Below are 57,671 nucleotides of genomic sequence, written 5' to 3'. Positions count from 1 at the left end.
AAAGTACACATACTATCGTAACTAAAGATACGTTTCGCCCAATCTCCATGAAACGTATGTTTCCTGATTGGCATGAAGAATATGAAAAACAAAAAAGAACATAAATAAAATCTTAAGTCAGGTGATTCATATGGCTTTTGGCATTAAGAAAAGCGAATTAATGGAGTGGAAAAGAAAAATAGATCAAGGAGAGATCGCTTTTTTAACTCATTACTGGCTTGACGAGCGCTTTAAAGAGTGTAAAACGGTAACGAAAGTAGGCTGCAGTGACGTAGACAAGCTCATTAAATGGGGAGAAAAATACGGGCTGCAAAAAGAGTGGATTGACTATCGGCAAAAGGGGTATTCTCATTTTGATTTACTGGGGGAAAGGCAAAGGCTGATTCTAGAGGAAGAAGGGTTATTGGATCATCTATCAAGATTTAAGCTGTAAGGAGAAAAAGAATGCCTTCTCTTTCTCCTTCACATTAAGACTTTACGTATTGATAAACAGGGCCATCAGACGTGCGGTCATAATTTACATGCAGATCGTGTCCGTCAAAGTACCATAAATCTTTTTCTTCCACAAAAAAAACGGCCTCATGATAGATGGCCTTTGCCCCTACATCGATGGGCTCCTCTTTTGTTACTCCAAGTGAAAAGCCTTCATGCAGTGAACTCGATCCGCCATATCTTACATAAAAGCGGATATATTCACCCGCCTTGACTTCCATATCTGATAAGAACCAATTTAATGCATCGTCCTCGATAATAATCTTCATGTGATCCCTCCGCTGTTTTTTGATTAGTGTATCACTCCTTTGGAATAAAATAAAAGAAAAAGATTGCATAAAGAGTTTGTTTACATAATTCAATTATAGTAACTTGATAAACTGTCAAGCAAGGATAAAAGACCTAATTTTATAGCAGCAGATAGACAGCAACAAGAGAATAAATAATAATTAAGCTGGGAGGGGAATCGATGGAAAAGTCAGAAAAAATAGTGGCAGCTTCAATTGAAGAAGCGATAAAAATAGGGTTATCCAACCTGGGTATTTCGAGGGAAGCAGCTGAGATTACAATTTTACAGCAACCCTCCCAAGGTCTATTAGGCATTAATCGAAAAAAAGCGATTGTAGAAGTAAAGAAAAAGCAAGAGGACAGCAGCATAAACAACGGCAGCAAGGAAAATGATGAACCCCGTGCAGCAATAAGCATTCAGGACGGTTCATTCCATTTTATATCGAACGGAGAAGAACAGCCGGCTATTGAACCTCATCCTCATTTAGAACTGTTTATAAATGGAGAATTAGCGGAGGAGCGGGCTTACCTTAAAATAAATGACCAAGTAGAAATTAAAGGGAAAGAAGAGTTGACGCCATTTGAATGGAAGCTTGAACTAAGGGAAAATAACATGCTCGCTGTTGCAGTGATTGACCCTGGTGTCCATACCCGTTACACAGTGTGTGATCATACACCTTCACAAATGATCGTTTTAGAAGCTCAGGAAGAAAAGAAGCTGTCGAATGATCTGACAGTAGAAATCATCAGAAATGAACTGAATCGATTGGGGATCAATTATGGCATTGAGGAGGAGAAAGTGGAGGAAGCTTGTGAGGTGCTTCAATCTGCTGAAGTGATCGTCGCAAAGGGGCTATTTCCAATAGAAGGGCAGAATGGAAGTTTAAATTTTCACGTGAATTATAAATCAGGATTAACTCCGCCTAAAGTGGATGAACAAGGCACAGCAGATTTTCGTGAAGTGAGAGTCATACCGCAAGTCATCAAAGGGGAGTTATTGGCAACAGTCAATATGCCCCAGCCCGGAATAGATGGAAAAACGGTCAGAGGCGAAACATTACTTGCCAAGCCTGTAAAAGAAGCGATTATTCGGCTTGGAAAAGGCACTTTGCTTGAAGATGGGCAATTGTTTGCGACAGATAACGGCAGACTCCATGTAGAAACTCGCGGGTTAACTTATAAAGTTGAAGTGTTAAATAGGCTGTGTCATGACGGGGATGTTGATATTACAAGCGGACATATCCGTTTTCAAGGAGACGTTGAAGTTCAGGGACATGTTCACGAAACGATGAAAGTTGAAGCAGAAGGCGATATTGAAGTCAGCGGCCAAGTAACCGGAGGCTCATTGTTTGCTAATCGGTCAACTGTGATTCAAAAGAACGTGTTTTCATCGATTGTAACATCCGGCAGTTCTCAAACAGTGAATGAATCGCTGCTGAAAATGCTTGGGGATGTGCAAGAAGAATTGTCTCTTTATTGCGCATCCATCGAGCAATTAGTTGAACGGATGGAACAATCCAATCATGCGAATAAGCAGGAAGATGAAGATAAGGCTATAAAGCTTCTGTTAGAAAGAAACTTCCAAAGCTTGCCGTCTGCTATAAAAGGGTTTGTAAGAGAAGCTTCCCAGAGAAAATATGCGCTGCAAAAAGAATGGGTGGAACTGGCTAATTCGCTTTATCGGGTATTTTTAACGAAAGGGAGTCAGCATTTAACTGTAAGTGAAGTGATGCAGCTAAATAAAAAGGTTAAAGGTCTGCATGAATTCTATTCAACGCCTCCGAGTGAACATACATTTATAACCGTGCCTTATGCGATCAACAGTCAAATTTCGAGCAGCGGAGATATTATTGTCACTGGCAACGGAGTTTATAATTCTAAATTAAAAGCCAGCTGCTCCATTAAGATTGCCGGGTATGTGAAGGGCGGGGAAATAGAGGCAGATACATTAGTTCAAGCCAAATCAGCTGGTTCTGAAGCGGGAGTTAAAACAGTTATTAAAGTATCAGAAACGGGAAGAATTGTGATAGGCACAGCCTATATTGATACAATCATACAAGTGGGCAAAAGAAGACATACGTTTTATAAGACCACAACTCTTGTAAATGCCCATTTAAATGAAGATGGGGAATTGGAACTTCATTGAATATATAGATATGGTAAAAAGCCAGGCTGCTCATTTATCGTTTAATAGAGTATAAGAGATATACTTAAAAACGATTGGGAAGCCTGGCTTCATTTTTTATCTAAGATGACGTATTCGCTACATCCAAGTAATCTTTGGTTCTGTTTGGTCTTTAATTCTGCCCATATTGGCCCGGTGTCTGTAGATCACAAAGAATGCTAAGACGCTTACCACGATGATTAATGGCATTTCTCCAAATAGAATAGAGTAGGTCCATGCGGTAATAGCTACAATGATGGAAGATAACGAGACATACTTTGAAAAATATAACGAGACAAAAAAAGTAACAACTAAAAGCAGAAATAAAAGCGGTTCAAATGCCAGAAGCACGCCGCCAGAAGTAGCCACGGCTTTACCGCCTCTAAAGCCGGCAAACACTGGAAACATATGTCCAATAACGGCAATGGTACCTGCCAATAGCGGGTGGAAATCTGCGCCAAGCCAAATAGGAAGCAGCGTGGCAATGGTTCCCTTTAATATATCTGCAAGTGTGACGACTAATCCAGCTTTGACTCCAAGCGTCCGGAAGGAGTTCGTCGCCCCAAGGTTGCCGCTCCCGTGTTCGCGAATATCAATCCCGAAAAAAGACTTCCCGATAATCAGTCCTGACGGGATTGAACCAAGAAGATAGGCAAGTAAAATAATTAATCCAATAATCATATAATTACTCCTTTTATAAACCAAGTATCATGTATGTATGCAAAAAATATAAAGATTAAATAGAAGTTCCACTTTATTTTAACACGGGAAGCAGATTTTGAGGGGAAACTTTTCAATTGCCCGATTGAAAAAAGTGGCGTACCCTTATAAATAGAAATATATTCAATATTTTAATATAAATGAGAAAACAGGTGGAAAGATGAAAATGTTTTTGAGTGCTTGGCAATGGATGGGATTTATCTTGGCAAGTTCCCTTGTTGCCCCTATTGCAATAGCCAATCTTTTTGGATTCTCTCCGGCGGAAACTTCAGATTTTGTTCAGCGAACGATGTTTGTGCTCGGAATTTCAGGATTGCTGCAGGCGTTAATCGGACATCGATTGCCAATTAATGAGGGGCCTGCAGGACTATGGTGGGGTGTTTTCGCCATTTACGCTGGTTTTGCCGGAACTATTTATTCTTCTAGCACTGAAGCCTTACAAAGCCTTCAAGGCGGAATGCTGGTATCAGGTGTGATATTTATTATTTTAGCAGGGTTCGGTTTGCTGCAGAAACTAGCAGGGCTGTTTACCCCAACGATTACGTTTGTTTATTTGCTGCTCTTGATCCTGCAGCTGAGCGGATCATTTATGAGAGGCATGCTCGGTTTGCCGAATGACACGGGAACAGTGATCCTCCCAGTTATGGGCGGAAGTTTAGTGACTCTGCTAGCGGCTTATTACTTTTCCATGCACCGTCTGGGCTGGGTCCGTCAATATTCAGTCATTATTTCACTTCTATTCGGATGGCTCCTTTTTATCATGATCGGTCAAACGCCAGCCATTCCTTCAAGTGGGGGGATATGGTTTCAGCTGCCGGCTCTTTTTGTGTTTGGACCGCCGATCTTTGATCTTGGAACCGTGGTGACAGCTGCCTTTATCACACTGTTATTAACGGCTAATATGATTGCTTCGATCCGAGTGATGGAGGAAGTGGTGAAGCTGGTAACCGGTAGCGAAAAAAACAGCAGTTATCGTGCGGCAGGAGTGGTAACGGGCGTCAATCAAATGTTGGCAGGAAGTCTTTCTGCCATAGGTTCGGTTCCTATTTCAGGTTCTGCAGGTTTTGTGGCGCAGACGAAAATAGCCTCCATTGCCCCATTTATAGGAGGATCTGTGTTAGTCATCGTCCTAAGTGTTTGTCCGCCGGCAATGAATATTTTAGCCTCGCTCCCTGCTCCAGTAGGATATGCGGTAACGTTTGTTATTTTTTCACGGATGGTAGGGTTAGCTTTTTCTGAATTGGATAAGGAAAAGAATATTGAACGGTCTCGTTTAGTGGCGGGAGTTTCTCTGCTTGCAGGAGTGGGAGTCATGTTTGTCCCTGCAGAGGCTTATCGTGACCTGCCTGTTGTGATGACATCTTTATTTAACAACGGATTAATTTTTGGTACGCTAATCGCGATCTTGGTTGAGCAATTTTCACTACATTTCGGTCGCAATAAGCAGGAATATTAAAACTGTTAAAGGAAAACAAAGACTAAGCATAGAACTATATGAGTATATATTTGGACAGGAGGAACTGTAATGATGCAAAACCCATCTAGAGAGGAAAGAGGACAAATTTTGAAGAAAGCGAAACGCATCGCTGTGGTGGGGTTAAGTGATAATCCGAACCGTACTAGTTATATGGTATCAGAGGCTATGCAAAACGCAGGTTATACGATTATTCCTGTAAACCCTTCGGTTGATGAAGTTCTCGGTGAAAAGGCTGTATCTTCACTGAAAGAAATTGATCAGCCAGTGGACATAGTCAATGTGTTCCGCCGTTCAGAGTATCTTCCTGAGATTGCAAGGGAATTCGCTGAAATAGATTGCGATGTTTTTTGGGCGCAGCAAGGGGTTGCGCATAAGGAAGCCTATGATTATTTAAAAGGCCTTGGCAAAACGGTGATTATGGACAGCTGCATTAAAGTGGAGCACGCGTTAACCAAATAGGCGTATCCATGATCAATGAAGTGCCTGGTTCCGATCCTGACGTTAGTATAAACTGTCGTTAGGAATTGGGAGCCCGGCTCTTTTGCTGTGAAAGCAGACTGTCTGAATTGGCTATCACCCCGTCTATCAGCATACATAGAAGACACTTGGCAGAGAACGGCAATGTAAAATATCATTTGCCTTTAAGAAAAATGATATTTACAATAGGGCAGTAGATAAGTGGAGAACGGATAGAAGCCGGCTCTTTTTTAAGAAATTATTCTGACTTAAGAATGCTTGTCGTTTTTATGATATAATAATATAAGAACGTTTGTTTGTGTGCTTTTCCCCAAGGAAAGGCTAGAAAGGGGAATGACTGTGTCAAAATCGAAACCAACATTTGAATATAATGATGATGCGATCCAAGTACTCGAAGGACTTGAGGCGGTAAGAAAAAGACCGGGAATGTACATTGGTTCCACTGACGCGAGAGGGCTTCATCATCTCGTATATGAAATAGTTGATAACTCTGTGGATGAGGCGTTAGCCGGCCATGGAAATGAAATTAATGTAACCATTCATAAAGACCAATCTGTCAGTGTCCAGGATTTTGGGCGCGGTATGCCAACAGGAATGCATAAGACTGGCCGCTCTACGCCGGAAGTCATCCTAACAGTGCTTCACGCAGGCGGAAAGTTTGGACAAGGCGGATATAAAACAAGCGGCGGGCTGCACGGTGTAGGGGCTTCAGTAGTTAATGCCCTGTCAGAATGGCTGGTAGTTACCATTCACCGTGACGGATACATATATGAACAGCGCTTTGAAAGTGGCGGGAAACCCGCTACCGCTTTAGAAAAAATAGGCAAGACGAAGAATACAGGCACGACGATTCATTTTAAACCGGATAAAACCATTTTCAGCACAGTAAATTATAATATCGATACGCTCGGTGAACGACTTAGAGAATCCGCTTTTCTGCTTAAAGGAATGAAAATCACCTTAACAGATGAGGCCAGCGATTCAAAAACAGTCTTTCATTATGAAAATGGCATACAGGAATTTGTCAAATATTTAAACGAAGAAAAAGATGTGCTTCATCAAGTGGCTTATTTTTCTGGTGAGCAGAACGGCATGGAAGTAGAATTTTCTTTTCAATTCAATGATGGATTTTCTGAAAATGTTCTATCCTTTGTCAATAACGTGCGGACAAAAGATGGCGGAACGCATGAAGCAGGTGCCCGGACAGCGATGACGAGAACATTTAATGAATATGCCCGGAAAGTAAACCTTCTAAAAGAGAAAGAGAAAAATCTGGAGGGTACGGATATTCGAGAAGGTCTGTCTGCGATTGTATCTGTCAGGATTCCAGAAGAATTACTGCAGTTTGAAGGTCAGACAAAAGGAAAACTCGGGACAAGTGAAGCCCGATCAGCCGTAGATGCTGTGGTTTCAGAACAATTATCGTACTTTTTAGGAGAAAATCCCGATATTAGCGCCCTGCTGATTAAAAAGGCGATCAAAGCGGCTCAAGCGAGAGAAGCTGCCAGGAAAGCAAGAGAAGACGCTCGCAATGGCAAAAAACGAAAAAAATCTGAAGCTGTTTTATCCGGCAAACTAACCCCAGCTCAGTCTCGCAACCCAGAAAGAAATGAGCTGTATTTAGTCGAGGGAGATTCAGCCGGCGGCTCAGCCAAACAAGGCAGGGACCGGCGCTTCCAGGCAGTCCTGCCATTGCGCGGGAAAGTCATTAATACGGAAAAAGCGAAGCTTGCAGATATATTTAAAAACGAAGAAATTAATACAATCATTCATGCGATCGGAGCAGGTGTAGGTCCTGAATTCGCTGTCGATGACACGAATTATGACAAAATCATCATTATGACTGACGCCGACACAGATGGTGCTCATATCCAAGTGCTATTATTGACGTTCTTTTACCGTTACATGAAGCCTTTGATTGAAGCCGGCAAAGTTTATATTGCTCTTCCGCCGCTTTATAAAGTGAGCAAAGGCACGGGCAAAAAAGAAGTGGTCGAATATGCTTGGACGGACGATGAACTGGATCAGACAACGAAAAAAGTCGGAAAAGGCTATATGCTTCAGCGCTATAAAGGTCTTGGTGAAATGAACGCCGACCAGCTCTGGGAAACAACCATGAATCCTGAAACCCGCACGTTAATACGCGTAAGAATTGACGATGCCGCCCGCGCAGAACGACGCGTCACCACATTGATGGGAGACAAAGTGGAACCGCGCCGCAAATGGATTGAGTCGAACGTAGCTTTCGGACTGGAAGAAGGAGAGAACATTTTAGAGAATGAAAATCTTTCAGTTAGGGAGGAGGAATAAATAGATGCAACAGAAGGAAATATTTCAAGATTTACCGCTAGAAGATGTACTTGGCGACCGTTTTGGCCGGTACAGTAAATACATTATCCAGGAAAGGGCTCTTCCTGATGCGCGTGATGGATTAAAGCCGGTTCAGCGCAGAATTCTATATGCGATGTACACAGAAGGCAATACGGTAGAAAAAGGGTTTAGAAAATCAGCTAAAACAGTCGGGAATGTAATTGGTAACTTTCATCCGCATGGCGATACGTCAGTGTATGATGCGATGGTGCGTTTAAGCCAGGAGTGGAAAGTGCGAAAGCTGCTCGTTGAAATGCATGGAAATAACGGATCAATTGACGGAGACCCCCCGGCTGCTATGCGTTACACGGAAGCGAGGCTTTCTGCTATATCCGGTGAATTATTAAAGGATATTGAAAAGAGAACGGTCGACTTCATCCCGAATTTTGATGATACAACTGAGGAGCCGACTGTGCTTCCAGCAAGATATCCAAGTTTATTAGTAAACGGATCAACTGGAATCTCAGCAGGGTATGCGACAGAAATTCCGCCCCATCAAATTGGAGAAGTCATTGATGCGGCAATTATGCGAATGGATCAGCCAGATTGTACGGTCGAAGACTTGATGACCGTTTTAAAAGGGCCAGATTTTCCTACTGGGGGTATTATTCAAGGGGTCGATGGCATTAAAAAAGCGTACGAGACCGGAAAAGGGAAAATAGTGATTCGCGGAAAAGCGGAGATTGAAGAGATCAGAGGCGGACGCAAACAAATTGTCATTACCGAGATCCCTTATGAAGTAAACAAAGCCAATTTAGTAAAGAAAATGGACGAGTTTCGTATCGACCGAAAAGTGGAAGGCATTGCCGAGGTGCGTGACGAAACGGATCGGACAGGGCTTCGAGTCGTCATTGAATTAAAAAAAGACGGTGACGCTCAAGGGATTTTGAACTATTTATATAAAGCGAGCGACCTTCAAGTCAGCTATAACTTCAACATGGTCGCTATACACAATCGACATCCGAAGCTAATGAGTCTTTTTGATTTATTAGATGCGTATATCTCTCATCAAAAAGAAGTTGTTACTAAACGCTCGGAATTCGATTTAGCAAAAGCTAAATCCAGAGAGCATATTGTAGAAGGTCTAATGAAGGCTTTATCCATTTTAGACGAAGTCATTGCGGTCATTCGCGCTTCTAAAGATAAACGAGACGCCAAAAACAATTTAATAGACCGCTTTCAATTTACTGAACCGCAGGCAGAAGCTATTGTCAGCTTGCAATTATACCGTTTGACGAATACCGATATTACTGCCCTGCAGCAAGAAGCAGAAGAGCTAGCGAAGCTGATAGACGAATTGACAGCGATATTAGCCAGTGAAAGGAAGCTTCTTGGTGTCATTAAAAAGGAATTAAGAGACATTAAGAAGAAATATAACGATGAACGAAGAACCATTATTGAAGATGAAATTGAAGAGATTAAAGTCAATCTTGAAGTTATGATTCCTAGTGAAGACGTTATGGTTACGGTAACGGAAGACGGCTATATTAAACGTACAAGTCTCAGATCTTATTCTGCTTCTGGGGGACGCGACTTGGCGATCAAAGAGACAGATAGATTAGTATTTAAAGAAGAGATCAATACGACTGATGTTCTTCTTGTCTTCACGAATAAAGGCAATTATATGTACATGCCTGTTCATGAACTTCCGGATGTTCGCTGGAAAGATCTTGGACATCATTTAGCGAGCTTTGTGTCAATGGATAAAAATGAAACAGTACTCTCGGCTTATTCGATTAAAGATTTTCAGCAGCCGGCCTTTTTGTTATTTATAACGAAAAATGGCATGGTGAAGCGAACGGAACTGGCTCAGTATAAAGTTCAGCGCTATTCGCGTGCACTGGTCGCGATTAACTTAAAAGGGGACGATGAAGTAGTTGATGTTCACCTGACAAGCGGCCATGGTCAAATCATGCTTGCTACGAAGTTTGGCTATAATCTATGGTTTGCAGAAGAAGAGGCGAGCATAGTGGGGCCGCGGGCGGCAGGCGTAAAAGGAATCAATTTAAAAGACGGTGACACCGTAGTGAACGGAAAAGTATGGAATGAAGGCGAGCAAAAAGAGGTGTGGATCGCTACTCAGCGAGGAGCAGCGAAGAAAATGAAACTGTCTGAGTTTGAACCGTCTTCAAGAGCGAACCGAGGAGTGCTTATGCTGAGGGAGCTGAAATCTAATCCTCACCGCATAGCTGGCATGCAGTTAGTCAGTAAAAGTGACACAGTTGTCCTTTCTACTTTAAAAGGCCATTTAGAAACGATTGATACAGGAAAAATGAAGACGAGCGACCGATATTCTAATGGCTCGTTTGTCATCGATGAGAAAGATAAGGGGCAAGTAGAGTCCGTTTATTTGTCAATCCAAACAGAAGAATAAAAAAGCAAGCAGCCGGCCTGATTTTTAGGCCGGTTTTTTGATTAGTGAGCGTCTGCTTAGGGTAAAGTAAATTGTTTACAGATAATCAGGAATAATTTACCTTACTTAAAAAGGAGTGAAGGCGGTGCTAGAAACTTTAGATGCGGTCATTGTCGAAATAAGCAATTATTTATACACCTACTTGATGATCGCTTTGCTTGTCGGATTAGGTCTGCTATTTTCATTTACATCCAAGTTTGTACAGTTTCGCTACATGAAAGAAATGTTTCGGATCATTTTTGAAAAATCCACTGTGTCTGCTGATGGAAAAAGAGGTATTTCATCATTTCAAGCATTTACCATCAGTGCGGCTTCGAGAATCGGAACGGGGAACCTTGCAGGTGTAGCCACGGCAATTGCAGCAGGAGGTCCAGGGGCTGTATTTTGGATGTGGGTGATCGCATTAATCGGGGCAGCTTCCAGTTTTGTTGAAAGCACGCTCGCGCAAATTTACAAAGTAAAAGACCGCGATGGTTTTCGCGGCGGTCCGGCTTACTATATGGAAAAAGGGTTAAACAAGCGCTGGATGGGGATCATTTTTGCTGTTACAATTACCTTTTGTTTCGGATTAGTATTTAATGCTGTTCAGTCCAATACGATTTCTTTGGCTATGAATGAAGGGTTTGGTGTTTCAAAAATTGCTGTTGGGGCCGTGCTTGCTATATTAACAGCCATCATTATATTTGGCGGCTTAAAAAGAATCGCGCATGTGACTCAAATACTTGTACCGGTAATGGCGGTTATTTATCTAGTATTAGCTATTTTTATTTTACTGTTCAATATCACTGAAATACCTGCAATGTTTATGTTAATTGTGAAAGCGGCTTTTGGCATTGAACAAGCGGCAGGAGGAGCACTTGGCGCGGCTGTATTGAACGGCATTAAGCGGGGGTTATTTTCAAATGAAGCCGGCATGGGATCTGCTCCGAATGCAGCTGCAACGGCGGCTGTCAGTCACCCTGTTAAACAAGGTCTGATTCAGACACTGGGTGTCTTTGTTGATACGATACTGATTTGTTCGGCAACCGCATTTATTATTTTATTGTCTGGGGAATATTTGCGCGCAGATGCCACCTCTATTAATCTCACACAATCGGCTTTAGCTGTTCATATAGGGGATTGGGCTACCATCTTTGTTGCCGTAGCTATTTTCCTCTTTGCTTTTAGCTCTGTCATTGGAAATTATTATTACGGAGAAACCAATATAGAGTTTATTAAAGAGTCGCCCGCTGCCTTGTTCATTTATCGGCTTGCGGTGATTGGGATGGTGTTCTTTGGTTCGGTAGCGAAAATCAGTCTAGTGTGGAATTTAGCTGATTTGTTTATGGCCATCATGGCATTTATTAACCTAATTGCGATTACGATGCTTTATAAAATCGCCTTGGCTGCACTGAGGGATTATCGAATGCAGCGAAAAGCAGGAAAAGATCCCGTCTTCTATGCTGATTCAATCGAGGGGGTTGGAGAAACGGAATGCTGGGGAAGACGACAAGAGACTGAAAGATAATTTTAGCCTGTGCACATCCGGCGTGCACAGGTTTTTTGCTGTGTCATCTGATTCAGGAGAATAGTATGGAAATGAATAGGATTTAATCGTCTAGTTTATTGAAACGGCTAAAAAAGTAGGAATTTTAAGTCTCCGTGCTCTGTTCTATTCATCACCAATTTAGTAAACTTCTGTCTCAAAGGGAAATAAATTCTTACTCATACATAAAAAATCATTGAAAAGTATTTCAATTGTCGAAATATTTTGTTGAATACATGCAGGTAATTTTTATAAAATAAAGAAAAAATAGTTATAGATATGAAATCAGGGAAATGACTGTTGGTGCGAAAGGAGGCGATTTTTTTGACTCATACATTTTTATACACCACGCGATTCGCATTTAAAGAAATGGAGTGGCTGTTAGAAAATACAACTGATATCTTTATGGCGATTGACAGGCAAGGACTGATTCAGTACGTCAACCCTTCATGGGAAAAAATCATGGGCTTTGCAAAAAAAGAAGTGGCCGGCAAACAATTGATGGATTTGATCCATCCGAATCAGCTTATAGAATTAAAAATGGATTTCCATTCAGTACACGGAAATGAGTCATTCATTCCGCTAAAATATCAATTTCGTACAAAGAATGGTTCATACAAGTGGCTGTTGTGGCACACGGTTAAATTGTCTGACGAAGGACTATATTATGCGCTTGCTACTGATATAAGCGGGAACCATCCACATACATTAGAGAGCCTCCAAAACGACCATTCTTTTGAAAAAAATGGTGATCGGGAATCTGATGCATTCCAGGGATGCACATCAGCAATCACCTCAGGTTTTAAAGAAAATGATGATGAGAGTGATCAAAAGAAGTCTTTAAACGGAGCGGTTGAGAATGTTTTAGAAAGTATGATCGATGGTTTTTTCTTATTAGACGAGAATTGGACGTTCATGTATGTCAATCAGGTCACTGAACAGCTATGGCGGGTGAACCGGAGCCATTTACAAGGCCAAAACATCTGGACAGTGTTCCCTGAAATGAAAGGGACAGTATATGAGTATTTTTTTAAGAAGTCGATGAGGAATAAAACGGCTCACCGGTTTAAGGTGTATTCAAAGTCATTAAAGAAGCACTTTGAAATATGCACATCATTTTCTCCTACTGGGCTCGCCGTTCATATCCGCGACATTCATGAACAACAGGTCAATTTTGAAAGGCTCGTTGAAAGCGAGAAGCAAATTCGCGAAATCACAGAAAATATCAGGGAAGTTTTTTGTGTGCATAACAAGGATATGGAACTTCTATATGTAAGTGCAGCCGTAGAACAAATATGGGGCATTCCGCTAAAAGATATCTATAAAAACCCTCATATTATTATTGATTTAGTTCATCCGGAAGATCAAGAGATGCTAAAGGGGTATTTGCAGGATTTAATAAAAGCTCCAGCAGAGTTTGAATACCGGATCGTCCGAGCCAATCAAGAAATTCGCTGGCTTAAATGCCGGCATACTGTGGTATGTAATGATAAAGGCGAGCCGATTAAAATTATTAGTATTTCAGAAGATATTACCGAGCTAAAACAAAAGGATATCTTAATTCGAAAAGGGGATAAGCTTGGGGTTGTTGGTCAATTGGCAGCAGGCATTGCCCACGAAATCAGAAATCCGCTGACTACAATTAAAGGCTTTGTTCAATTATGGAGCCAAGATCAAGGAAATAAATACAGCGATATCATTTTATCAGAATTGCAAAGAATTGAATTTATCATGAATGAATTTCTTATGCTCGCTAAACCGCATCAGCAGCTGAAAATGGAGAAGCTAAATTTAAATACCGTGCTTGAAGAAGTCATTACATTTATGGAGCCGGAAGCGCTATTGAAAAAAGTAGAAATAAAAAGGCAGCTGTCCGGACATCTGCCATCTTCGTTCGGTGAAGCCAAACAAATCAAACAAGTCATTGTGAACTTAATAAAAAACGCCATAGATGCTATGCCAAATGGAGGGAATATCACGATTCGCACGAGCAAATACTCGGATCAGTATGTGAAACTGGAAGTAATTGATGAGGGAGTTGGCGTACCAAAAGATCGAATCGCGCGGCTGGGTGAACCTTTTTATTCTAATAAAGAAAAAGGAACTGGGCTGGGCTTAATGGTCAGCTTTAAAATTATTGAAAATCATAAAGGAACCATTTCGTTTGAAAGCGAAGAAAATAAAGGGACGAAAGTAAATATTTTAATGCCTGTTTTTAATGAACAGCAGTAAATAAAAGACGATCAAAAAAGTATGATTTACCTTTTTGATCGTCCTTTTGGTTTTTGAACCTGAAAAAGCTTACTCTTTAATATAGATTCGTTCACCGGTTAGTTCATTATAAAAAACTCTTGTTTTTTCTCCAGATATAGGGTCGATTGATACTTCATCTGTTTTTACGAAGCCGGCTGGTATCTCGCTTTCTGATGACTTATAACGTTTGTCAGTAAAACGAGAGATTAATATGAGAACCGCAAGCAATATAACCTGACCCGCGAAATAGAGAATGACCCACTTCCACATTTATTCCTTCTCCACAACAACAGCTGTCCCAAAGGCGACGATTTCACTCATATTGCTGCCGGCTTCACCGGAGTCAAAGCGGGCCATAATAATAGCGTTGGCTCCCATTTGATTGGCGTTTTTTACCATTCTGTCCATCGCTTCTTTCCTAGAGTCTTCAAGCATCTTTGTATATTGTTTGATTTCACCGCCCATAATTCCTTTGAATTGAGCCATTATATCTGCCCCAATTCCTCTGCTTCGCACGATTAAGCCAAAGCAAGTGCCTTTTACTTCTGTTACTTTATATCCTGGAATATTTTCAGTGGTGACAACTAGCATACGAAATCCCCTTCTTTCTTCTATCTTATAAATATCATACGATAGAATGATAATGAAATGTTAAGTTTATTGAATAGACGAAGAAATAATTATTAACATCAGTTCAGAGTAAGCTGGACAAATAAGGCTTTTATTCTTTGAAGCATTATGGTGTTTAATTCCACCTTCTAAGGGAAAAGTATCTTGTGTGAACGATAACTAATTGAGAACCAATAGAAGGGGTAGATTAAATGAGCAAAAGAATTCTTATGGTCGTAACGAATGTGAAACAAATTGATCAAGATCACCCGACTGGACTTTGGCTATCAGAATATGCAGAGCCTTATGCTGCATTTAAAAAGGCTGGTTTTCAGGTGGAAGTGGCTAGTCCTTTAGGCGGGAAAATTCCTCTCGATCCTAACAGTATGACAGATGAGCGTCCATCTGAATGGAATGAGGCGATGCAGTATCTTGATAAAACAGAGAAATTGAGTGCAGTTGTCTTTGAAGGTTACGATGGAATATTCCTGCCGGGCGGACATGGACCGATGTTTGACTTGGCAGATGATAAAGACCTTCAAAATATTCTCGCCTACTATGAAAAAGAAAATAAAGCAATTGGAGCCGTATGCCACGGACCAGCTGCATTCGCAAATGCGTTCCTGCCGGATGGAAATCCGCTTGTGAAAGGGAAGAAACTGACTGGATTTACGAATAAAGAAGAAGATGAAACTGGCTTAGCTCCACTTCTGCCATTTCTGCTGCAAACCAAGCTTTCTGAGTTAGGTGCGGGATTTGTGGAAGCAGCTCCTTATTCTGATCATGTAGTGACAGACGGACATTTAGTTACAGGGCAAAATCCGCAATCGAGTGAAAGCACAGCCCAAGCGTTTATTAAAGTCGTGAATAAATAATTGACCGAAGAAAAAGCCAGGAGCGAAGTTGCTCCTGGTTTTATTGTGAAAAAAATCATGTCAATCCTATATAAGCATCAGGGAGGTTATGATAAAATATAATAAATAGAAAATTGTGATTTATTTGATTTTACGTAGTTTTTCTTATTGATTTTAGCGGATGGAGGGATAAAGCAGTGAATATATTATCAGGGATGATCCAAGCAGCCATCTTCTCTGTTCCATTATTCTTGCTCTTATTATTGCTCGGCCTGTTCCAATCAGAAAAGAGAAGAAACTTGCGCTTCGCCCAAATTGAAGAGCGGTTAAACCTAAAGAAAGAGAAAGATGTGGACTAGCTAAATATTTATCATTTCAAAGTGAGGAAAAAGGGGATATCAATGTATGAAACAGATCACGGCAGGGGAATGGGTTCAAGTTGTGGAGAACTTAAAACGGTTAATTTCAATACGCACCATTCCAATTGGAATGAAGCTTTTTCAAACGAAAGAAGAAATGGAATCGATCGAGCGAATCAAGAGACCAGATAGGATCTTTACTGCGGATCAAATAGTCGCCCAAGCAGCAAGGTTAGGGTGGACTGTAGGAGTGACGGCAGAAGACTTAGCTGGCCCTCAATGCAGTACGGTTTTGGGTCTCCATCCGAGAGATGAACGATGGCTCTCTGGTGAAGAAATGGCTGGAGTGTGGTTTGAAACAAAAAAGGATTCTAAAAAACACCAGGAATCCATGCACTGTGTGCCATATGGAATGTTTGAAGCGATGGCTGTTTCTCCGCTTATTTCGGGGAGGTTAAACCCGCCGGATATCTGTCTCATTTATGGGACGCCGGGACAGATGATGATGCTTTTAAATGGACTTCAGTGGAAGGGCTACGAAAAGCTAGAATGGGGATTTGTTGGAGAGTCTTCTTGTTCTGATTCGTGGGGAAGAGCGCTGAAAACGGGTAAGCCAAGCTTATCTATTCCATGCTTTGCTGAACGGCGGTATGGGGGAGTGCTGGATGACGAGCTATTGCTGGCGATTCAGCCTGCCGATCTTTTAAAAGCGATTGAAGGGATGAATAGTCTAAGCAAGAACGGACTGCGTTATCCTGTACCAGCCTATGGCATTCAGCAAGATGTGCGAGAAGGCCTTGGTGTGAGCTATAAGTAATGTAGTGATTATTGCTTAAATAGCAAATTCAATATGACAAATGGCGACAAAAGGACAGGGAGTTTGCTATAGTAAGTAGAGATTTAAACTACTTGAGGTGACCTGTCTATGTTGAAGGAATTTAAAAAGTTTGCCATGCGTGGAAACGTAATGGATTTAGCGGTAGGGGTAATCATTGGCGCCGCTTTTGGCAAAATCGTATCTTCTCTCGTGGATGATATGATTATGCCGCTGATTGGGCTGCTGCTTGGAGGCATTGATTTAACGAAAATGTCGATTAAAGTAAACGAAGCAGTGATCCATTATGGCAAGTTCATTCAAACAATTGTTGACTTTTTAATCATATCGTTTTCTGTTTTTCTGATTGTTAAGCTATTTAATAATGTGTATTCCAAGGAAAAAGAAGAAAAAGAAGCCCCTCCTGTTCTCTCTAAAGAGGAAGAATTGCTGACAGAAATCAGGGATTTACTGAAAAAATAAGCCAATGTATGAAGCTGTCTATTAAAATTAGACAGCTTTTTTGCATTTTTATGCTTCCTCATATTGCATTAGCAAAAGAAATACTTTAGCATTAAAACTAAAGACTCACAACCAAAAATTAGCAGTCTTACGAAGATATAGAAACATTCACTTCGGCATGAAAGAAGGGATGAAGATGAGGGGCAATGATCCGTTTTTAGAAGAACAGCCACACTTGCTGCTTCAAGATTTAGAAAGCCTGAGAAACCAATTTGTCAGCGGAGAAAGCGAGCTGTATGACAATTTCGATAAAAAATTAAAGTTATTTGTACGTAATTATGAACAATTTTTTCACGCTCTGAATGAATCAACCATTATCGGCGTGACAGATGCAGCTGGTAAAATTCTTTATGTAAATCGCCGTTTTTGCGAAATATCTCAATTTTCACGGGATGAAATGATCGGCAAAACGCACCGAATCATCAAGTCAGACTACCATGGCCCGGATTTCTTTAAACAAATGTGGAACCAAATAACGGCCGGTGAAGTCTGGCGGGGGCAAATTAAAAATCGAGCGAAAGACGGAACAAATTATTGGGTGCAGACGACTATTGTTCCTATCAAAAATAAAGAAGGCAAGATCGTCTTGCAAATTGCCCTTCGAACAGATATTACGGAAGGGAAGCTGCTTGAAGAAGAATTTCGCAAACGGATGGCACTGGATTATCAAAATAAATTAAAAATGATTAACAACATTATCTTTAAATTGCAAAAAACCTCTTCCGGTAAATATGTGTATACCTCAGTAGAAGGCCAATTATTCGACAGGATCGATATTGAGATCAATGAAATGGAAGGGTTTACACCATTTGAAGTATTTTCAGAAGAAAAAGCGAAGTTTCTAACCCAGCAATATGACCGCTGCTTTAAAGGGGAGCAAGTCAGCTATAAGTATGAGCTGAGCGGAAGGTGGTTTTACACTACTATTACCCCCATTATTGAGAAGGGGTATGTAGTAGAGGCCATTGCTACGATCAGTGATATCACTGAGATGGAAGCTGCTCAAAAACGGATTGAATATTTGGCTTATTATGATGAGCTGACTGGTTTGCCCAACAGGCGGAAACTCATTGAGGATCTACAGGGAGTTCAGACAGATGAATCGGCTCAATTCGCCTTTTTTTATACGAATATTAATAACTTTAAGCAAGTAAATGACACACTTGGCTTTACCATTGGGGATGAATTGATTAAAGATATCGGTGATCGTTTCCAAAGCTTCATTAAGGGGGTTGGAAAGGTGTACCGAATAGGGGGAGATGAGTTTGTTGTTCTCGCGGACGCCGAGTACTCCATTGATCGTTTAGAAGGACTATCCAGAGGTCTTTCTAACCTGATGACCACTCCGTTTCGGATTAAAGATCATGTTCTGTCAGTTACATGCCGTCAGGGAATCACCCATTACCCAATGCTTAGCAACGATGTTGAAAAAATGCTTCAGCATTCACATATTGCTCTGCAGAGGTGTAAAAATTTAGAAAAAGAATGTTTCGTTATTTATAATGAGCAGTTAAGTCAGGAGTATAAAGACAAAGTCGAGCTTGAGCAAGAGCTTAGAAAAGCCATTGAAAACAATGAATTTGTTCTCTATTATCAGCCCAAGGTAGACCTTAAAGAGCATACCCTCATTGGAATGGAGGCGCTGATCAGATGGGATTCTCCGAAATACGGGTTTGTCAGTCCTGCTGTTTTTATCCCGCTGGCTGAAGAGACTGGATTAATTGGCGCTCTAGGAGATTGGGTGCTTCGAACTGCCTGTAAACAAAATCAAGCTTGGATTGAACAAGGAAATCAGCCGTTAACCGTCGCAGTAAATGTATCCGCATTAGAACTCCAGCGTCCGGATTATGTAGAGGGCGTCAAACATATATTAGCGGAAACCGGTATGAAGCCTGAGTATTTGGAGCTTGAAATTACAGAAAACAGTGTGTTATCACAAGCCAATTCTGAGGTGATGGTTCAATTAAACGAACTGGGAATATACTTATCTATTGACGATTTTGGCACAGGGTATTCTTCCCTCAGCTATTTAAAGTCGTTTCCGATCCATACCCTTAAAATAGATAAAAGTTTTATATTTGATCTGCTAGAAAATGAAAGTGATGCCGAAATAGTGAAAGCGATCATCCAGATAGCCAATACGTTTAAACTGAAAGTGATTGCAGAAGGTGTTGAAGATCAAAGAACGATGGAATTTCTATTTAACAACAAATGCGATCAGGCACAAGGCTACTTGATTAGCCCGCCGATCCCAGCGAGCCAAATGGAAAAGTTCTTTAAAGGGCCTCTTCAGCTGCTGCATAAGTAATATCTGCGCGAATGTAAAAAGAGCCTTTTGCAACAGGAAAAAATAGAAAAAGTTCGTTATAATAAGGGGAGTAAACAGTAAGGAGCCGGCGCATGAAAGCTCTTAAAAGTATCTGGTTCATCCTATCGTTGATTCCGGTGCCATTTTTATTTTTATATATTGAATATCAAATCAAAGCAACGGAAAATAACGACTCTCTTTTATTATTAGAAGGCTTGATCATTAGTGTTATAGCTGTAGGTGCTCTAGCCGTTAAAAGCAGGATTCGCGCAGTGATCGGGTTAAATATTGTTAGCACCCTGTGCTCACTTTTGCTGGCAGGTTTATTTCTTCCAGACAACTGGTGGTTTGCGCCATTCGGCCGAAATTTTGCCGTTATTTTTGTCTCGTTCTGCTATATAATGGGACAGTTAGTCGTACGTGGGGCGGCAAAGGCTTTACTAAAAAGATCAACTAAATAATTAACAGGTAAGACAAGTCTTAGGGCTTGTCTTTTTGCGTTTCAATCAATGTGTGAAAAATGACAAAAATTAATATTTCGAGAATCGAAGCATTGTTGGTGTGTTTCGTCCTATTTTATGCTACACTGATTGTAACGTGCGACTAACCGGTCATTATGAGAACTTGTATGACTAATGCGTGGTAATAATAGAAAGAAGGATGAGTATGGTAAAAAAAGCAAAAGAATTTCCGTTGCTTATTTTGATGATAAATATGTTTGTAGCGATGACGGGGATCGGATTAATCATTCCAATCATGCCAACCATCGTTCAAGAGTTTGGGGCGGGGGGAAAAACATTTGGTTTTATGATTGCTACCTTTGCGCTGGCGCAATTTATTTTTTCGCCTTTTGCCGGAGATTTATCTGACCGTGTGGGCAGAAAGAAAACCATTGTTACAGGTTTAATCATATTTGCTCTTTCTCAAGTGATTTTTGGCATTTCTCAACAGCTATGGCTTTTATATATTTCGCGGCTGCTCGGTGGAATGGGAGCGGCTTTTATGATTCCTTCGATGATGGCATATGTAGCAGATATTACGACGATGGACAATCGCGCCAAAGGCATGGGACGACTTGGAGCAGCGATGTCGCTTGGGTTTGTTATTGGACCTGGAATAGGAGGTTTCTTAGCGGAATTCGGTTTGAGAGTTCCATTTTTTGTGGCTGGTGCGGTAGCTGGATCTTCTGCCGTCATCTCGATGATCTTCTTGCCTGAAACTCGCGATCTGGATTCGTTATCGAAACAATCACCAGCAGGAGAAAAAAGAGATCGATTATTGAAGCAGCTGATTCAATCGGTCACTAAACCTTACTTTGTCTTGCTGATTATGATGTTTACATTGTCTTTCGGTTTAGCAAACTTCCAATCAACGATCAGTTTATTTTCTGATATTAAATTCGGTTTTCGGCCAATTGATATTTCCTTATTAATGGTAACGGGCGGGCTTATTGGGGTCATTGTCCAGGCGTTTCTTTTAGAGCGGGTCTTGCGGAGATTTGGGGAAATTCCGGTCATGAATACGATGCTGGTTGTGGCAGCCGTATCCATGCTTGGCTTATTAATGGCCCAAGGGTTTTGGTCCATTCTGTTTATCTCTAGCTTTTTCTTTACAGCTGCTTCACTCCTTCGTCCGGCGATCAATACGCTTGTTTCAAAAATGGCCGGAGAGGAACAAGGCTTTGCAGCAGGCATGAACAATGCTTATATGAGTATTGGAAATATGGTAGGGCCGGCCATTGCCGGCACATTGTTTGATATTAACATGGGCATACCATATGTGTTCGGGGCAGCTATTATTTTCAGCACCCTTCTAATTAGCATTAGCTGGGCGAAAAAACGGAAGGCAAAGGGCGGCAAATATAGCCGAATGGGGTATAAGGTTCAATCCTGTGATTATTAAAATGACAGATTAAAAAGGATTCGCACTTGCGGATCCTTTTTTACTTTCTGAAAATAATGACAAGAAGCAAAAGACCTGGTCGAAAGGTATAGTTATTTTTAATACAATTGTAATGTGATTAACATAGATTCGACATGATTCCTTGTTAGTATAAGGTAATACATAAAAAGAATGGTTAGAAAGTGGAGGAAATAATAAATGAAAAAGGTAATTATGGCAGTCGCTTTATCTGGAACACTATTAAGTACTCCGATTGCGAGTCACGCAGCATTAGGAGATCAAACATTAAAAAGCGGAATGACACATACGGATGTCCAAGAACTTCAAGGAGTTTTGCAGACTAAGGGTCTTTACCCAAAAGGTAAAACGGATAAACAGTTTGGACCAATGACAAAAAGTGCAGTCATTAAATTTCAAAAAGCCAATGGATTAGCTGCAGATGGAATTGTTGGTAAATATACATACAAAAAATTAGGTGCGGCTCAAGTAGTTAAGTCAGCAACAGCGACTAAAAGCAATGCATCCGGTTTAATTTCGAAAGCGAAAAGCTATCAAGGCGTTCCTTATAAATGGGGCGGTACAACACCAAGCGGTTTTGATTGCAGCGGTTTCTTAAACTATGTGTTTAATCAAAGTTCACAAGTTCAGCTTCCTAGAACGGTTGAAGGCATTTATGCCAAAGGTTCTAAAGTTGCTGCACCCAAAACAGGCGATCTAGTTTTCTTCGAAACGTATAAGCCTGGTGCTTCTCATGCGGGTATTTATTTAGGCAATAACCAATTCATTCATGCTTCTTCATCTAAAGGAGTAACGATCAGCTCCGTAAAAGATTCTTATTGGTCTAAGCGCTACTTAGGTGCAAAATCATATTAATACTAGAAAAAACAAGACAGGTTCTGATTGATATCAGGCCTGTCTTGTTTTATTTTATCCGTCAGCCAATTTAAATTGGCTTTTATCATGAATCACTTTTTTGCCATCTGTATATTCTTTAATAAAAATGGTCGCGAATGACGCTTCATGCTTTCCCTTATAGGTGAGGCTGTATATTTTGTATTGACCGTGTGCATTAATTAATTCTTTTTCTCCTTGCGGGATCGCTTTTTGAATCTCTAAGTATTTATCATAATCCATCCCAATATCAATCCTGTTATATTCTTTTAACGTCATATATGTTTTTCTATCATTATTTCCCTTATTTTCTTCGGCAAAAGCAATATATACTACGCTTAAAATAGCTGTCAAGAGAGCAAATATTGCCCATACCTTCCAGTTAAATATCCTCAATTTTGTGTTCGCCTCCTTATGATATACATTAAAATCCTAACACGCCCAGAGTAAGACAGCCATCTGAAAGTAATGGCAGTATACCCAATGTTAGAGTGAGATGCCATCAATTTCAGGCATAGGCAAAGAGTAATGAAAAGTTAGTTTTTCTAAAAATAATGTTTTATTAGAAATAATTAGGGTATTTGGTAGGAAAGAACTAAGTGTCGTTTGAAAATATCTCATATTCAGTGATCGGTGTAAAAAGAATGGTGATTTCGACAAATTTCTGCCGAATCTAAAGAATGAATGGTAAAAAGTGATACTTTCGACCTTGCTTTAACTATTATCCTTTGTTCCTTGTGGGGGGATTTTTTTTACGTTACTGTGAAATTACTCATGTCTGGCGGTTCACGCCAGAAGAACATACATAATGAATGATTACTATTTTAGGAGGAGAAGCATTTGAAAGAGTGGAAGTTAACCAACAAACCATGGCAGGTTTTGGCTGTCAGCACGCTGTTGCTGCTAACAGGCTGCGGGTCTGATGAGGAAAAACAAATCAATGAACAAAAGGCAGAGTCTAGCGAGACCCAAGAAAGCGAAAACGAAGGCAATGGCCAAAAAGCCAATGATCCATCCGATGTAGCTACAAGCATGGAGGAAATTCTTAAAGAGAAACCTGGTGAATATGCTGGGAATAAGTACAATAAAGCGGTGGTTCATCGGGCGCTCGATGAAAAAAATGTGCAGGAACAAGACAGTTTTCAGATTTATGATTCGCTTTTGAAGCTGATGGCTGAGGGGAATAATTATGAGAAGCATTATGAGTTTTTCGAAGGTTTCGATCCAAGTATTCAAACAGCTGTATCTGAGATGCCAGGCGGGATGAAATTAGGTGAAGATGGAGAAGTGGGCATCAATGCCAATGTCGCCATTTTGCTTGATGCAAGCGGCAGTATGGCGCAAAAAATAGGCGGAAAAACAAAAATGGAACTGGCGAAAGAAAAGGTGGATGAGTTTGTCGCGACACTTCCTGAAGAAGCCAATGTCATGCTTCGCGTGTATGGCCATAAAGGAAGCAACAGTGACAGTGATAAAGAACTTTCATGTAAAAGCACAGAGGTGGTATATGACCTTAAGCCCTATGAAGAAGCGGACTTTAAAGCATCTTTAGGAAAGTTTCAGCCAACAGGATGGACACCGCTAGCTCATGCGATTTCAGAAACTAAGAATGAGTTTAACCAAGCAGGCAATGACGGACAAAATATTATGTATGTAGTGAGTGACGGAATTGAAACATGTGATGGAGACCCTGTAGCAGCTGCTAAAAGCCTTCATGATTCCAATATCAAAGCAGTTGTCAATATTATCGGATTTGATGTTGATTCAAATGGACAATCGCAATTAAGATCGATCGCAGAAGCGGGAGGCGGCCAGTTTGAAACAGTGGACTCTGCGGATGACTTTGAACGAGTATGGAAAAATGAAAGAAGCCGTCTTTGGAGTGAATGGTTTAACTGGGGAAATAAAAACTGGAGTAAAGTGTTTAATGAACAAAATGAAAAATCCAATAAATTATTTAATCAAAAAACCGATTTCTCCAATATGATCTATGATGAAAAAACAAGATTAAACGAAGCGGCATCCTATTTTCAGGATCAAGACCAAATTGATTATGATACCCGTCAAGAGGTCAGCAGCCTAATTGATCAGCGTTATAACATTCTTGATGATTATTTAGATGAAACGTATGGAGGGTTAAAAGAAACTGTTGAAACAGAAGGCGATACGCTAAAAGAAGCGATCAAAGCAAAAGAAGAAGAGATGAAGAAAAAGTATAAAGATTAATTAGCTAAACAGGTACTTCTTTCATAAAGAAAGTACCTGTTTTTTGTGTCATTTAGGAGCCCACACTGTGTTCGTAGCTTTGCTGTTCTGTTCGTGATTGTCTGCTTCTTTGTTTAAATACAACCCAAATCAGCAAACTTAATGACAGAGCGATCATTTCTAAAGATAGGATGTAAAATGGGTAGGGTCCTAAAATATTTAACAGACTGGCACTCTCAGGTTTATGACTTAAAAACATATAATTTCCACCTGTTGTTTTATTGACCAGAAGGATGATAGGCATGAGCAATTGCAGGAAAATCATAAATTTAGCCACGGAATAAATAGTCGGCCGATATCCTTGAGTCCAAGTAAAATATAATGGCGTCCAAAAAATAATGACGTGAGTAAAGAAGAAATGAAAATAACGGAAATGCGGGAAGTCAAAGTGCAGAAATGGTGTAAATAGTGCTTGCGAAGCGCCAAGCAGTCCCGTAAAAAGAACAATTTCGTAATAGATCTTTTTCCTGGTTAGTAAAAGTGCGGCGGTTAAAAACAAGCTGATGCTGCATAACTCCAGAGGCAAGGCGTGGCTTAAGCGCCAATCATCGTTGACCCGCATCCAAATATGGTAGATGCCTTCTGCCGATAGGATGGATAAAGCAAACAGCCGTTCTAGCGTTTTTGCCCATGAAGCTGAGAAAGAATGCCGAAAATAGTATGTCGCAATGACTGCAGCAATAAGCAAAACGATCACAGCTAAATGACTGGCTGCAAACATAGTAAATTGGTAGTTGTCATAACTTCCGCTAAACCAGCCCATGCTCATTCTCCTTTTTTCAAATCATTCTCTTACTAATATATATCAAGAAACACAATAATTATCTCATTTTTCTCATCTATTGAACTAGAAAATAAATTATATATTATTCTAAAATTCAGATTTCTGCAATCTAAATACGTCCTAGTGTATATTGCTCCCTTTTATATGGTAAATTAGAATGGAAGAAAGGGTTGAATTGACTTGGATAAAGACAAAGAACACCAAACAACTACAGACTCAAAGTATATACAGCAGCATTTGGCGAATGAACGCACGTATCTCGCCTGGGTGAGAACAGCCATTGCGATTATCGGCGTTGGTTTTTTGATCACCAATTTGCATTTTACAATGCGTACATCATTTGGCAAAGCTGGGGACTGGCTTGCGAATACGATAGGGATGATCTCTGTTATTACGGGGATTGCAGCCATTCTTTTATCCACTTTCAGTTATTTGCGCAAACGAGATGACATCAATAATCAGTGCTTTCGCTCACCGGCTCGACTCGTATGGGGACTCTCTATTTTGTTAATTCTTATTATTTTAGTGTTTGCTGTATACGTATTTTCAATCACTATTTAACGTGCAGAGGTGTCTAATATGGCATACTTTATGAATGGGCATGTAAAATAACTAATATGGAATATAAGTGACAAGGGGAGATGGGGTAAATTGACTAAGCTGATAATATTTGATTTTGACGGCACATTAGCCAATTCATTAGAGGTCTTTTTAAAGGGGTACAACGAGCTGGCTTTAGAGCATGGATATAAGAAAGTTGAAGCGTGTGATATTGATGCGTTAAGCAAGATGTCTATTCCAGATAGATGCAGGTATTTGGGGTTTCCTATGAGAAATATTCCTCTTGTTGCCACTAAGCTTTACCGGCATGTCAGACAATCTAAAGAAAGCCTTCAATTTTTTCCTGGGATCAAGGAAATGCTGACTGAATTAAAATCAAGAGGCTATGAGCTGGCCATTATTTCTTCAAACGCAACTGATATTATTGAATCTGCGCTTGAATCTAATCAAATGAATTATTTTGATGAAATCCTTTGTTCTAAACATATTTTTACGAAGGATAAAATGATTAAAAAACTATTGAAGAAAACAAAAACAAAAACATCAGAAGCAATCTATGTCGGCGATGAAGAACGGGATATTATTGCTTGCAAAAAAGCGGGTGTGAGAGTCATTTGGGCAGAATGGGGATATGATGATGAAGAAGTTGCGTTAAAAGCACTCCCCGACTTCACAGCTAGCTCCCCTGATGGAATACTGACCGTGCTCGCTTAACGTGATCACAATTGTGAAAACTCCTTGGCAGAAGCCAGGGGGTTTTTCGTTATAAAAGTAAGCAGTATAACCTAGAGGGTATTTATGAGGAAAAAAGGATGGTTATAAAAAACTAGAAAATATGTAAAAAACCTTTATTTCTTTCATTGCGATTACTACTAATTCCTCGTTTTTTCCAAATGTGTGAGCGTTTATTGACGATTGGAAAATGAAACCATTACAATTATAGTAATTTGAATGATCAGGAGGGTTATTATATGTCAGGAATTATTCGTTTAACTCCAGAAGAATTACGTTCTACTGCAGGTCAATATAATCAAGAGAGTGCGAATGTAAATGATTTAGTGGGTCGATTAGATACAATGAGCAATCATTTGCGTGAAGTGTGGGAAGGGGCCTCAAGTGAAGCATTTGCCCAGCAATATCAAGAATTGCGTCCATCTTTCGTAAAAATGGCTGTCCTGTTAAATGAAGTATCGCAGCAGTTAAGCAGCTCTGCAAACACGCTTGAAGAAACTGATCACCAAATTGCCAGCCAAATTCGCGGGTAAATACAGTAATTTTGAAAAAGAAAGAAGCGCTGTAATCTAACAAAGATTTTGGCGCTTTTTTTCATGTGAAGGTGAAGAGAGAATGTATATTCAACTAACAATTGACTTAAGAAATTATCAGAAAGAAAAGCTGGACCTTCGTCTTTCAAATTATCTGCCTATTAAAAAGGTGGCAGAAATCGCATGGGAAGTAAAGAAAATTGAGGAAAGTCCAAGAACAGGCTGCTGGGTAAGAGTTGTAAATAAAGATAAAGTATTCTCAGGCAACAGAACGCTAGCAGAGTGCGGTATCACGTCAGGTGACAGATTGGAAATACTATAAAGGAGTCTGACTCATGAAAGAAAATCACCCGTCTTATTTAGAAAATAGAATAGAAGGGAACATCAGGCGTCCTCATACGGGAGGCTATGATTTTATTTTTCAAAAAGCCCGCTTAAAATTGGAGCAGGCATTAGAAATTAATATGATTGTAGAAGCAGATCCACAGTTGAATAAAAAGATTGAATCGAATGAAGACGAAATCATTCTCAACGTACAACCTCCGTCTTATTTCTCTCAGTTTCAAGCTATTCACTCCAAACCGGATATAGCAAAATGGATTTTTATGGATCAATTGATAAAAAAAGTGCAAAGACATTCTTATCACCGTTTAATACCGGTTGTGTGTCCTGAAAATATTATGTTTGATTCGAGTTTCACGCCTTACTTTCTTCACTATGGAGTCATAGACAGCCTTCCTCCATACGAAAGAGAAGAGAACGATTTATTTAGTGAAGTGAAAGCTACACTCGCGGCTATTATAGACGATAAGCACAAGTTTAATGACTATTTGCGTTTTCAAGGAACAATTAAACTGTCTGCTGCAGCTGCCGATCTATTAGCGGCGGAGAATTGGCATGAGCTGACAGGAGTGGTCAGTGGATATATACAGAAGTTAGAAGAACAAGAGAAATCGTTAATACATATCCCGCAAAAAAAATGGAAGATTCAACGGTCTCTGTTTTATGGTGCAACGGTGATACTCATTCCTGTTTTTATTTACACGCTGTATTCAATGTTTATTTTAGCGCCTAAACAAGAAGCCTTTGTTGAAAGCGGGGAACATTTTCTTAATAAGAAATATAGCCAAGTGATCGAAACGCTCGATGAATATGAAGCAGAATCCATGCCGTATATCGTTCAATATGAATTAGCTTCCTCTTACCTTGTCAATGAATCATTGATGGAGAACCAAAAGAAAAATGTTCTAAAGACAATGACTCTGCAAACAGATCCCGCTTACTTTCTATATTGGATATATATTGGCAGAGGGATGAATCAGGAAGCGATTGATCAAGCCCGTGATCTTGAAGACAGAGAATTGACTATGTACGGCTTGATAAAACTGAAAGAAGAAATCAAAGCCAATGAAAGCTTGTCCAGTGAAGAAAAACAGAAAGAAATTGAAGTGATTGAGCAAGAGTTAAATGAGTATGTAAAGGAAAAAGAAGAGGAAGAAAAAATGCTAAAAGAACAGCAGGAGAAAGAACAGAAAGAGAAGCAGCAGATAAGTGAACCACAAGCCGAGCCCGCTCCTCCTGCAGCCCAGCCAGCACAAACACCGGCACCGGCCCAGCCTAAGGAGAAAAGCTTATGAGCAGGCTTTGGATATATGATCAGCAAACATTTGAGCATATTTGTTTACGAGATAAAGAGCGTCTGACTATTGGGAGAGACAGCAAGAAGCATATTACTCTTTCTCATCTGACTGCTGCAGGAATCGAAGTGGAACTTTTACAGTCAGCCGCCCAGGGGTCATGGGACATCTATGTAGGAGAAGAAAAAGCAGGAGAGATTCATCCTGATGAAGGCTTTACGATTGAGCGGGGTGCCTATCAGCTTCATTTGTTTTTAGAAGCAGAAACTTTCCCAGTGTCTTATTACTATTGTGGAAATCAACAGAATATCTCGCTCGTTAAAGAACAGGGTCGTTATGTCATAAGTAAGAAGGAAGAGCCCGATTCAGCAAGTGTTTGCCGATTGGTATTTATTAACAATGAGTGGAGTGTCATTCCGAAACAAAAGACGGCTGTCTATGTCAATGGCCTCTCGATTTCAGGCGTAACTGCTTTAAAGACAGGTGACTACGTGCAGCTGCCATTTTTAGAACTGCAAATAGCTGAAGCAGATGTTCTGGCGGTTTACTCGCCAGATCAGATTCATACAGATTTACCGGAGATGACTCTGCCTTCTTCAGACACGAAAATGAAGTACCCTGACTTTCGCAGAATCCCTCGCATGATGTATGAACTGCCAAAGAATAAGGTCACATTTTCTTTTCCTACTCAAGAACATGACAATCAGTCTAGAGGGTTATGGCTAATGATCTTACCGCCGCTCATGATGCTCCTCGTCATGGGAATCATTGCGATCATTCAGCCGAGGGGATTGTTTTTATTAATTTCTGTAGTGATGTTTGCAACTACACTTGTCACCTCAACCGTGCAATACTTTAAAGACAAAAAGCAAAGAAAAGAAAGTAAAGAAAAACGTCATCGAATTTACACGAACTATTTAGAGCAAAAAAGGCATGAATTACAAGACTTATCTGAAGAGCAATCTCGCATACTTTATTATCATTACCCTTCATTTGAAAAGATGAAAGAGATGACTGAAAAAGTAGACGGGCGAATTTGGGAAAAAACATTTGATAGCCCAGATTTTTTATCGGTCCGAATTGGGAGATCAGATATCCCCGCAAGTTATGAAATCATGTCCGGCACTCAAGATTTAGCGAATCGGGAAATGGATCAGCTGCTCGAAGAATCACAAGAAATCGCTGACTATTATTCTCTCGTTAGAAACGTGCCGCTTTCTGCCGATCTATCAGATGGTTCGATCGGATTAATAGGAAAAGAGAAAGTCGTAAAAAGTGAAATTCGTCAATGGATTGGCCAGCTGGCTTTTTTTCAAAGTTATCATGACGTCCGCTTTGTGGCGATCTTCCACGAGGAGGAGTACCAAGAATGGGAATGGGTGAAATGGCTGCCTCACTTTCAGCTGCCTCATTCGTATGCGAAGGGACTTGTTTATAATGAAGAGACAAGAGATCAGCTCCTTTCCTCCATCTATGAGGTATTAAGAGAAAGAGATCTAGATGAAGAGAAAGATAAAAAGAAATTTGCACCGCATTACGTATTTTTTGTCACGAACCGCCAGCTGATTTCTGAGCATGCGATTTTGGAATATCTTGAAGGCGGTAAGTTGGGACTAGGTATAACTTCTATATTTACGGCTGAAACGAAAGAAAGCTTGTTTGAACACATTCATACGCTGATTCGCTATGTCAATGAACAAGAGGGAGAAATACTAATTGAACAAGGCAAAGCGGTTCGTCAGCCGTTTAGGCTAGACCCTTATCAAGTGGAGGGAAATGAACGTTTCGCGCGTCTGCTTCATTCACTCAACCATCAAAAAGGAATGGATAACTCGATTCCGAATAAAATATCATTTTTAGAAATGATGAAAGTGAAACAGGCAGAAGAGCTCCCGATCATTGACAACTGGAACACCAACCAATCTTCTAAAACATTGGCTGTTCCCATTGGGTTGAAAAATAAAAAAGATGCGGTGATGTTAAACCTGCATGAGAAAGCACATGGTCCACATGGATTGGTAGCTGGAACGACTGGATCGGGAAAAAGTGAATTGCTGCAGACGTTCATCTTGTCGCTTGCCGTTCATTTTCATCCCCATGAAGCAGCTTTCTTGTTAATCGACTATAAAGGCGGGGGAATGGCTCAGCCGTTTAAACGGATGCCGCATTTATTAGGAACGATTACAAATATTGAAGGCAGCCGTAACTTTAGTAAAAGAGCGCTTGCATCTTTAAACAGTGAATTGAAAAGACGCCAGCGGCTATTCGACCGATATGCCGTTAATCATATCAATGATTATACGAATCTTTACAAAGCGGGAGAAACGGAAGAGCCCCTGCCGCATTTATTTATTATTTCTGATGAATTTGCCGAGTTAAAAAGTGAAGAGCCTGAATTTATCAGAGAGCTTGTCAGTGCCGCGCGAATTGGCCGAAGTCTCGGTGTCCACCTCATTCTAGCTACCCAAAAGCCTGGCGGAATTATAGATGATCAAATCTGGAGTAATGCGCGTTTTCGTCTCGCGTTAAAAGTGCAGGATGCGAGCGACAGTAAAGAGATCTTAAAAAATGGAGATGCGGCAAATATTACAGAAACGGGCCGTGGAATTTTACAGGTCGGAAACAATGAGGTGTATGAACTGTTTCAATCGGCTTGGAGCGGTGCGCCTTATTTAGAAGACTCGATTGAATCGGAAAGTGAAATATCTCTCGTAACAGATCTAGGGTTAATTCCGCTTTCAACCATAGCGGCAGATCATGTGCAAAATAAGGAATTACAAATGACAGAGATGGAAGCGGTTGTCTCTGAAATTGTTAAATCGCAAAAAATTCTAGATGTTCAGTCGCTATCAAGTCCGTGGCTGCCTCCGCTGCCTGAGCGCATAGGAGGCACAGCTAAATTAATACGAAGTGAAGACCGTTTTGCTATCGGCTTAAAAGATGAACCGGAACAGCAAAGTCAGACTCCTTATTCCTATCAATGGCTTGAGGACGGCAATATAGGCATTTTCGGTTCCTCAGGCTATGGAAAATCGATGACAGTCATGTCTTTATTGTTACATTTCGCTGCTCATCATACGCCGGAACAACTGCACTATTATATTTTTGATTTCGGAAACAGCGCACTCCTTCCGCTTAGACAGCTGCCTCATACGGGAGACTATTTCCGCTATGACGACATCCGTAAAATAGAAAAGTTTATGCGAAGAATGAGACAGGAGATCGAACGCCGCAAAGAACTGTTTCTTGAAGCAGAAGTCTCAAGCATCAAGCTATACAATCAAGTAAGTGCGGAAAAGCTTCCAGTTATTTTCATCACTGTTGATAATTTTGATGCCGTGAAAGAGGAAATGCAGGAGATTGATTTACAAATGACGCAGTTCGCCCGCGATGGGCAATCCCTAGGTATATTCATGATTTTTACGGCTACTAGAATTCAGTCGGTACGCCAGCCGTTAATGAATAACTTAAAAACAAAAGTGGTTCACTATTTAATGGATTCAACAGAGACCTATACACTGATTGGCAAACCGCCTTATGAGATCGAACCAATTCCAGGCCGGGCGCTTATAAAAAAGGAGAAGGCCTATTTAACCCAAATCTATCTGCCTGCTGAAGGGAAAGACGACTTAGACATCAATCAGCAAATCAAAATGGAGATTAAAGAGCGGCAAGAACTATATAAAAATATGAAGTTGCCGGAATCTGTTCCTATGCTTCCATCTAATTTATCATTAGAAAGCTTCCATCATTCGTATATGACAACGAAAAAAACGGGGCAGCTGCCAATTGGACTGGAAGAAGAATTTGTTACTCCTGTCTTTATTGATCTAACTTCGGGATCTCATTGCTTGGTGATCGGACAATCAAGAAAAGGCAAAACAAATGCTTTAAAAGTCATGATGGAGTCGTTATTGAATCAAGAAACGGCGGGTATTGCTGTCTCTGATGGAATTGATCGGGGGTTATCAGCCTACGCGAGAAAAGATGGAGTATCGTACTTAGAAACGAAAGAACATTTGATTTCTTGGATGGATGAAGCAGAAAGATTGTTATCAGAAAGAGAGCAGCTGTATGTGCAGTCAATTCGCGAGCAAAACCGAGACCCATTATCGTTTAATCCGATGGTTCTGGTCATTGACAGTTTATCAAGATATCAGCAAGCGAGCGACAGTATCCTGCTCGATCGAACCGCTCGCTTAATGAAGCAATATAGTCATTTAGGGTTTCGGATCATTGTAGCAGCTAATGCGAGTGAACTCATGAAAGGCTTTGATGCCCTGACAAATGAAGTGAAACAAGTTCGCCAGGCGCTGATTTTAATGAAAAAGTCAGAACAAAGCTTATTTACGCTTCCTTTTACAAGAAAAGAAGGAGAAGTTCAACCCGGATTTGGTTATTTGGTTGTAAATGGCCAAGAGCATAAAATTCAAATTCCTTTATGCTGATAAGAGAGGAAGGAACATAATGAACTCTAGAAAAAATACATGGAAGCTTCCGCTCATCATCGCAGTCATACTATTGCTTCCAGTCATATTTTTTACTTTAATCGGTGAAAACCCAATGAAAAAAATTAAAAATGAAACGGGTCAAATCGCTGTAGTCAATGAAGACGTCGGCTCTGCCTACAACAAGAAGAAAATTGAGTTTGGCAAAGAAATGCTTTCAAGAGCCGGTGAAGATTCTGATTATAAATGGACCGTTGTGAACCGCAGCACAGCTGAAAACGGAATGGCGGACAAACAATATGATGCTGTACTGTTCATTCCATCGGATTTTTCATCAAATATTTTGACCTTTAAGAAAGACACACCTGTGAAAGCCGATGTGTCGTATAAAGTGCAAGGTAATCTAGATGCCAAAAACAAAGAAAAAGTTCAAAAAGAAATGGAACGGGCAAAAAACAAAATGAACAGACAGATTTCCACATTATATTGGGGCTTTGTTTCCCAAGAAGTGGCGGATGTTCGTGAAAAGTTTGATCAAGTATTGGAAAAAGAGATCGCTTTTCAAAAATCAATGTACAAATTTTATACACCAAACTCGAAGGATCTAGCGGGCGAAATAGCCGATCAGCAAAAGATGCTTGCCGAGCTTCGCGATACGGCTAAATCTGCAGAAGGAATCTCTGAAGATCGAGCGGCAGATCAGAAAAAAGCAGCCGAACAAATGGCGCTGTTCATTGAAAATGTTAAGCAATATAAAGACTATCAAGAGAAGCAAAGTGAAATGCTGCTTCGCATAAATGCTGAAAACAGCCAGCTGCTTGAAGAAGGCGTGGCTAGCTATGAAGCTGCAGTGTCTCAAGGTGTACAATCCGTAGTTTGGAGAGAAACGGAGGCGCCCGCTACCTTTACGATGAATCCAAAAGCGTTCATTCATCAAGTCTCTGCCATTCAAACAAAAGTGGATGATAGCCGGACGACGATTTCTAACCTTGTAAATTTGCTAGAAGAATCTACCGTGGCTGATCAATATGACCGCATTTTACTTGCGCAGAAGAACATGCTGATGCAATACAAACAAATGTCAGAAAGAGCTTCATTAAGTGACCTTGAAGGCAAGCTTCTTCCTTTGAGACAGAAGCTTCAGAATGGTGCAGGCGCTGAGGTTCCAAGTGATAACAATGAGAACCCACCTCCATCTGATGACATTCCTGACTGGGAACAGCCTGAAGAGGGGGAGCTTACTTTAGAGGCTCTAAAAAGTCACTCTGCTAATCTGAAAGAAAAGCTGGCCGCCCTTCAAACGGAAGAACAGCTGGCGTCCTTTCAGGAAGTTTCATCTGTCATTTGCCAGCTAGACGCGGAAATAGAAAAGATACAATCGATTCTTGATGCGCAAGATTCTGCGTACAGCAAGTGGCAGCAGGCAGCCAGTGCATATGCCAATAAAGTGCAGCAAAGTCAGCCGGCTCCATCTGAAACGGACTCAGAGTCTCTTGACAAGGCCGCTGCATTAATTGCTTCTGAAGAACAAAAGATTTTGCAATCAGACGCCCTATCTTCTGAGAGTCAAAGAGAGCTCGGTGCTTTATTTGAACGGCCAATAGTCAGCCGGAGCCTATCCGACCTATTAAAATACTACGGGACTTTATCAGCCTATCGTGAGGTTCTGTCCCACTCACAAAAAAATCAAGAGAAGTTAATTGCTGATTTACTTTCAGAAAATGGAGAAATGAAATCAGTCGGGGAAGCTCTTAGTGTCATCAAGAATGAAGCCGGTGAGCTTGAAACCATCGAACAGGATTTGACAGCTTCTTCCGGACAAATGGATGAATTAGAAGCAGAATTTCATACACTGGCAGATTCTGTTCAAGAAGACTTGAAAGCGTATGAAGATCAAGTAAAAGAAGAGCAGAATATGATCATGCAGCAAGTTCAGCTGATTGAAGAAGATACGGCTAAAGTGTCTGCTGCTCTTTTGGAGAAAGCAGCACCCCAACCAGAGATTGAATCAGCTCCTGCATTAGAAACAGATGATGGCGGATTAGTTTTGTCCGTTCAGCGGGACACTCTGTTGGAAGTCCAAAAAATATCAGGGCTTGTCGGTTCCTTATCTGAAAGACATGCCAATGTCACCAATTACACGGATGATCTGCAGAAGAAAGTCAACTCTGTTCAAACAAAGGCAGATGAACTTAATAATAATTGGGCTAAAAATGTAGAAGCGACAGGTCTAGTTAAAAAAGATGTGTACAGTATTCTTGGCAACACATTTGTTGACGGACAGAATAACGGCTATGTGTATGATCATCTGGCAAGCCCCGTGAAAGTAAGCGGCTCTACGCCAGCTGAGGAAACTCTTGAAATACCGCCAGTGATTATGCTTGTAATTATTGTAATCAGCGGGTTGCTTTTGGGGTACTTCTTTTATCATTACAGACATCTACCATTATCCATACATTTGCCGTTAGTCATCGTGTTGAATGTCTTAGTCGGAATAATTGTAAGTATGTATGGTTTAACCATTTACTCATTGAGCGATCAAGAAGCGATTAAGTGGTCTGTTTATACAGTGCTGCTGATCTTTACCGTCGCAGGGTTAGTGAGGCTGGGCTATAAGTTCGGACCTTTTACAGGTTGGATAATGGGGCTAATGCTTATTCTGTTCTTTATTATTCCGCTTATTGAATTAACATCGCCGAACTTTTCCATGTATCATCCGGTCACGGAAGGATATATGTCGATTCAATATGGAGATGAAGCTGCATTTTACCCAGCAGTTATCGTTCTTCTCTCCTTGTCTATCGCTGCTTTTGGTCTTTCCTACTGGAAACAAGATGAAAAATCAATCAGCCAGGAGACCGTACATGAAGCTTAAATGGTTTCTGTCAGTATATTGTTTGTTCTTTTTTATCTTTGGAGCAAGTCCGGTTTATTCTGAAGAAAATACGCCCGTTCAGCCGAATGTATATGAAGATAACGAAATTGATATTGACACTAATCATTTTCATGAAGAAGAAAGACTCAAACAAAAAAGCACACTGACTGAAGAACAAAAAGCTCTTACTTTCGAGAGAAAACCCAATGACAAATTTAAAGCTGTTGAGAACGATTTGTTTTCTGAACAGCAAGACGCGAATTTGATCGCTTCTAAAACAGAACGTCTCAAGCTTTTTTCAAAACAGCAAGCGGCTAAATCAGACCTATCATCTCAGCCAGAGGAAGAAGAATCCGAAACGCATTCCTTTTGGCTGATCGGCCTGCTTCTCTTAGCCGCTGCCGTTCTTGGCAGCTATTTATTTTTCTATTTAATACCTAAGATTCAGCAGGCGATTCATTCTGAAGGAATCGGTACTCGGAGGGCGGGAACTGAAAAAAGTAAAAAAAATTAAGGCGGGTATCGTTTTATCCACGCACTTAGATCATGTGGTAGAGCAATAATAATCTTTAATTGGCGTAATGGGTTGCCCATTGCGCCTTTTATTGATGATCCATTCCTTTTTCCTAAGAAAAAGAAATGGGACCTTTACATAAATGTTTTTCTGCTGTCCATATTATAACTATGGAGGGGCATAAGATGAAATATATCTGGATTTTAGCTTTGTTTATACTTTTTGGTCTGCAGAAGGACGCCAGTGCGGAATTAATCATTCATCATGAGGGACAATGGATCTCCCATATCACTCGGGAGAAAGTGGAAAGTAAAATTCCTGGTCTGCCAATTATGGATATCCAAGAATATAAAAAATGGCTGGATGACATTGATCAAAAAACGTATCTAGCCCCAGTAAATGCAGTCATCGATGAGGATAATCAAATTGTGCCCGGAAGAACGGGAATGAAGCTGGACCGACAAGCACTTACAGACTCTTTTTATCATTATTATTATGGTAAAGGGACAGCGGAAGTCGAACTGCCGATGAACATCATTCATCCAAAAGTAGACAGTGCATTACTCTCTAAAATCAGAATGAAACGGATCGGTCATTATGAAACGTTTTATAATAGCAGCAACCGGCCTCGGACACATAATCTTGCTTTAGCGGTCAATGCCATTAATAATAAGGTGATCTTTCCGGGAGAAAGTTTTTCATTTAACGAAGTGCTTGGAGAAAGAACAAAGGAAAAAGGATATATGTCTGCACCCATTATTGTAAAAGGTGAATTTTCTGAAGGGATCGGCGGCGGAATCTGCCAAGTATCTTCAACGCTGTACAATGCAGTGGACCGAGCAGGGGTAACCATTATTAAAAGATATACCCATAGCCGGAATGTATCCTATGTGCCACCTGGCCGCGATGCTACCGTCAGCTGGGATGGACCTGATTTTATATTTTCCAACAAATTAAATGAGCCGATATTAATTAAAGCCAAACTCCACAATGGCCAAGCAATTGTGGAAGTTTTTTCATCAAACACGGTGCAATTTCAGCCGAGGCATGTGCCATCCGTGCCAATAAAATAAAACAAGAAAAATCAGGAAGAGCACCCTGATTTTTTTGTCGTAAAATAATAGAATTTTCAGTCAATTTATATCGTTTTTTATCACTTTTTGTTATAATAATAGCAGGCTTCTAAAATGCTGAAAGGGTGATAAGAGATGGTTCAGCCAAAGTATATGATGAAGATTGACCAAGTCACTCAGTTATCAGAAGAAGAACGAGATGTCTTAAAGCCCATTACGGAAAAGTATGTGTTTCGTGTAAATGATTACTATTTAAACTTAATTGATTGGAACGACCCCGAAGATCCTCTAAGAAAATTAGTCATTCCGAACACCGGTGAATTAAGTGAATACGGCCGCTGGGATGCATCTGATGAAGATACCAACTATGTCGTCCCGGGCTGCCAGCACAAATATGACACGACGGCTTTACTAATTGTTTCGGAAGTATGCGGGGCGTATTGCCGTTATTGTTTCCGCAAGCGATTGTTCCGAAATGATGTCAAAGAAGCGATGAGTGATGTCACCCCTGGTTTAGATTACATTCGTCATACACCGGAAATAAACAATGTCTTATTGACCGGAGGCGATCCGCTCATATTAGCCACAAAAAAGCTCCGCATGATCCTAGAAGAGCTCCGATCCATTTATCATGTGAAGATCATTAGAATCGGCTCTAAAATACCCGTTTTCAATCCAATGCGCATCTATGAGGACGAAGACCTTCTTCAATTAATCCGCGAGTTTTCCACTGCCGAACAGCGTATATATATTATGGCTCATATTAACCACCCGAAAGAAATCACAAAAGAAGCAAGAAAAGCTTTTCAAGCACTCCATGATGCAGGTGCGATTGTCGTGAACCAAACCCCTGTCCTAAAAGGCATCAACGATGATCCAGATGTATTGGGTGATCTATTAGACAAACTTTCATGGGCAGGCGTCACTCCTTATTATTTTTTTGTGAACAGGCCAGTCGCAGGAAATAGTGAATTTGTCTTAACTTTAAAAGAAGTGTACGACATAGTAGAAGCTGCCAAGGCAAGAACATCAGGGCTAGGCAAGCGAGTGCGGCTATCAATGAGCCATACAGCAGGCAAGGTGGAAATTTTGGCGATAGAAAACGGCAAAGCCTATTTGAAATTTCATCAGTCAAGAGATGGAGATTACGGCAAATTTATGGTCCTTGATTGTCCAGATCATGCCTCATGGTTCGATGACTTGCCTGAAAATGAACAATACTGGAAAAAACCTAAAAAGAAAACTGATCAGGTTATATCCGTAAATGCGATGCCTGATATGCCTCAAAAGAAAAAAAGAATGGTGCATGGCTAATTATTTTCAGCAATTCTGCCTAAGCATAGCAGGATTGCTTTTTTGTATAAAAATTATACGGTGGCATGGTGAAATTTCTATTTTTTGATAAAAGTTAGAACATTCTGCACTGTTGCGATTGAAAAATTATACGGTTGCGTTCATATTTATTATAGTGGGTGTTTTTGAATGAAGAATTAACATTAAAAATAATCATAGAAAGAATGACACGGGGTATGGAGGATATAGGGGATGGAATTATTTTTATATAAGCAATCCTTTGAACATTCAGGGATCGCTCAAGCTTTATATGACAGTTCATTTAAAATGATCGACATGAATCATGAGTTTTTAAATTTTTTTGAAGTGACACAAGGGGAAAGAGCGAATCAATATTTGGCGGTGTCTGAACTGAATGAACAAGAAAGACAAGCCATTCAAGAGGGGTTAATCAAAAGTGTAAAAAAGAAGATCAATTTTCTAACAATTGAAGGGTCGCTAAAATTCGGACTATTAACTGTTTGCCGCCTAGAAGACGAAAAAGGAAAAGTATTCTTTCTATCTCAAATTCAAGACTTAACAGAAAACATATTGCTGGAAAAAGAATTACGAAAACAGAATAAATTTTTTCATTTTTTAATGAAATATTCTAACGACGTATTAACGATTCATTCCCCGGATGGTATATGTACATATTCTTCTCCTTTAATGGATGAAATGCTTGGTTTTTCAGTAGGAGAATTTATTGAAAAGGATTTGTTTGAATTTATCCACCCGGATGATCTCGATGAGGTGAGTGATGCGTATATCAAAGTAAGAGAAACTTCCGAGACAATCAAGGCGCTGTTTCGGCATCGGACCGCAGGCGGAGAGTACAAGTGGATTGAAAGTATTAGCAGAGCAGCGCGTGACCCAATTACTAATGAAGTACTGGAGGTTATCTCGAACTGCAGAGATGTAACCGAGCGGCAAGTAATGGAATTCGAAATCAAAAAAACAAACCAAAAAAACGAACGAATTCTAAATAGCATCAGAGATGGTTTCTTGCTCTTAGACCAGGAATACAAAATCGTTTATATGAATAAAGTGGCCTTAGAAAGAACCTTTTCCATTTCAGACGGGGTCAAGTATAAGCGCAATTTCTTTGAATTATTTCCAGACTTGCGTCATACCCCCATTTACGACTCGTTGAAGCAGGCAGTTTCCAGCCAGCAGCCGATAGAGTGTGAGTTTTATTGGGAAAAAAGACGAGACTGGTATAATATGACGTTAACGCCTACTTCTGATGGAATCTTTATCCACTCTAGTATTGTCACCAATTACAAAGAGGCTTTGCATCATTTAGCCGAAAGTGAACAGCGGTACCGCAGGCTCGTTGAACACTCACCAGAAGCTGTTATTGTTCATAATTATAAAGAAATATTATATGTGAATGAACGTGCGCTAGCTTTATTTGAAGCAAAAAGCGAAGAACAGTTCTTAAAGTCCAGTGTAAAACAATTAGTAGGAAAGAAAGAATATATTGAAGTAATTAAAAGCATGAATCGAATAAAAGATGATCAAACCGGCATTGTTCATTCATCTGGAAAGATTCATACCTTCTTAAATAATGTTCGGGAAGTGGAATCTGCTTCGATGAAAATATTGTTTGATGGCAAATGGGCGATTCATTCACTTGTGCGGGATGTCACCGAAAAAAAATATATGGAGCAGCTGCTGCACAAATCCGAAAAGCTTGCGGTTGTTGGGGAGCTTGCGGCTGCCTTTGCTCATGAGGTGCGAAATCCGCTGACGTCTATTAAAGGGTTTTTGCAGCTTGCCCACTCTTTGAAAACCTATAATGAAGAGTATATGGAAATTGTGCTGACTGAACTGCATAGAGTAGAGACGATTATCTATGAATTTTTGTCATTAGCTAAACCGCATCAAGAAACGAAATTTGTGAAAACAGATATTAAACAACTTATTAAACAGATTGTTTATTTGCTTGAATCACAGGCGCTGATTAATAATCAGCTGCTTTCTTGCTCTTTTACTGAAGAGCCGGTCATGGTGGAGTGTGAACCGAACCTAATAAAGCAAGTGCTCATAAATGTCATTAAAAATGCCCTTGAATCCTTAGGGGGCAAAGGAACAGTGGATATTGAAGTGAAGACGGATCGGAAAACAGCTAAAATCAGTGTGAAAGATACGGGATGCGGCATTCCGCTAGAAAAAATACATCGACTGGGTGAACCGTTCTACTCGACGAAAGAAAAAGGAACGGGACTCGGATTGATGACAAGCATGAAAATCATTGAAAATCATAATGGGCTGTTAAAGATTACTAGCGAAATAAATCAAGGCACAACGGTTCAAATTATTTTGCCAAAGGAAAGAACAGGAGCCGACAAGCAACAATATGAATTCGTGTGATATATAAAGTTGATAAGGAGTCGATCGCACCATGAATAATATGTGGAAAACCATTGAGGACAACCTTTCAGAAATGATTGAACTTCGCAGGCACTTCCATCAGTACCCAGAGTTATCATTTGAAGAAGTAGAAACACCAAGGATGATTGCCCGCTACTTACAGAACCTTGGAATTGAAACGCGTACAGAAGTTGGAGGCAGAGGAGTTGTGGGTGTAATAAAGGGAGATCAGCCAGGCAAAACGGTGGCGTTAAGGGCCGATTTTGATGCCCTTCCCCTGCAAGATGAAAAAGAGGTAGATTATAAATCTAAAATCGACGGCAAAATGCATGCTTGCGGCCATGATGCTCACACAGCGATTTTATTAACGGTCGCGAAAGCACTGCAAGAACATAAAAGCCAACTATCTGGAAACGTAGTACTGATTCATCAATTTGCGGAGGAACTGGTTCCGGGCGGTGCGAAGGCTATGATTGAAGATGGATGTTTAGATGGTGTAGATGCCATATTTGGCACCCACTTATGGACGCCGATTCCTGTCGGAAAGGCAACCTTTCATTCACAGGCTATTATGGCGGCGGCTGACCGGTTTGAGATTGATATCGTCGGAAAAGGCGGCCACGGTGCTGCACCTCAAGATACGATTGACCCGATCGTTCTTGGTGTCAATTATGTGCAAATGCTTCAGCAAATTGTCAGCCGGACGATTAATCCGCAAGAGGCGGCTGTTATTACGGTCGGCACCTTCCACTCGGGGGACGCTTTTAACATTATCCCATCTAAGACGTCCATTGCTGGAACAGTCCGAACCTTTAATAAAGACGTGCAAGCAGGCATCCAAAAGAAAATGAAGCAGCTCTTACATTCATTATGTGAAAACGCAGGAGCGGAGTATGATTTTCGTTATGTGACAGGTTATCCGCCTGTAGTCAATCATAAAGAGGAAACAAAGTTAGCCGAGAAATGTGCGGAAGAGATCCTTGGGGAAGACCAATGTTTTAGAACAGAGCCACTTATGGTTGGAGAAGACTTTGCCTATTATCTTCAAAAAGTTCCAGGCACATTTTTCTTAACCGGTGCAGGCAATCCAGAAAAAGCAGCTGATTATCCTCATCACCATCCAAATTTTGATATCGATGAATCATCCATGCTGCATGCGGCAAAAATCTTAGCTTCCTGCGCCTGGAATTATTTAGATTCCAATAAATAGCTTCAGCACTTCTCTTTTCATAGCGGATAAAATTCTGTATAGTTAGCTAGGGACATATATTTTATATAAAGGAAGAGTTTTATGATAATTAAAAATGATGAAGAACTTCAAGCATTTAAAAAGATTGGGAAGATCGTGGCGGACATTCGGGATCAAATGCGCGCCTTCACTAAACCGGGTGTGACGACTAAAGAGATAGATAACCTTGGCGGAGAGCTGTTTGAAAAGCACGGCGCTATTTCCGGACCAAAGGGAGAATATGATTTTCCTGGCTTCACATGCATCAGTGTGAATAACGAAGTAGCCCATGGAATACCAGGTGACCGGGTCATTCAAGAGGGAGATCTAGTCAATATCGATGTTTCCGGATCCTATGATGGATATTTTGCTGATACAGGGATCTCATTTGTTGTAGGAGAAGGGGATCCGGTCCTGACAAAGCTATGTGAAGCGGTGGAAATGGCTTTTGAACGCGGGCTGGCCAAAGCGAAAGCGGGATCTAAGCAGAATCAAATCGGCAAGGCTGTCATGAACGAAGCGAAAAAGCATGGATTTACAGTCATTAAAAACTTAACAGGACATGGAATTGGACGCTCTCTTCATGAAGCGCCTGACCATATTCTTAATTATTTTGACCCGTGGGATAACGCTCTGTTAAAAGAGGGCATGGTAATTGCCTTCGAACCGTTTGTTTCCACAAAAGCAGAAATGATCACTGAGAGCGGAGATGGGTGGACATTTATTACACCGGATGGCAGCTTAGTGGCTCAAATCGAACATACTATTGTTATCACTAAAGGGGAACCGCTGATTTTGACTAAGTAATGGCGGAAGAATCGCATCTGCAACAATTGGATGCGGTTTTTTTATTGTGTATATTATAAAAATAGAGTATGCTATTTTCATTGAATATTTTGTCGTAAAAGGAGATTTCCTCATTGCTAGATTATAAAATTTATGAACATAAAAGCACAGATGAATATGTCGTCCTTATCCATGGAATGGGTGGAAATGCGAGTATTTTCTATAATAATTTAAAAGCTTTAAAGAAACATTTTAACGTATTAGCTATTCACCTTCGCGGTCACGGAAAGTCTCCAAGCGTGGATCAACAATCAGATTTTACAATCGACACGGCTGCTAAAGAAGTCCTCCAGGTGCTCGATCATTTGCTTATTAAAAAAGCTCATTTTATCGGTATTTCCCTTGGTACGATCGTCATTCACTCTATTTTTAAAATGGCCCCTAAAAGAGTATGTTCTGCTGTATTAGCTGGTGCGATCACTCACTTTAATCATTTTTCTAAACTGCTAGTGAAAATTGGCAAATTGATTAAATCCTTTACTCCGTTTATGTGGATTTACAGATTATGCGCGCATATTATCATGCCAGGCAAAATGAATATCCGTTCCCGTTCGCTTTTCATTAGCCAAGCGGTGAAAATGAAACGGGCAGATTTTATTGCATGGTTTAATTTAGTGGATACGGTGGAGAAAGTCTATAAACAAGTACCTGAAAAGTCTAAAGGAGTGCCTAAATTATATATTTCTGGCTCAGATGATCACTTATTTATTAAACAGCTGCAAAAGGATATTGAAAATGACGAATATGCTTCCTTCCGGCTGATAGAAGATTGCGGCCATGTATGCAATGTGGAAAAAAGCAAAGAATTTAATGAAGTGTCACTAGAGTTTCTAATCAACCACAGCGATGCCGTTAAAAAAGCACAATAAAAAGCGAATGCCTGCGCATTCGTTTTTTTATTGTGCCTAAAAATCATCCGTCTTTGCTAATTTGAATATTTGGAAAAGTCTTCTTCTCAAATGAGATCGTTCCGATTAGGTCAATCACTCTTGTCGCGATCCATTGGCAAGCAATGGCATAGGCGATTGTGCGGACATCGACAATGATTCCCGTCAGAAGCAAAATCGATGTATTAATATAAAATAACGTCCGGCCTGGTTTAACACCCCGTAATTTTGAAATGATCAAAGCCAGAATATCCATTCCTCCAGACGAGGCACCGAGACGAAACAGGATGCCAAGCCCTATTCCGAATATCAAAGCACCTGCCGATAAATCAATAAAGATATTGCTTATAGGCTCAGTGACTACAGGCGAGAGGAAATGGATTGTTACGGAAGTAATAGAGACACAGTACAGGGTGCCGATCGCGCTTGACTTCCCGAGCCATTTAAACGCAAGCACAATCATGCCGGCATTTAACGCCCATAATGTGGCTGCATAGGGCACTTGAATCAAATAATTTAAGATAATGCTGATTCCCGCTGCTCCGCCAGAAGAAATAAAATGCGGAAACAAAAATAGAGACATAGCTGTTCCTTGAATTACAGCTCCAATGGCTAATCCGAGCATTTTTATTCCTAAAGACAAACCCATTCCCCCGCTTCTTTTCTCAATACGTATTAAACTAACATAAAAATCAGATAATAAAAAGTCTTTGCAGAGAATTTATTAATAAATACACAATGATTATGCAAGCATCTAGTGATCCGCCTTCAGCAGAATTTATTTATGATTTTGGCATACTTTTCCTTTGAATAGGAAACATATATGTATGGATAAAGTGAAGGAGGCAGCAAGATGGATCATATCAATAGAAAACCATTATGGAAGGACGGCCAACGAATTCCGTCATTTCCTGCGTTGAATAACGACTTATTTACTGAGACTGTCATTGTCGGCGGAGGAATTACCGGCATAGTGACCGCCTATTTACTGACGAAAGCCGGCAGGAAAGTGGTGCTTTTAGAGGCGTCTGAATTGGTGAATGGAACAACTGGACATACAACAGCCAAACTGACAGCCCAGCATCGTTTAAAATATGACCAGCTGATGCAAACACTCAATGAAGAACAGGCGAAATTGTATTATGAGGCTAATATAGAGGCGATCGAATGGGCTCGTTCACTTGCGAAAAACGAACAAATCTCCTGTGACTGGGAAGACACGGATGCTTATGTATTTACAAATGAAGAGACAGAAGCAGAAAAGGTCAGGAAGGAAGCAGAAGCTTATGAGCGATTAGGTATTGCAGGAGGAGAAGCAGAATCCATGCCTTGGGATATCCCCTTTAAACAGGCGGTTGTGATGGAAAACCAGGCACAATTTCATCCTGTTGCTTTTTTAAGCTACCTAGTCAATTTTATAAAAGATCATGGCGGTGAAATATTCGAACATACAACCGCTATAGATGTAGAAAAAGGGGATAAAGTAACGGTCATCACAGATCAAGGGCTGAAAGTTACAGGAAACTCCATCGTCATCGCCAGCCATTTTCCGTTTTTTGATGAAGAGTTTTATTTTGCCCGCATGCATGCAGAGCGTTCCTATATTATCGCTATTAAACCTAAACGCGAGATTCCCGCCGGTATGTATATCAACGCGGAACAGCCGACGCGTTCGATTCGAAGTGCGGCCTTTAAAGGAGAGAAGATCCTGTTAATAGGCGGTGAGAACCACCCAACAGGTAAAGGTCAGCCGACAGAAGAACATTACCAAGCGCTGATTGACTATGCTGAACAAGAATTTGGTGTAGAAGAAGTGCTGTTCACCTGGTCCGCCCAGGATCTAATCACTCTCGATCAAATTCCATACATTGGGCGTATAAAGGACGATGAAAATATATTCGTGGCTACGGGCTACCAAAAGTGGGGCATGTCACTTAGCATAGCCGCTTCATTGCTGCTATCGGATCTCATGTTAAATAAACAGAACCGGTATGAAGAGCTCTTCTCGCCAGACCGCTTTAAAGCGCAGCCAGGTGTAGCGAACTTTGTGAAACAGACAAGCAATGTAGCCGCTTTGTTTGTCAAAGGCAAGCTGGATTATTTCTTTAAGAATAATGAAGAGCTTCCCATTAATCAAGGCGTAGTCATTAATTGGGAAGGCAAACGTGCAGGAGCATTTAAAGAAGAAAACGGCTCCGTGCATTTAGTGGATACGACCTGTACGCATATGGGATGTGAATGTGAGTGGAATGGCGCCGAACGGACATGGGACTGTCCTTGTCACGGTTCAAGGTTCAGTGTGTCGGGAGAAGTTGTTGAAGGACCTGCAAAAAAACCTTTAAAACGGTTAGGCGAGAATCATACGAACTAACAAAAAGGCCTCAGTCACTGCCGGACTGAGGCCTTTCCCTTAAATAATGCCAATGGCATCTAAAAACACAACTACAATCACTAATGGGACGATATACTTGAGAAGCAGCAGCCACAAGGCAAACCAGCTTTTTACATTGCCTGCCCCTTTAGATAATTCTTCAATCAGCCGCTGTTTATCCATTCTCATTGGAATGAAGACAGCAATTAAAAATGCGCCAATCGGCATGAGAATATTGCTTACTAAAAAGTCAGCCGAATCAAAAATGTTTTTTCCGAATAAAGTGACTTCACCTAGTACGCCAAAAGATAGAGCAGAAGGAATACCCACGATGAATATTAAGAGACCCGAGATCCAAGAGAGCTTCACTCGTTTACTGCTGTCTCCTTTGGCCAGGGATGCGACGATAATTTCAAGCATTGAAAATGCTGAGGTAAGTGTCGCAAACAGGAATAAGGCTAAAAATAAGATTAAAAAGATGATGCCAAAAGGCAATTGCTGAAAGATCGACGGTAGTACGATAAATAGAAGCCCCGGGCCTGCTTCAGGCTCGAGTCCCAATGAGAATACTGCAGGGAAAATCGCCAGACCAGCTAATAAAGAAATAATGACATTTAAGCTGACAATCGACACGGCCGATTTAGGCAAGTTTTGTTTTTTATCTAAATAGGAACTATACGTCACCATTACAGATACACCGACACTTAATGAAAAGAAAGACTGTCCAAGAGCGAATAATACGCCTTCTGACGATAATTTGGTAAAATCAGGCTGTAGAAAGAATTGAACACCTTCCATTGCCCCTTCTAATGTTAAGGATCGAATGATGATGATAATAAAGATTAAGAATAAGGCCGGCATTAAATATTTATTTGCTGCTTCAATACCATTTTGAATTCCGCGTGCAACAACCATAATCGTAATGAATAAAAAAGCGAATTGGAAACCAACGGCTGATAAAGGAGAAGTAATTGTTTCTCCAAACAAAGCAGCGAAATCCGATGTTCCGTTTAGTTTTCCAGTCAGAGCTAAAAATAAGTAATGTAAGATCCAGCCGCCAACAACACTGTAAAAAGACAGTAAAATAAAACAGGTAATCACCCCGATGTAGCCAGTTACAGGCCAAAAGCTTTTAGGGGCAATATCCTGATAAGCTCTAATGGCTTCTTTTTGGGTACTGCGGCCAATGACAAATTCTCCAAGTAACAACGGTAAACCTACTAATGCGGTAAACAGTAGAAAGAGAAGGAAAAAAGCGCCGCCGCCGCTTGTACCGGCTACGTAAGGAAGCTTCCAAATCGCGCCGATTCCAATAGCCGACCCTGCTGAGGCTAAGATAAAGCCTATCTTTGATGTCCATTGTTCTGTTTGATTCATATAACAATACTCCCATTCTCTTTTTTTATTTTTCCATCATATAATAGATTAATTGAATAGAAAAGTAATTTCAGAATTTTTTTGACAGATAAAATAACCACATTTTCCGGCTATTCTACATAAATGGATCAATTTGTTCATTCAAGTGAACGCAAATTAGTAGGAAAAAAGCAGAGGAGAAAGTAAAATGCAAATAGTGATGATCAACATTTAAGGGAGGCCAAATAATGGTTCAGACAAAAGAGGAAGCAGCAGCACTCATTAATCGTCAGAAAGAGTTTTTTCATACAGGGAAGACGAAAGAGATCTCTTTTCGGAAGAAACAGCTGCTAAAGCTCAAACAAGTAATAGTAGAAAATGAACAAGAAATTTTGGATGCATTATATAAAGATCTGCGTAAAAGTGAATTTGAAGCCTATGCGACAGAAGTGGGATTCACACTTGATAGTATAAAAAATATGCTGAAAAATATGGATCAATGGGCGAAACCGGTTAAAGTGAAAACACCGGTTCACCAAATGCCGTCTAAAAGCTGGATTGCACCTGAACCGTACGGATCTGTGCTCATTGTCGGGCCGTTTAATTATCCTTTTCAGCTAGTGATCGAACCATTAATAGGCGCGATGGCCGCTGGGAATTGTGCGATTATTAAACCTTCTGAAAACACCCCGCATACCTCAGCACTGATCAAACGGATGCTTAATGAAACGTTTGATCCAGAATATATACTTGCAGTAGAAGGGGAGAAGGAAACTACGTCGGCTTTCATTCACTCCCCTTTCGATTATATATTTTTTACCGGCAGTGTGCCGATTGGTAAAGTGGTCATGAAGGCAGCTGCAGAAAACCTTGTACCTGTCACATTGGAGCTCGGCGGCAAAAGCCCGGCGATTATTGACCGAACGGCTGATTTAGACCTTGCTGCCAAGCGAATTGTCTGGGGGAAACTCGTGAATGCGGGACAAACTTGTGTAGCGCCCGACTATCTGCTGGTTCACCAAAATGTGAAAGATGTATTTGTTGAAAAATTAAAGCAAACCATTTTTGATTTTTACGGATCGGATCCTAAGGAGAGTCCTGATTTTGGCCGTATAGTCAATGAGAGACAATTTAACCGCCTAAGAGATATTATCAGGAAAGATCATGAAAAAGTCATTTTTGGCGGTGAGACAGACAAGGAAGACTTATATGTATCGCCAACCCTTTTAGAGGCTGATTGGTCCGACTCTTCGATGGAGGATGAAATATTCGGCCCCATTCTGCCGATTATTTCTTATCAGGAACTGCATGAAGTAATCAGGAAAGTGAATGAACGCCCTAAGCCTCTTGCCTTGTATGTATTCACCGAGTCTAAAGCGATTGAAGAAAAAGTGCTCCAATCCATTTCTTTTGGCGGGGGCTGTGTCAATGATACAGTTTCGCACGTGGGCAGTCCATATTTGCCGTTCGGTGGGGTAGGACCGTCTGGAATGAACGCTTATCATGGCAAATTCAGCTTTGATACGTTTTCCCATCATAAAAGCATTTTGAAAAAGAGTACTCGTTTTTCGGTTGATTTAATTTTCCCGCCGTATGGAGACAAAGTGAACGTAATTCGTAAATTCTTAAAATAAGAAACAGAAAAGCCTTTCTTCTTGGAAAGGTTTTTTTCTGCTAATAGTTTTAAAGAAGAGAAAAGGATAATAAAGTAACCATGTCGAATTAAAAATAATCAGAATGTTATGAAAAGGGGTGTCTCCATGAATTTAGACATCGAGGGGAAAGAGCTATTTTATGAGTTATGCCACAGGTTAGCCAGTTTGAAGCTTTATGCAGGCAAACGAGGGAAAGAAAGTATTCCATTTAGCTTTCCTGCCGTCATTAAAGGTGCGTTTCCGGGGGCGAACGGACAATTTGCGGCGGTTCAGTATCTAGGTGGAGAATCAGCGCTGAAACACAATGAAGCAAGAGGAGTCGTTCTTCGCTTTTATTTAACTCGGCTGCAATCGGTCGGAGTCGATCAAGTGATTATCGACCAGCCATTGTACAGAACGAGATTAAAGGGGCCTGTAAGAAGTCCTTATTATGAATATATTTTCACCGATCCGCTTGCAACAGTTCAGCCTTTAATTGATGAATTGTTTAGTAAGTTAGAGGTCATTATGAGGGAGCAAATCGGGCCGTTATTTGACGAACTTCCTGTCCATTCCATTCCTGTTCGTGAATGGAAGCAAAAATATTTTAATGAGCTGACAACAGAAGAGTTATATCATATCTTGCAGGCTCGGGTCGAAGTATTTGTCATTGAACAAGGGTGCATTCACCAGGAGATTGATCAATTTGATATAGAAGCCATGCATATTTTCCTTGAAGAAAGAGGCGAGGTTCTTGCTTATATGCGCCTGCTGCCGAGAAAAACGGAGCATGACGAAGCCTCCATTGGGAAAATGCTTGTAAGAAAGAAATATCGCGGACGCGGGTATGCAAAGGAAATGATGAGGCAGGCAGTAGACTTTTTGCAATTTGATTGGAATGAACAGGTAATCAAGCTGCAGACAAGGGATCACCAAAAGGATTTCTATCAATCTTTTGGATTTAAGGAAATCGCGTCTAGCCAGTTAGACGAGAGTCTATTGCATATTAATATGCAATTAGAGCATAGATGAGCGCCAATCAAAACAGGGAGGTAAAGTAGATTGCCAATCAGTGTGAATCAATTGAAAGTTCCTGATGAACATATTATGAATCAAGATGAAGTAGTTGATATCACAGCACAATTTTTAAGAAGAAAAGGGTGGAAATTACAGGAAACCATGTCCGTGTCAGATCCTGACCTTGTAGCAGAAAAAGATGGCTGGCACATTGTGGTTAAAGCGAAAGGATCGCAAAGCAGAAGGCAAAAAAAATCAACGGTGTTTGATAACAGCCAGTTGAGAACGCATGCGGCAGATCAAATTGAAAAGATGATGAGGTTTCAGCAAACAGCCATAGCCCCAACATTATTTATCATGGCTAACCCGGATATATACCGAATTAAGTCAATGATGAGCCAAATTTCTCTAAGTTTAGATAAACTGGAACTGATTCGGTTATGGGCAACGCCTGAGGGAGAAGTTGAACTGGATATACCAGAAAACTTATATACGATTGCTAAAAGATTAGATCTATAAACCAAAAAAAGCTGCCTATGCAGCTTTTTTTATTCTTCCTTCTTAGATAAGCAGCGATCACATTCAATCAAGTAAGATTCTGCTTGCTCATCGATATGATCACCGCATTCAGCACACATCTTTTTAGGCAAGTTTTTGAAAAACTCTAATGGACTCATCATGTTGCATCCCTCCTCTTATAATACAGTTTATTTATTCTTTCTCTGTTATGATACAGTTTATGCTTGAAGTGAGATTATGTTAAGGGCTGTTTATCTAAAAGTTTTAACTATTTTTCGGATTAAAAAAGAAAAATGTTCATTTTGTGAGCATGAGAATAAATGGGTATAGTTAGGAGGATTCTGATTAAAAAATTTGAATATTCCTTGCTATTTCACGCTCAAAATGATATAGTTTAGACAGTTGTTTACGTTCTTTTCAAAGAGAGCAACTTTGTTTAAAAGTGGTTTCGTCTTGAAATAGTAACAAACAGCAAGAATGAATGTGCGCATTAGCGCGAGGAGGAAATGACATGTTACAAGGTAAAGTAAAATGGTTTAACGCAGAAAAAGGTTTCGGTTTCATCGAAGTTGAAGGACAAGACGATGTATTCGTACATTTCTCCGCTATTCAAGGCGAAGGCTACAAATCATTAGAAGAAGGTCAAAACGTATCTTTCGAAGTTGTTGAAGGACCACGCGGACCTCAAGCTGCTAACGTAGAAAAACTTTAATTTTAAATAGCCAAAAGGTGGTGCTAACAGCACCGCCTTTTTTATGTTCCAGCTGATTTTTCAAGCGGTTGCTTACGATCTTTTTAAATTAAAGCTAAACATGTGAAAAATAATAAAAAAATTCTGTATTTTTAAAAGATTTTTTAATATAATGAAAATAATCTTATTTATCAGATAATTTAAAAAATAGGAGGTGTGGCTCATACAGGCAGTTTCTTCGGCAGGAGAGACAACTGTAATGAAAAATGGAAAGTACGGATGAGGGGTATGTAATGATGCAAAAAGAAGCAGTAAAAAAGTTTGTTCATGATCTTTGCAATTTATATGTGCCTTTTTTTGATGTGGAACGAAATGAAACGATTGGCCGAACACCGCTTGCCTTTTCAGCTGTGTATAAACGCAGAGATGAGCGTTATATGTTCACTAAAAAAGTGAAAGTGTGGGGTGTCGAAAACCAGCAAATTATTTTTGCTGCAGCCCCCGATCAGCCGATCAGCATGTCTTTCGTTCATCAAATGATCGAGGATATGCAAGTCTCGATGAAAGAGTTTTTGCCGGAGCATCAAGAGCATATGTCAACGGTGTTTACAGCAATCATCATTACGGATCAGCCAGTTGATAAAGAGACGATTCAATGGGTATCCAAATTCAGGAAGGTCAAATTTTTAAAATATGGCATGCATGGCTGGGCAGAAATGTATCTATCTATCCTTGAAGTACCGAAACGAAACATCCACATTCATAAAAAAGGCAAACCATTTATCGAACCAGTACAAACATTTATTGAAGGGGGCGCTACCTAGCCTTTTTTAACAAAAATGAAAACTAGCTGCAATTATAAAAAACTGAAAAATCAAAAAAATATGATGGCACAATAATTTATTGAGAAAAGAGGTGAATTCCTGCGAACCGTCTAAAAAAGTGACAGGATTTCAAATATGCGGCATCTGTTTACAGATAGGTGCGCGCTATAAGTGAAAAATATCCGTTGCTATCGGCGCAGGAAAGTCAATGAGCTTATTAACATTATTAGCTATAGCCGGTATTATATTTATCATTGCTTATTTTACGTATGGAAAATTTTTAGATAGGAAGCTCGGGGTAGACCCTAACCGGCCGACGCCAGCCGTTACGATGGCTGATGGCGTGGATTATGTATCTGCTAAAAAGCCGGTTTTACTAGGGCATCATTTCGCGACAATCGCAGGGGGAGGTCCGATTGTTGGTCCGATCACAGCGGTGGTATTCGGATGGATTCCGGCTGTCATTTGGATCATCATCGGGAGCATCTTTATTGGAGGCGTACATGACTATGCTTCGCTTCAAGCTTCGATTCGCCACCGTGCACAATCTGTAGGAACAATTATCAAAGAATATATGGGCAAACGCGGACAAACGTTATTTTTAGCCTTTTCAATTGCGACACTTATGCTTATAGTAGGCGTGTTTGTCATCTTGGTAAGGGATACATTTGTCGCAGTTCCAGAAGCCGCTACTGCTTCTGTTCTATTTATCGGCATTGCGATGGTGTTTGGATTCTTAGTCAACCAGCTTCGAATGAATTTTGTACTTGCCAGTGTGATTGGCGTTGCTGCCATGGTCTTTAGTATTTGGATGGGTATTCAATTTCCTCTTCAGCTGAGCGGCGGGGCGTGGGTAGCAATTCTATTATTATATGCCTACCTGGCATCGGTTATGCCTGTCTGGATGCTTTTGCAGCCTCGGGATTATTTAAATTCATTTTTACTTTACGGCATGATTGCCGGAGCAGCTTTAGGTATCATATTAGCTAATCCTGTCATTAAAATGGCTGGTTATACTGGATTTCACAATGAAACGCTAGGATTTATGTTCCCTATACTTTTTATTACGATCGCTTGCGGTGCCGTATCAGGGTTCCATTCTCTTGTATCGTCCGGAACAACAGCAAAGCAGTTAGACAATGAAAAGAATGGCCGCTTTATCACATACGGAGGCATGCTGTTAGAAGGCTTCCTGGCCATTATCGCGATCGGTGCGGTTGCTTATTTATCACAAGCTGAATTTGCGGCACGTATGACTGAACTGGGCGGACCGATTGGCACATTCTCTGCGGGTGTTGGATTCTTTATGTCTCACTGGGGGATTCCGGAGGTAACTGCTGTTACTTTCACAGCACTCACAGCTTCTGCATTTTTAATGACCACTTTAGATTCAGCAACTAGACTAGGGAAGTATGCGGTTCAAGAATTTGCAGAGAACCGTTCAGAGGTATTTTCTAATAATCATGTTGCTACTGTCACTATAGTGACCGGTGCTGGCGCGCTAGCTTTATCAGGTACATGGAGCTCAGTTTGGCCGCTGTTCGGTTCAGCCAATCAAATGCTTGGCGCAATCGCCTTGCTCGCGGTAAGTGTATGGTTGATTAAAACAGGAGTCAAAGCCTGGTTTACCATTGTTCCGATGGTCTTCATGTTCATAGTCACGTTATCGGCATTGCTTGTGCTTATGCAGAAGAACTTTGCAGGAGGCAATTACTTCTTGGCAGGTGCTTCTTTTATTCTTTTCGTTCTATGCATTGTATTAGTAATAGAAGCATGGCGTTCACTGACAACTGCAAAAGAGGATTCATCTATTAAAGCATAAACCATACAAAAGCCGGGGAATATCCAATCCCCGGCTTTTGTATTACTTCATTAATTTAAGGTTTTCCTTTTTCATTTCTTTTAAGTCATGCTGCGTTTTTTGAAGTTTATCGTCTAACTCCAGCACCTTTTCTTCTAGCTGGTTCAAACGCAACAGTAATTTATTCATTTCTTTATTCTCCATATTCATCCTCCTTAGAGAACGACTGCATCTACATTTTTATGCTCACCCTCTTAACATTTATTCACTTTTTTCACATGCCTTAAACATGTTTCGAGCCTATCCACAGTTGTCAAAGAGTGACTGAACGCATATGGTTTAAATAAACGGTAAATAGGAGTGGGATGATGGAAACACTATATGATGCAGTGATTATTGGGGCGGGATTAGCGGGGATTTCAGCAGCAGAAGAACTGATAGAGGCTAAAAAGCGTGTATTACTCATTGATAAAGGCAGAAGTGTAGGCGGCAGGCTCGCGACAAGAAGAATCGGCAGCGGGAAAGCGGACCATGGCGCGCAGTTTTTTACTGTCCGTTCAGAAAGACTGCAGGAAAAAGTGGATGAGTGGCTTGAAAAGGGCTGGGTCAAGAAATGGTTCGGAGAAGACCATCCGAGATACATGGCTATTGAAGGCATGAATCATTTAGCTAAACAGCTATCTAAAGGAATGGATATAAAGTTAAATACGCAAGTGACCGCTCTTGAGTCGATAGAAGAGGGATGGCTGATACAGCCTATAGGCATTAAAGCAAAGGCGGTCATCTTAACAGCGCCGGCTCCGCAAAGTGCAGATCTTTTAAAAAATAGCGAGCTTGAAAATTTACAGGGCTTTAAACGTTTAGACGATATAAAGTTCCATACTTGCCTTGTCTTACTGGCAGAAATGAAACATTCTCCGAAGTGGAATGAAACAGGTTTTCTGAAAGAGAATCTTGCAGGCGGTGTAGATCGAATGGTCAATCACATGACGAAAGGGATGTCGGATAAACCGATCCTAACGGTATACATGACGGCGGAATGGTCGAATCAGCACTTTAACGAGGATGATGAAGAAATAGTTGAACAAATAATTAAGAAGACGGAATCTTCAATAGACAGAGCTGATATTCAATCCGTTCAGCTGAAAAGGTGGAAGTACTCAGAAGCGAAACATTTGTATAGACAGCCATTTTTAACAATTGGAGACGATGACAGCTTATTCGTCTCAGGTGATGCGTTTTTATTTCCTGACGACCAAGGCGGTTCTCGAGTTGAAAGTGCTTTTTTATCGGGGAAAGCCGCAGGAGAAAAGATTAAACAAAGCCAAAAGGCTGAATAAAGCGCTTTATATTTTTACAATTAAAAATGATCAAATAACAGACAAAAAACTTTAATAAATATCGTTAAATTTAAGCGGCTAAAAACCAAAAAAACGGGTAGAGTAATAGGGAGCAGACTAAATAAAATTTAACTGCAAAGTAAAAAATATAGCAGCAGGAGGTGTACCCATGGAGCTGTTTTTACTTGCGATCGCAGCCGCAGCCCTATCCGTTTATTTGATTAGAAAACATTATTCTGGATATTCAATAGATCATGGATTCTTAGTCGTCAATACTGGATTCAGCGAGACGAGAATTCCTATGTCCGATATTGTCGAAGTCGTAGAGATGGACCAAATCGTGAGACAATCAACTTTGAAACAGACAGCCGAGAAAATCGTTGGAAAACAGAAGCATATCGCAGTTTTTACAAGGTCAAACGTATCGTACCTTTTCGTCATGAAAAATACGAAGAGATTGATCAAAAGTTTAAAAGAACAAAATCCCCGTGTTCATATAAAAGCAAGAGCTAAAACAAAAACAAAAGCGAAAGCGATATAATTCTATTTTTGAAAACGAGGCCCTCCTCGTTTTTTTTATGTGTATTGTTAGTTATAACTGCTTCCTCAACTCCTTCTCCTTTCCTGATAAAAGTCTGAATTATAAAATTTATCGCTTGTCATTCCCTTCCATATACATGATATAATAGCGGAAAAGGAGGAATATACATATGATTAACGAATTAATGCCGCCTAAAAGAATTTTAATGGGACCAGGACCAAGTGACGTTCATCCTCATGTGTTAAAATCCATGGCAACTCCATTAGTAGGACATTTAGATCCTCACTTTCTAAAAATAATGGACGAAACGATGGATTTGCTTCGCCAAGTCTATCAAACTGAAAATAAAGCGACAATGGCCATGTCCGGCACCGGCAGCGCGGGGATGGAGACGGTTTTTGTTAATTTATTAGAGCCGGGAGACAAGGTGATCGTAGGAGTTAATGGATTATTCGGCCAAAGAATGGTTGATGTCGCTGAACGCTGCGGGGCAGAAGTCATTGAAGTAACAGCTCCTTGGGGCAGTATTATCAAACCTGAAGACATTGAACAGACCTTAAAAGAAAATACGGATATTAAGCTTGTAGCATTGGTTCATGCGGAGACGTCGACAGGCGTACGGCAGCCGCTAGAAGACATTAGCCGCATCGTTCATGAGCATGATGCTCTATTGGTCTGTGATATGGTCACAAGCCTTGGAGGCTGTCCGACAGAGATTGATAAAATGGGAGTCGATGCAGCATACAGCGGCACACAAAAATGTTTAAGTGCTCCCCCAGGGCTTGCGCCGGTTACACTGGGAAGCCGGGCGATGGAAGTAATGTCTCGCCGTAAACAAAAGGTGCAAAGCTGGTATCTGGATCTTTCCATGATCCAAGCTTACTGGAGTGAAGACAGCGAACGCTTTTACCACCACACAGCACCGATTTCTATGCTCTATGCTTTAAGAGAGTCTTTGCGCCTGATTGTCAATGAAGGTCTTGAGAATGTGTATGCTCGCCATAAATCATATGGTGATGCTTTGCATGCGGGATTGGAAGCAATGGGT

General features: G+C 40.5%; 52 protein-coding genes (2 of these 52 only partly in view). 42 read left to right on the top strand and 10 right to left on the bottom strand.

Annotation, left to right across the window (positions count from 1 at the left end; translation table 11 throughout):
- On the top strand, positions 1-104 hold the 3' portion of the coding sequence (locus tag JOC78_RS10775) for an acyl-CoA thioesterase (RefSeq protein WP_204555467.1). Its footprint begins 316 nt before the window's first position; 104 of the gene's 420 nt are visible here — the last part of the coding sequence; its start codon lies off the left edge, out of view; its stop codon occupies positions 102-104.
- A 26-nt stretch (positions 105-130) separates the two neighbouring features.
- A complete protein-coding gene (locus JOC78_RS10770; RefSeq protein ID WP_204555464.1) occupies positions 131-433 on the top strand; it encodes a hypothetical protein in 303 nt (100 codons plus the stop codon).
- Between the two features lie 34 nt (positions 434-467).
- On the opposite strand, the gene JOC78_RS10765 is transcribed toward JOC78_RS10770, so the two are convergent.
- Complete coding sequence (locus JOC78_RS10765; RefSeq protein ID WP_204555462.1) at positions 468-761, bottom strand: HesB/YadR/YfhF family protein; 294 nt, start codon at positions 759-761, stop codon at positions 468-470.
- 200 nt (positions 762-961) lie between these two features.
- Between JOC78_RS10765 and JOC78_RS10760 the strand changes: the two genes are divergently transcribed.
- Positions 962-2,926: a FapA family protein gene (locus JOC78_RS10760; RefSeq protein ID WP_204555459.1), complete on the top strand. Its 1,965-nt coding sequence runs from the start codon at positions 962-964 to the stop codon at positions 2,924-2,926.
- Positions 2,927-3,043: 117 nt separating this feature from the next.
- Here the strand turns inward: JOC78_RS10760 and plsY are convergent, their stop codons facing one another.
- A complete protein-coding gene (plsY, locus tag JOC78_RS10755; RefSeq protein ID WP_204555457.1) occupies positions 3,044-3,625 on the bottom strand; it encodes a glycerol-3-phosphate 1-O-acyltransferase PlsY in 582 nt (193 codons plus the stop codon).
- A 199-nt stretch (positions 3,626-3,824) separates the two neighbouring features.
- On the opposite strand from plsY, the gene JOC78_RS10750 reads away from it, so the two are divergent.
- From JOC78_RS10750 to JOC78_RS10725, 6 genes are all read left to right on the top strand, one after another.
- Positions 3,825-5,120, top strand: coding sequence for a purine/pyrimidine permease (locus JOC78_RS10750; protein ID WP_204555455.1), 1,296 nt, complete (start codon positions 3,825-3,827; stop codon positions 5,118-5,120).
- Positions 5,121-5,192: 72 nt separating this feature from the next.
- Positions 5,193-5,600 (top strand): CoA-binding protein, encoded by a 408-nt coding sequence (locus JOC78_RS10745; RefSeq protein ID WP_420829932.1) that lies wholly within the window; start codon positions 5,193-5,195, stop codon positions 5,598-5,600.
- Positions 5,601-5,951: 351 nt separating this feature from the next.
- Complete coding sequence (gene parE, locus JOC78_RS10740) at positions 5,952-7,928, top strand: DNA topoisomerase IV subunit B (protein WP_204555451.1); 1,977 nt, start codon at positions 5,952-5,954, stop codon at positions 7,926-7,928.
- A gap of 4 nt (positions 7,929-7,932) precedes the next feature.
- Positions 7,933-10,362, top strand: coding sequence for a DNA topoisomerase IV subunit A (gene parC / locus JOC78_RS10735; protein WP_204555448.1), 2,430 nt, complete (start codon positions 7,933-7,935; stop codon positions 10,360-10,362).
- Positions 10,363-10,546: 184 nt separating this feature from the next.
- Entirely contained in the window at positions 10,547-11,908 is a 1,362-nt protein-coding gene (locus tag JOC78_RS10730) for an alanine/glycine:cation symporter family protein (protein WP_204555492.1), read from the top strand.
- Between the two features lie 342 nt (positions 11,909-12,250).
- The gene (locus JOC78_RS10725) at positions 12,251-14,158 is read left to right on the top strand and encodes a PAS domain S-box protein (protein ID WP_204555445.1); all 1,908 of its coding nucleotides are present in this window, start codon (positions 12,251-12,253) and stop codon (positions 14,156-14,158) included.
- Positions 14,159-14,227: 69 nt separating this feature from the next.
- Here the strand turns inward: JOC78_RS10725 and JOC78_RS10720 are convergent, their stop codons facing one another.
- Together JOC78_RS10720 and JOC78_RS10715 are read right to left on the bottom strand one after the other, a co-directional pair.
- Positions 14,228-14,449, bottom strand: coding sequence for a hypothetical protein (locus JOC78_RS10720; RefSeq protein ID WP_204555442.1), 222 nt, complete (start codon positions 14,447-14,449; stop codon positions 14,228-14,230).
- Complete coding sequence (locus tag JOC78_RS10715; RefSeq protein ID WP_204555441.1) at positions 14,450-14,770, bottom strand: heavy metal-binding domain-containing protein; 321 nt, start codon at positions 14,768-14,770, stop codon at positions 14,450-14,452. It lies immediately after the preceding gene.
- 230 nt (positions 14,771-15,000) lie between these two features.
- Between JOC78_RS10715 and JOC78_RS10710 the strand changes: the two genes are divergently transcribed.
- From JOC78_RS10710 to JOC78_RS10675, 8 genes are all read left to right on the top strand, one after another.
- Positions 15,001-15,663 (top strand): type 1 glutamine amidotransferase domain-containing protein, encoded by a 663-nt coding sequence (locus JOC78_RS10710; protein ID WP_204555438.1) that lies wholly within the window; start codon positions 15,001-15,003, stop codon positions 15,661-15,663.
- 176 nt (positions 15,664-15,839) lie between these two features.
- Complete coding sequence (locus JOC78_RS10705; protein WP_204555435.1) at positions 15,840-16,001, top strand: hypothetical protein; 162 nt, start codon at positions 15,840-15,842, stop codon at positions 15,999-16,001.
- Positions 16,002-16,047: 46 nt separating this feature from the next.
- Positions 16,048-16,818 (top strand): DUF169 domain-containing protein, encoded by a 771-nt coding sequence (locus JOC78_RS10700; RefSeq protein WP_204555432.1) that lies wholly within the window; start codon positions 16,048-16,050, stop codon positions 16,816-16,818.
- Between the two features lie 108 nt (positions 16,819-16,926).
- Positions 16,927-17,298, top strand: a complete 372-nt coding sequence (gene mscL, locus JOC78_RS10695) for a large conductance mechanosensitive channel protein MscL (protein WP_204555429.1) — start codon at positions 16,927-16,929, stop codon at positions 17,296-17,298.
- A gap of 175 nt (positions 17,299-17,473) precedes the next feature.
- Positions 17,474-19,645: a sensor domain-containing protein gene (locus tag JOC78_RS10690; protein WP_204555426.1), complete on the top strand. Its 2,172-nt coding sequence runs from the start codon at positions 17,474-17,476 to the stop codon at positions 19,643-19,645.
- Between the two features lie 92 nt (positions 19,646-19,737).
- A complete protein-coding gene (locus JOC78_RS10685) occupies positions 19,738-20,106 on the top strand; it encodes a hypothetical protein (protein WP_204555423.1) in 369 nt (122 codons plus the stop codon).
- A gap of 205 nt (positions 20,107-20,311) precedes the next feature.
- A complete protein-coding gene (locus JOC78_RS10680) occupies positions 20,312-21,547 on the top strand; it encodes an MFS transporter (protein ID WP_338023196.1) in 1,236 nt (411 codons plus the stop codon).
- Between the two features lie 198 nt (positions 21,548-21,745).
- Positions 21,746-22,420 carry a C40 family peptidase gene (locus tag JOC78_RS10675; RefSeq protein WP_204555418.1) on the top strand — a complete coding sequence of 225 codons (675 nt, stop codon included), beginning with the start codon at positions 21,746-21,748 and terminating at the stop codon, positions 22,418-22,420.
- Positions 22,421-22,474: 54 nt separating this feature from the next.
- On the opposite strand, the gene JOC78_RS10670 is transcribed toward JOC78_RS10675, so the two are convergent.
- Positions 22,475-22,834, bottom strand: a complete 360-nt coding sequence (locus JOC78_RS10670; protein WP_204555415.1) for a hypothetical protein — start codon at positions 22,832-22,834, stop codon at positions 22,475-22,477.
- Between the two features lie 444 nt (positions 22,835-23,278).
- Between JOC78_RS10670 and JOC78_RS10665 the strand changes: the two genes are divergently transcribed.
- Complete coding sequence (locus tag JOC78_RS10665) at positions 23,279-24,664, top strand: VWA domain-containing protein (protein ID WP_204555412.1); 1,386 nt, start codon at positions 23,279-23,281, stop codon at positions 24,662-24,664.
- Between the two features lie 52 nt (positions 24,665-24,716).
- Here JOC78_RS10665 and JOC78_RS10660 read toward each other — a convergent pair whose 3' ends face one another.
- On the bottom strand, positions 24,717-25,466 hold the full coding sequence (locus tag JOC78_RS10660; RefSeq protein WP_204555409.1) for a YwaF family protein: 750 nt from the start codon (positions 25,464-25,466) through the stop codon (positions 24,717-24,719).
- 201 nt (positions 25,467-25,667) lie between these two features.
- Here JOC78_RS10660 and JOC78_RS10655 point away from each other — a divergent pair, with 201 nt between their 5' ends.
- The 14 genes from JOC78_RS10655 to JOC78_RS10590 all read left to right on the top strand — a co-directional run bounded on the left by JOC78_RS10655 (position 25,668) and on the right by JOC78_RS10590 (position 44,511).
- Positions 25,668-26,048: a YidH family protein gene (locus JOC78_RS10655; protein ID WP_204555406.1), complete on the top strand. Its 381-nt coding sequence runs from the start codon at positions 25,668-25,670 to the stop codon at positions 26,046-26,048.
- A gap of 90 nt (positions 26,049-26,138) precedes the next feature.
- Positions 26,139-26,762, top strand: a complete 624-nt coding sequence (locus JOC78_RS10650) for an HAD-IA family hydrolase (RefSeq protein ID WP_204555403.1) — start codon at positions 26,139-26,141, stop codon at positions 26,760-26,762.
- Positions 26,763-27,019: 257 nt separating this feature from the next.
- Positions 27,020-27,313: a WXG100 family type VII secretion target gene (locus JOC78_RS10645; RefSeq protein ID WP_204555400.1), complete on the top strand. Its 294-nt coding sequence runs from the start codon at positions 27,020-27,022 to the stop codon at positions 27,311-27,313.
- A gap of 82 nt (positions 27,314-27,395) precedes the next feature.
- Positions 27,396-27,635: an ESX secretion system protein YukD gene (gene yukD / locus JOC78_RS10640; RefSeq protein ID WP_204555397.1), complete on the top strand. Its 240-nt coding sequence runs from the start codon at positions 27,396-27,398 to the stop codon at positions 27,633-27,635.
- Between the two features lie 13 nt (positions 27,636-27,648).
- Positions 27,649-28,950 (top strand): type VII secretion protein EssB, encoded by a 1,302-nt coding sequence (gene essB / locus JOC78_RS10635; protein WP_204555394.1) that lies wholly within the window; start codon positions 27,649-27,651, stop codon positions 28,948-28,950.
- Positions 28,947-33,398, top strand: a complete 4,452-nt coding sequence (essC, locus tag JOC78_RS10630) for a type VII secretion protein EssC (RefSeq protein WP_204555391.1) — start codon at positions 28,947-28,949, stop codon at positions 33,396-33,398. Before essB ends, essC begins: the two co-directional genes overlap by 4 nt.
- A gap of 19 nt (positions 33,399-33,417) precedes the next feature.
- Positions 33,418-36,273, top strand: a complete 2,856-nt coding sequence (esaA, locus tag JOC78_RS10625; RefSeq protein ID WP_204555389.1) for a type VII secretion protein EsaA — start codon at positions 33,418-33,420, stop codon at positions 36,271-36,273.
- Complete coding sequence (gene essA, locus JOC78_RS10620) at positions 36,263-36,787, top strand: type VII secretion protein EssA (protein ID WP_204555386.1); 525 nt, start codon at positions 36,263-36,265, stop codon at positions 36,785-36,787. Before esaA ends, essA begins: the two co-directional genes overlap by 11 nt.
- A gap of 185 nt (positions 36,788-36,972) precedes the next feature.
- A complete protein-coding gene (locus JOC78_RS10615; protein ID WP_204555383.1) occupies positions 36,973-37,860 on the top strand; it encodes a VanW family protein in 888 nt (295 codons plus the stop codon).
- Between the two features lie 135 nt (positions 37,861-37,995).
- On the top strand, positions 37,996-39,174 hold the full coding sequence (locus JOC78_RS10610) for a KamA family radical SAM protein (protein WP_204555379.1): 1,179 nt from the start codon (positions 37,996-37,998) through the stop codon (positions 39,172-39,174).
- A 231-nt stretch (positions 39,175-39,405) separates the two neighbouring features.
- Complete coding sequence (locus JOC78_RS10605) at positions 39,406-41,568, top strand: PAS domain-containing sensor histidine kinase (RefSeq protein WP_204555377.1); 2,163 nt, start codon at positions 39,406-39,408, stop codon at positions 41,566-41,568.
- Between the two features lie 31 nt (positions 41,569-41,599).
- Entirely contained in the window at positions 41,600-42,778 is a 1,179-nt protein-coding gene (locus JOC78_RS10600) for a M20 metallopeptidase family protein (protein WP_204555374.1), read from the top strand.
- Positions 42,779-42,859: 81 nt separating this feature from the next.
- Positions 42,860-43,603, top strand: coding sequence for a type I methionyl aminopeptidase (map, locus tag JOC78_RS10595; RefSeq protein ID WP_204555371.1), 744 nt, complete (start codon positions 42,860-42,862; stop codon positions 43,601-43,603).
- A 113-nt stretch (positions 43,604-43,716) separates the two neighbouring features.
- A complete protein-coding gene (locus tag JOC78_RS10590; RefSeq protein ID WP_204555368.1) occupies positions 43,717-44,511 on the top strand; it encodes an alpha/beta fold hydrolase in 795 nt (264 codons plus the stop codon).
- Positions 44,512-44,554: 43 nt separating this feature from the next.
- Here JOC78_RS10590 and JOC78_RS10585 read toward each other — a convergent pair whose 3' ends face one another.
- On the bottom strand, positions 44,555-45,172 hold the full coding sequence (locus tag JOC78_RS10585) for a YitT family protein (protein WP_204555364.1): 618 nt from the start codon (positions 45,170-45,172) through the stop codon (positions 44,555-44,557).
- Between the two features lie 210 nt (positions 45,173-45,382).
- On the opposite strand from JOC78_RS10585, the gene JOC78_RS10580 reads away from it, so the two are divergent.
- Positions 45,383-46,900, top strand: a complete 1,518-nt coding sequence (locus JOC78_RS10580) for an FAD-dependent oxidoreductase (RefSeq protein WP_204555361.1) — start codon at positions 45,383-45,385, stop codon at positions 46,898-46,900.
- A 39-nt stretch (positions 46,901-46,939) separates the two neighbouring features.
- Here the strand turns inward: JOC78_RS10580 and JOC78_RS10575 are convergent, their stop codons facing one another.
- On the bottom strand, positions 46,940-48,277 hold the full coding sequence (locus JOC78_RS10575) for a sodium-dependent transporter (protein WP_204555358.1): 1,338 nt from the start codon (positions 48,275-48,277) through the stop codon (positions 46,940-46,942).
- A 227-nt stretch (positions 48,278-48,504) separates the two neighbouring features.
- On the opposite strand from JOC78_RS10575, the gene JOC78_RS10570 reads away from it, so the two are divergent.
- The 3 genes from JOC78_RS10570 (at position 48,505) to JOC78_RS10560 (ending at position 51,426) form a co-directional block, all read left to right on the top strand.
- Complete coding sequence (locus tag JOC78_RS10570) at positions 48,505-49,890, top strand: aldehyde dehydrogenase (protein ID WP_204555355.1); 1,386 nt, start codon at positions 48,505-48,507, stop codon at positions 49,888-49,890.
- A 126-nt stretch (positions 49,891-50,016) separates the two neighbouring features.
- A complete protein-coding gene (locus JOC78_RS10565) occupies positions 50,017-50,922 on the top strand; it encodes a GNAT family N-acetyltransferase (protein WP_204555352.1) in 906 nt (301 codons plus the stop codon).
- Between the two features lie 30 nt (positions 50,923-50,952).
- Positions 50,953-51,426, top strand: a complete 474-nt coding sequence (locus JOC78_RS10560) for a hypothetical protein (RefSeq protein ID WP_204555342.1) — start codon at positions 50,953-50,955, stop codon at positions 51,424-51,426.
- A gap of 29 nt (positions 51,427-51,455) precedes the next feature.
- Here JOC78_RS10560 and yhfH read toward each other — a convergent pair whose 3' ends face one another.
- Entirely contained in the window at positions 51,456-51,587 is a 132-nt protein-coding gene (gene yhfH / locus JOC78_RS10555; RefSeq protein ID WP_204555339.1) for a protein YhfH, read from the bottom strand.
- Between the two features lie 350 nt (positions 51,588-51,937).
- On the opposite strand from yhfH, the gene cspD reads away from it, so the two are divergent.
- From cspD to JOC78_RS10540, 3 genes are all read left to right on the top strand, one after another.
- The gene (cspD, locus tag JOC78_RS10550; protein WP_204555335.1) at positions 51,938-52,138 is read left to right on the top strand and encodes a cold-shock protein CspD; all 201 of its coding nucleotides are present in this window, start codon (positions 51,938-51,940) and stop codon (positions 52,136-52,138) included.
- 275 nt (positions 52,139-52,413) lie between these two features.
- Positions 52,414-52,941, top strand: a complete 528-nt coding sequence (locus tag JOC78_RS10545; protein ID WP_204555324.1) for a DUF8052 family protein — start codon at positions 52,414-52,416, stop codon at positions 52,939-52,941.
- Between the two features lie 208 nt (positions 52,942-53,149).
- Positions 53,150-54,763, top strand: a complete 1,614-nt coding sequence (locus JOC78_RS10540; RefSeq protein WP_204555322.1) for a carbon starvation CstA family protein — start codon at positions 53,150-53,152, stop codon at positions 54,761-54,763.
- A gap of 42 nt (positions 54,764-54,805) precedes the next feature.
- Here JOC78_RS10540 and JOC78_RS10535 read toward each other — a convergent pair whose 3' ends face one another.
- A complete protein-coding gene (locus JOC78_RS10535; protein ID WP_204555320.1) occupies positions 54,806-54,946 on the bottom strand; it encodes a hypothetical protein in 141 nt (46 codons plus the stop codon).
- Between the two features lie 164 nt (positions 54,947-55,110).
- Here JOC78_RS10535 and JOC78_RS10530 point away from each other — a divergent pair, with 164 nt between their 5' ends.
- From JOC78_RS10530 to JOC78_RS10520, 3 genes are all read left to right on the top strand, one after another.
- Positions 55,111-56,082: an NAD(P)/FAD-dependent oxidoreductase gene (locus tag JOC78_RS10530; protein ID WP_204555318.1), complete on the top strand. Its 972-nt coding sequence runs from the start codon at positions 55,111-55,113 to the stop codon at positions 56,080-56,082.
- 169 nt (positions 56,083-56,251) lie between these two features.
- On the top strand, positions 56,252-56,623 hold the full coding sequence (locus JOC78_RS10525) for a hypothetical protein (RefSeq protein ID WP_204555308.1): 372 nt from the start codon (positions 56,252-56,254) through the stop codon (positions 56,621-56,623).
- Positions 56,624-56,792: 169 nt separating this feature from the next.
- Positions 56,793-57,671, top strand: the 5' portion of a protein-coding gene (locus tag JOC78_RS10520; RefSeq protein WP_204555305.1) for a pyridoxal-phosphate-dependent aminotransferase family protein. It continues 300 nt past the right edge of the window; only the first 879 of its 1,179 coding nucleotides appear in the window; it begins with the start codon at positions 56,793-56,795; its stop codon lies off the right edge, out of view.

Origin of the sequence: Bacillus ectoiniformans, assembly GCF_016908875.1 — a bacterium.
Lineage (GTDB): Bacteria > Bacillota > Bacilli > Bacillales > Domibacillaceae > Bacillus_BX > Bacillus_BX ectoiniformans.
This window is presented reverse-complemented; position numbering and strand designations above follow the sequence as displayed.

Excerpts from the sequence above, each read along its gene's own strand:
- JOC78_RS10770 (WP_204555464.1), top strand. The coding sequence starts at position 131 with ATGGCTTTTGGCATTAAGAAAAGCGAATTAATGGAGTGGAAAAGAAAA.
- JOC78_RS10765 (WP_204555462.1), bottom strand. The coding sequence starts at position 761 with ATGAAGATTATTATCGAGGACGATGCATTAAATTGGTTCTTATCAGAT.
- JOC78_RS10760 (WP_204555459.1), top strand. The coding sequence starts at position 962 with ATGGAAAAGTCAGAAAAAATAGTGGCAGCTTCAATTGAAGAAGCGATA.
- plsY (WP_204555457.1), bottom strand. The coding sequence starts at position 3,625 with ATGATTATTGGATTAATTATTTTACTTGCCTATCTTCTTGGTTCAATC.
- JOC78_RS10750 (WP_204555455.1), top strand. The coding sequence starts at position 3,825 with ATGAAAATGTTTTTGAGTGCTTGGCAATGGATGGGATTTATCTTGGCA.
- JOC78_RS10745 (WP_420829932.1), top strand. The coding sequence starts at position 5,193 with ATGCAAAACCCATCTAGAGAGGAAAGAGGACAAATTTTGAAGAAAGCG.
- parE (WP_204555451.1), top strand. The coding sequence starts at position 5,952 with ATGACTGTGTCAAAATCGAAACCAACATTTGAATATAATGATGATGCG.
- parC (WP_204555448.1), top strand. The coding sequence starts at position 7,933 with ATGCAACAGAAGGAAATATTTCAAGATTTACCGCTAGAAGATGTACTT.
- JOC78_RS10730 (WP_204555492.1), top strand. The coding sequence starts at position 10,547 with ATGATCGCTTTGCTTGTCGGATTAGGTCTGCTATTTTCATTTACATCC.
- JOC78_RS10720 (WP_204555442.1), bottom strand. The coding sequence starts at position 14,449 with ATGTGGAAGTGGGTCATTCTCTATTTCGCGGGTCAGGTTATATTGCTT.
- JOC78_RS10715 (WP_204555441.1), bottom strand. The coding sequence starts at position 14,770 with ATGCTAGTTGTCACCACTGAAAATATTCCAGGATATAAAGTAACAGAA.
- JOC78_RS10710 (WP_204555438.1), top strand. The coding sequence starts at position 15,001 with ATGAGCAAAAGAATTCTTATGGTCGTAACGAATGTGAAACAAATTGAT.
- JOC78_RS10700 (WP_204555432.1), top strand. The coding sequence starts at position 16,048 with ATGAAACAGATCACGGCAGGGGAATGGGTTCAAGTTGTGGAGAACTTA.
- mscL (WP_204555429.1), top strand. The coding sequence starts at position 16,927 with ATGTTGAAGGAATTTAAAAAGTTTGCCATGCGTGGAAACGTAATGGAT.
- JOC78_RS10690 (WP_204555426.1), top strand. The coding sequence starts at position 17,474 with ATGAGGGGCAATGATCCGTTTTTAGAAGAACAGCCACACTTGCTGCTT.
- JOC78_RS10685 (WP_204555423.1), top strand. The coding sequence starts at position 19,738 with ATGAAAGCTCTTAAAAGTATCTGGTTCATCCTATCGTTGATTCCGGTG.
- JOC78_RS10680 (WP_338023196.1), top strand. The coding sequence starts at position 20,312 with ATGGTAAAAAAAGCAAAAGAATTTCCGTTGCTTATTTTGATGATAAAT.
- JOC78_RS10675 (WP_204555418.1), top strand. The coding sequence starts at position 21,746 with ATGAAAAAGGTAATTATGGCAGTCGCTTTATCTGGAACACTATTAAGT.
- JOC78_RS10660 (WP_204555409.1), bottom strand. The coding sequence starts at position 25,466 with ATGGGCTGGTTTAGCGGAAGTTATGACAACTACCAATTTACTATGTTT.
- JOC78_RS10645 (WP_204555400.1), top strand. The coding sequence starts at position 27,020 with ATGTCAGGAATTATTCGTTTAACTCCAGAAGAATTACGTTCTACTGCA.
- yukD (WP_204555397.1), top strand. The coding sequence starts at position 27,396 with ATGTATATTCAACTAACAATTGACTTAAGAAATTATCAGAAAGAAAAG.
- essB (WP_204555394.1), top strand. The coding sequence starts at position 27,649 with ATGAAAGAAAATCACCCGTCTTATTTAGAAAATAGAATAGAAGGGAAC.
- essC (WP_204555391.1), top strand. The coding sequence starts at position 28,947 with ATGAGCAGGCTTTGGATATATGATCAGCAAACATTTGAGCATATTTGT.
- esaA (WP_204555389.1), top strand. The coding sequence starts at position 33,418 with ATGAACTCTAGAAAAAATACATGGAAGCTTCCGCTCATCATCGCAGTC.
- essA (WP_204555386.1), top strand. The coding sequence starts at position 36,263 with ATGAAGCTTAAATGGTTTCTGTCAGTATATTGTTTGTTCTTTTTTATC.
- JOC78_RS10615 (WP_204555383.1), top strand. The coding sequence starts at position 36,973 with ATGAAATATATCTGGATTTTAGCTTTGTTTATACTTTTTGGTCTGCAG.
- JOC78_RS10610 (WP_204555379.1), top strand. The coding sequence starts at position 37,996 with ATGGTTCAGCCAAAGTATATGATGAAGATTGACCAAGTCACTCAGTTA.
- JOC78_RS10605 (WP_204555377.1), top strand. The coding sequence starts at position 39,406 with ATGGAATTATTTTTATATAAGCAATCCTTTGAACATTCAGGGATCGCT.
- JOC78_RS10600 (WP_204555374.1), top strand. The coding sequence starts at position 41,600 with ATGAATAATATGTGGAAAACCATTGAGGACAACCTTTCAGAAATGATT.
- map (WP_204555371.1), top strand. The coding sequence starts at position 42,860 with ATGATAATTAAAAATGATGAAGAACTTCAAGCATTTAAAAAGATTGGG.
- JOC78_RS10580 (WP_204555361.1), top strand. The coding sequence starts at position 45,383 with ATGGATCATATCAATAGAAAACCATTATGGAAGGACGGCCAACGAATT.
- JOC78_RS10575 (WP_204555358.1), bottom strand. The coding sequence starts at position 48,277 with ATGAATCAAACAGAACAATGGACATCAAAGATAGGCTTTATCTTAGCC.
- JOC78_RS10570 (WP_204555355.1), top strand. The coding sequence starts at position 48,505 with ATGGTTCAGACAAAAGAGGAAGCAGCAGCACTCATTAATCGTCAGAAA.
- JOC78_RS10565 (WP_204555352.1), top strand. The coding sequence starts at position 50,017 with ATGAATTTAGACATCGAGGGGAAAGAGCTATTTTATGAGTTATGCCAC.
- yhfH (WP_204555339.1), bottom strand. The coding sequence starts at position 51,587 with ATGATGAGTCCATTAGAGTTTTTCAAAAACTTGCCTAAAAAGATGTGT.
- cspD (WP_204555335.1), top strand. The coding sequence starts at position 51,938 with ATGTTACAAGGTAAAGTAAAATGGTTTAACGCAGAAAAAGGTTTCGGT.
- JOC78_RS10545 (WP_204555324.1), top strand. The coding sequence starts at position 52,414 with ATGCAAAAAGAAGCAGTAAAAAAGTTTGTTCATGATCTTTGCAATTTA.
- JOC78_RS10540 (WP_204555322.1), top strand. The coding sequence starts at position 53,150 with ATGAGCTTATTAACATTATTAGCTATAGCCGGTATTATATTTATCATT.
- JOC78_RS10535 (WP_204555320.1), bottom strand. The coding sequence starts at position 54,946 with ATGGAGAATAAAGAAATGAATAAATTACTGTTGCGTTTGAACCAGCTA.
- JOC78_RS10530 (WP_204555318.1), top strand. The coding sequence starts at position 55,111 with ATGGAAACACTATATGATGCAGTGATTATTGGGGCGGGATTAGCGGGG.
- JOC78_RS10525 (WP_204555308.1), top strand. The coding sequence starts at position 56,252 with ATGGAGCTGTTTTTACTTGCGATCGCAGCCGCAGCCCTATCCGTTTAT.